This window comes from Streptomyces zhaozhouensis, from assembly GCF_900230195.1.
Classification (GTDB): Bacteria; Actinomycetota; Actinomycetes; order Streptomycetales; family Streptomycetaceae; genus Streptomyces; species Streptomyces zhaozhouensis.
In genome coordinates, this window is sequence record NZ_OCNE01000009.1 from 55061 (window position 1) to 111217 (window position 56157).

Here is a 56157-nt window from a genome sequence, read left to right on the forward strand (position 1 = left end):
CGGGCCGACGCCGCGCTCGTCACCCATCTGCACCGCGACCACACCGACGCCGCCGCCCTCGCCGAGGCGCTGGCCCCGGGGGCGCCGGTGCTGCGCCCGGCGCCGGGCCACGGCGACGACGTGGACAACGTGACGACGCTGCTTGCCGAACGCGAACTCGCCGAGCGGCCGCTGGCCGTCGAGGTCGTGGACGCCTGGGACACCCGCGACCTCGGGCCGTTCCGCGTCACCGCGGTCCCCTCCGTCGACGGGCTGGGCGACCCGCAGCTGAACTGGGTGGTGGAGGCCGGCGGGCGACGGATCTTCCACGGCGGCGACACGATGTTCCACGGCTACTGGTGGCTGGTCGCGCGCCGGTTCAGCCCGTTCGACGCGGTGTTCCTGCCGGCCAACGGCGCGGTGGTCGACGCGCCGCACCTGCGCCCGCCGAGCCCGCTGCCCGCCGCGCTGGACCCGAGGCAGGCGGCGGCCGCCGCGGAGATCCTCGACGCCCGGCACGCGGTGCCCATTCACTACGAGCCGGAGCAGCCGGAGAAGATCCCGGGCTATGTGGAGGTCGCCGACCCGGCCGGGGAGTTCCGGGCACACGCCGGACACCGCGCCCATGTGCTCGCGGTCGGCGACTGGCTGGACCTCACCCGGTAACCCGCACCGCCCACCGCCCGAGAAGCGGCGCGGCGCCGCAGTCGACCGACCCCCGCCACCCGTGCACCGCGCGGTTCCCCGCGCCCCCGAGCCGCCCACCGGCCGAGAAGGGGCGCGGGGAACGGCGCGAGCAACCCGCCACCGAGTCGCACCCGACACCCCACGGCAACCGCCCGAGCACCGCGGTCGCCCACCCCCAAGCGCCCAGCGCGCCAAGCGCCAAGCGCCAAGCGCTACCGCGCGAGGATCAGGCTCATCGCCTCGGCCCGCGTCGCCGGGGTGCGCAGTTGGCCGCGGACCGCCGAGGTCGTCGTCTTCGCGCCCGGCTTGCGCACGCCCCGCATGGTCATGCACATGTGCTCGCACTCCATCACCACGATGACCCCGCGCGGTTCGAGGATGCGCATCATCGAGTCCGCGACCTGGGTGGTCAATCGTTCCTGCACCTGGGGCCGGCGGGCGAAGACGTCCACCAGCCGGGCCAGCTTGGAGAGCCCGGTGATCTTGCCGGAGGCGGACGGGATGTAGCCGATGTGCGCCACCCCGACGAACGGCACCAGGTGGTGCTCACAGGTGGACATCACCTCGATGTCCTTGACCAGCACCATCTCGTCGTGGCCCAGGTCGAACGTGGTGGTCAGCACGTCCTCGGGACGCTGCCACAGCCCGGCGAAGATCTCCCGGTAGGCCCTGGCCACCCGGGCCGGGGTGTCCCGCAGCCCCTCGCGGTCCGGGTCCTCGCCCACCGCGAACAGCAGCTCCCTGACCGCGTTCTCGGCGCGCTTCTCGTCGAACGCGCCGATCGCGCCCGGTGCGCGCTCCCCACCCGTCAACGACACCGGGTCAGTCATACCGTTCCTCGTTCCTCACGACGGATGCCCTCACTGCGGGGTCCACGCAACGGACCGCGCCCCTCACCTTAGAACGTGAGGGGCGCGGGGAGCATTCCGGGTCGAAAGGTGAAAGCGGGGTGCTCAGTCCTCGGGCCTGGGCTCGGGGGACTTCTCCAGGGAGGGCTGGCCGCCGCTCTCCACCCCGGCGCCGTTGGGCGAACCGTTGGCGGAGCCGTTGGCCATGCTGATCTCCTTGGTGGGGAAGCTGACCGGCGGCCTGGTCGAGGGGGCACGACGGGTGGAGCCCGTCCACGCCGGCCGCGGCGGGCGCTTGACCACCGGGCGGAAGACCTCGGCCAGGTCCTCCTTGTTGAGCGTCTCCCGTTCGAGCAGCGCGAGCACCAGGTTGTCGAGGACGTCCCGGTTCTCCACGAGGATCTCCCACGCCTCGTTGTGCGCGGACTCGATGAGCTTCTTGACCTCCTCGTCGACCAGCCCGGCGACCTCCTCGGAGTAGTCGCGCTGGTGGCTCATCTCCTTGCCGAGGAACGGCTCCGAGTTGTCGCTGCCGAACTTGATCGCGCCCAGCCGCTCGGTCATGCCGTACTGGGTGACCATCGCGCGGGCCGTGGAGGTGGCCTTCTCGATGTCGTCGCCGGCGCCGGTGGTCGGGTCGTGGAAGACCAGCTCCTCGGCCGCCCGGCCGCCCATCATGTACGCCAGGCGGTCCAGCATCTCGTTCCGCGTGGTGGAGTACTTGTCCTCCTCCGGCAGCACCATGGTGTAGCCGAGGGCGCGGCCCCTGGAGAGGATGGTCACCTTGTGCACCGGGTCGCTGTTGGGCGAGGCGGCGGCCACCAGGGCGTGTCCGCCCTCGTGGTACGCGGTGATCATCTTCTCCTTCTGGCTCATGATCCGGGTGCGCTTCTGCGGCCCGGCCACGACCCGGTCGATCGCCTCGTCGAGGAACTTGTTGTCGATCAGCTTGGCGTCGCCGCGGGCGGCCAGCAGCGCCGCCTCGTTGAGCACGTTGTTCAGGTCGGCGCCGGTGAAGCCGGGGGTGCGCCGGGCGACGGCCGACAGGTCGACGTCGGGGGCGACCGGCTTGCCCTTCTGGTGGACCTTGAGGATCTCCAGACGGCCCTGCATGTCCGGCCGGTCCACGGCGATCTGCCGGTCGAAGCGGCCGGGGCGCAGCAGCGCCGGGTCGAGGATGTCCGGGCGGTTGGTGGCGGCGATCAGGATCACGCCGCCCTTCACGTCGAAGCCGTCCATCTCGACCAGCAGCTGGTTGAGCGTCTGCTCCCGCTCGTCGTGACCGCCGCCCATGCCGGCGCCGCGGTGGCGGCCGACGGCGTCGATCTCGTCGACGAAGACGATCGCCGGGGCGTTGGCCTTGGCCTGCTCGAACAGGTCGCGGACCCGGGAGGCGCCGACGCCCACGAACATCTCGACGAAGTCCGAGCCGGAGATGGAGTAGAACGGCACCCCGGCCTCGCCGGCCACCGCGCGGGCCAGCAGCGTCTTGCCGGTGCCGGGCGGGCCGTAGAGCAGCACGCCCTTGGGGATCTTGGCGCCGACCGCCTGGAACTTCGCGGGCTCCTGGAGGAACTCCTTGATCTCGTGCAGCTCCTCCACCGCCTCGTCCGAGCCGGCGACGTCGTCGAACGTGGTCTTCGGGGTGTCCTTGGTGATGAGCTTGGCCTTGGACTTCCCGAAGTTCATCACCCGGGAGCCGCCGCCCTGCATCTGGTTCATCAGGAACAGGAAGACGACGATGATCAGCAGGAAGGGGAGGATGGTCAGCAGCATCCCGACGAACGGGTTCTGCGACTTGGGCGAAACGGTGTACCCGTCGGCCAGCTCGTCGTCCTGGAACTTCGACTGGAGGTTCCTCGCGAGGTCCTCGCCCTGGCCGTCGATGTAGTCGGCCTTGACCTTGTCGCTGCCCTCGATCTCCTGGCCCTCGGCCAGCTCGATCTTGATCGTCTGCTCGTCACCGGTGGTCAGCTCGGCCGACCTGACCTGGTTCTGGTTGATCGCCTGGACGACCTCGCCGGTGTCCACCTTCTTGTAGCCCTCGGAGGAGCTGAACACCTGCATCAGCAGAATCACGGCGAGGACGGCCAGAACGATCCACATCACTGGCCCACGGAAATAGCGCTTCACGTCTATCCATACGGGGCGGCGCGGCCCCGTCCCTCCTGCCACGTAGAGGCACAGCCGCTCCCGGACGGGCTCTGCTGTGCGCGCGGGTGTCCTAGTGTCGGCCGATCTGCGCCCGGCCTTGACTCAGCTGAGCTGTACAACGCGACGGTACCCCAGCACCACCGCTCGGCGCTGCCGGGCACCGGGCACGGATCGCCTCCCCCTGCTCAACGGAGGGGGGCCGATCCGGGTTCCCGTTCACTCGCCGTACACGTGGGGGGCGAGCGTACCGACGAAAGGGAGATTCCGGTACTTCTCGGCGTAGTCGAGACCGTAGCCGACGACGAACTCGTTGGGGATGTCGAAACCGACCCATTCCACGTCGATGTCGACCTTCGCCGCGTCCGGCTTGCGCAGCAACGAACAGATCCGCAGCGAGGCCGGCTCCCTGGAGCCCAGGTTGGACAGCAGCCAGGAGAGCGTGAGACCGGAGTCGATGATGTCCTCGACGATCAGCACATGCCGTCCGGCGATGTCCTCGTCGAGGTCCTTGAGGATGCGGACCACCCCGGAGGACTGGGTGCCCGCGCCGTAGGAGGACACCGCCATCCAGTCCATGGTGACCGGCGAGGACAGGGCGCGGGCGAGGTCGGCCATGACCATCACCGCACCCTTGAGCACCCCGACCAGGAGCACCTCCTGGCCCGCGTATCTGGCGTCGATCTCGGCGGCCAACTCACCGAGCCTGGCATCGATCTGTTCCCTGGTGATGAGCACCGACTCCAGGTCGGCCCCCAGATCTGACTCTCGCACCCGTGCCACTGCTCTCTACTGGCCTAACTGCCGTCGGCTTCTCGCTCTACTCCGCAGGGCGCCCCGGCGCGACCGCAGAACCGTCGGCCCACCTGTTCGCCTGCTGGAGGACAAGTCTGCCACCCTGCCTGCTCGCCTCGACGCGGCCCGGCAGATTCAGCGGACTCTGCCCGTGCCAGGCGGTGATCAGACGGTCGGTCTCCTCGATGTGCCGGGCGAAGAGCGAGCCCGCGGGAGCGCCCGCGGCGATCGCCGCGCGGCGCAGCACGCGCCGGCGCACGGCCGCGGGCAGGTCGCGGAGCGCGGCGACCTCCAGCGCGCCGTCCGGCCCCGTGGCGGCGCGCCGCGCCTGGCCGGCCCAGGCGTCCAACGCGTCCGCGTCGTCCCGGGAGAGCTGCGCCGTGCGCGCCAGGGCCTCGACGACGCCCCGGCCGAGCGCCTTCTCCAGCACGGGCAGCGCCTCGTGGCGCACGCGGGACCTGGTGAAGCCGGGGTCGGAGTTGTGCGGGTCGTCCCAGACGGGGATCGACTGGACCAGGCAGGCCCTGCGGGTGGTCTGCCGGTCGACGGCGAGGAAGGGGCGGCGGTAGCGCGGGGCGGCGGCGTCGGCGACGGGCCCGATGCCGGCGAAGACGGCGGCCATCCCGGCGAGCGAGCGGGTGCCGGAGCCGCGGGCGAGGCCGAGCAGCACGGTCTCGGCCTGGTCGTCCTTGGTGTGGCCGAGGAGGACGGCGACGGCCCCGTGGCGCTCGGCGGCGGCGTCCAGGGCGGCGTAGCGGGCGGCGCGGGCGGCGGCCTCGGGACCTCCGTCGTGGCCCACCGAGACGGCGGTCGCCTCCACCGGGTCGAGCCCCAACTCGACCAGCCGATCGGCGACTTCGCGGGCCCTGACGTCCGAGCCCGGCTGGAGGCCGTGGTCGACGGTGACGCCCCCGGCGCGCAGGCCGCGGCGCGGGGCCTCGAAGGCGAGCGCCGAGGCGAGGGCCATCGAGTCGGCGCCTCCGGAGCAGGCCACCAGCACCAGGGGCGGCGAGCCTGAGGGGGTGGGCGAGCCGACGTCGTGACGGATGTCGTGCAACACGCGGCGGACCGCCAGGCGTATCGCGGCGACCGCGGGATGGGGACCCATTCCGAATCACTTCTTTCCGCAGAGTGGCTGAGGGGGGACCCTCACGCGAGACTGTCACGCAGGGTGCGTAAATGGTGACAGAGAAGGGCTGTTACCCGAGCATCGCACGCCATCCCGGGGCCCACGGTCCCTCATACGAGTGATTCACCGGCACTACTGGAACCGTTCGGCCGCGCTTCCTCTCAGGCCGCGCCGCCCCCGGAGATCCCCTCGTACCCCTCCGGCCGCACCCGTGCCAGCCAGCGCTCGGGATCGGCGATCTCGTCCCTGGTCGGCAGGGTGTTGGGCGAGGTCCACACCTTGTTGAACCCGTCCATCCCGCCGCGCTCCACGACGGTGCGGACGAAGCGTTCGCCGTCCTTGTACTGCCGCAGCTTGGCGTCCAGCCCCAGCAGCCGCCGCAGCGCCCGGTCCAGCCGGCCGGCGCCGGCCTCCCGCCTGCGGGTGAACTTCTCCCTGATCTCCCCGACGGACGGCACCACCTCGGGCCCCACCGCGTCCATCACGTGGTCGGCGTGCCCTTCGAGCAGCGACATCACGGCCGTCAGCCGGTCCAGGATCTCCCGCTGCGCCGGGGTCTGCACCAGGTCCACGATGCCGCGGCCGCCGTCCTCCCCCGCCGGCTCGACCGGCGGCTCCTCGCGCGGGGTCTCGTGCGCGGTCTCCTGCCCGCCACGCCCGGTCAGCGAGGAGAACGCCTGCCTGATCCGTTCGACCAGCGTCGCCGGGTCCACGTCGGCCTCGGCGAGGAACGCCTGGATCTCGCTCTCCAGATGGTCGCGCAGCCACGGAACGGCCGTGAACTGGGTGCGGTGGGTCTCCTCGTGCAGGCAGACCCACAGCCTGAAGTCGTGGGGGTCGACGTCGAGTTCGCGCTCCACCTGCACGATGTTCGGCGCCACGAGCAGCAGCCGCCCGGCGCGCGCGCCGGGGCCGCCCGCCGGCAGCGCGGAGGTGGCGGGCGCGAAGGTCTCGTACTGCCCCAGCACACGGGAGGAGAGGAACGCCAGCAGCATCCCGACCTCGACGCCGGTGACCTTCCCGCCGACGGCCGTCAGCACCCCGCCGCCGGGAGAACCGGAGCGGCGTTCCCGCATCCGGGTCATCAGCGGCTGGAGCACCTCGCGGAAGCCGGCGACGTTGGCCCGCACCCAACCGGGCCGGTCGACGACCAGCACCGGGGTGTCGACCGAGCCGGAGTCCAGCCGCGTGTAGCCACGGACGTGCCCCTCCGCGGCGGTCGCGTGCGCCCGCAGCTCGGCGACCACGGCCCGCGCCTCGTCCCGGCCCACCTCGGGGCCGGGCCGCGCGAAGCGGGTCGCCGTGGAAACCGCGAGATTCCAGTCCACCAGGTCGGTACCGCCGAGGCTCGTCATGCTTCCCACGGTACGGTGCCCGCCCGAGAAGCGGATAGGGCTCCGGCCGGGGGCCGGCGACAGCGGCGCGGGGCGCGCCGGACGCGTTGCCGACCCCCCGGAGGGGTCAGGCGACCGAGAGGGAGGCCAGGGCGCTGGCCGCCGTGTCGAGGGCCTCCTGGGCCGCCGCGGCGTCCCGCGTGTCCGCCGCCATGAAGGCGAACGCGAGCACCCGGCCGTCGGCCGTCGTCGCGGTGCCGGCGAGCGTGTTGACGCCCGTCAGCGTTCCCGTCTTGGCGCGCACCACGCCCGCGCCGCCCGCGCCGTTCCCCTCGTCGTAGCGGTTGGTCAGCGTGCCGGTGAAGCCCGCGACCGGCAGGCCGGTCAACGCGGGCCGCAGCTCGGGGCGTTCGGGGTCGGCCGCCGCCGCGAGCACCGCCGTGAGCAGCCCGGCCGTGACCCTGCTCTCCCGGTCGAGCCCGCTCGCGTCGGCGATCCGCACGGATTCCAGCGGCGCGCCCAGCGCCTCCGCCCGCCCGGTCAGGGCCCTGGCGACGCCGCCGGCGGTCCCCGGCTCGTCGCTGGCCACCGCGGTCACCCGGGCCAGCGCCTCGGCCAGGTCGTTGTCGCTGTCGGTGAGCATCCGCTCGACCAGGGAGGCGACGGGCGCCGAGCGGTGCTCGGCCAGGTGCGCGGCCTCCTCGGGCGCGGTGGCCTCGCCGATCCGGCCCTCCACGTCGATGCCCGCCGTCACCAGCCGTTCGGCGAACGTCCTGGCCGCGTCCTTCGCCGGGTCGGTGGAACGCTCCGCGGGGCCGTGGGTGCTGTCGTCGAGACGGCCCGCGTTGACCTGGAGCGGGGTGATCGGCGCGATGTTGGTGTTGACGCCGATCGGGTGGGTCTCGGCGGCGTAGGCGGAGACGTCGTAGGCGACGGTGACGCTGTCCAGGTCGCGCCCGGCGAGCGCGCGGGCGGTGCGGTCGGCCAGCCCCTGGAGGTCGCTCGCGGTCAGCGTGGTGTCGCCGCCGCCGACCAGGAAGACACGGCCGGCGTCGGCGTCGACGACGGTGCGGGTGGTGAGCTGGTGGTGCGGGCCGAGGGCGTCGAGCGCGGCCGCCGCGGTGACGACCTTGACGGTCGACGCGGGGGCGCGGGCGCTGGTGACGCCGCGCTCGAAGAGCACGGCCCCCGAGGACACGTCGATCACCGAGCCGGTGGCCTCCTCCCCCAGGTCGTCGGCCTCGAGCAGCGGGGTGAGGACGCGGGTGAGCACCTCGGCGGAGGGTGCGGCGGCGCTGCCGTCGAGGGGGCTGAGCACGGCGGGGGCGGCCGGTGTGCCGCCGGCCAGCCGTTCCGCCGTCAGCTGCCCGCGTTCCAGCTCGGCCGCCTCGGCCTGGTCGCGTTCGGCGGCACGCTGCCCTCCGTCCCAGGGGCCCGTCAGCGCGACGAGGCCGGCGGCCAGCGCGAGGCCCGCCGCTCCTGCCCCGACCGCGAGCCGGCCCACGGAACGATGGCGACGTACCATCTGAGCTGCCCATCGCACGGTACCGACCAGCCCCTTTCGCATACCGATGGCGGCGTGAGAGACACTTAACCACCTGTCGCGTGTGTAGATCGGTTAAGGAGACCACCCAGTGGAGTTCGACGTCACCATCGAGATTCCGAAGGGATCGCGGAACAAGTACGAGGTGGACCACAAGACGGGTCGCATCCGGCTGGACCGCCACCTGTTCACCTCGACCGTCTACCCGGCCGACTACGGCTATGTCGACGGCACCCTCGGCGAGGACGGCGACCCGTTGGACGCGCTGGTGCTGCTGGACGAGCCGACGTTCCCCGGCTGTCTGATCCTGTGCCGCGCGATCGGCATGTTCCGGATGCGGGACGAGGCCGGCGGCGACGACAAGCTGCTGTGCGTCCCGGCGTCCGACCCGCGCATGGAGCACCTGCGGGACATCCACCACGTGAGCGAGTTCGACCGGCTGGAGATCCAGCACTTCTTCGAGGTGTACAAGGACCTGGAGCCCGGCAAGTCCGTCGAGGGCGCCAACTGGGTGGGTCGCACCGAGGCCGAGGCCGAGATCGAGGCCTCCCTGAAGCGCGCGGCCGACGCCGGCGAGAGCCACTGACGCCTCCGCACCCGGGCCGCCCCGTCACGCCGGCCCCGACGCGCCCGGTCGGCCTCGCCCCGGGCGCGTCGCTGTGCGAAACTCGCCGCAGAGCCCCGACCGGCTCCTGGACGAGGGTGCCGTACCCAGCCATGACAAGACGGCACAAGGAGTTGTCGTCGTCATGGCGTGGATCGTTCTCGTGGTCTCCGGCTGTCTTGAGGCCGTCTGGGCAACCGCTTTGGGCAAGTCGCAGGGCTTTTCCCGGCCCTGGCCGACGGCGGTCTTCGCCGTCGCGCTCTTCGCCAGCATGGCGGGTCTTGCCTATGCCCTGCGCACCGTGCCCGTCGGCACCGGCTACGCGGTCTGGGTGGCGATCGGGGCGTCCCTGACCGCCGCCTACGCGATGGTCGCGGGGGAGGAGGCCGTCACCCCGCTGCGCGTGCTGCTGCTGCTCGGCCTCGTCGGCTGCGTGATCGGTCTGAAGCTCACCAGCCACTGAGCCGGACGCGCGAGAGCACGGGAAGGCACGAGAAAAGGGGTCGGCCCCCGCCCGGTGGGACTCCGGGCGGGGGCCGACGCCTGTACGGGGACCCGTGGGTCAGACCAGCCAGCCCACGAAGTGGACGAGGCCGGCGAGCACGTTGGTGAGGAGGTCCATGGTGGTTCCTTCTGTGTGGAATGTCAGGGACAGCGACGACCGGGCGTGGGACCGCCGGGCCGCGCGTGCGGGGAAGGGCCGCGGTCCCTTCCCGAGCACCCCTTCAGCATCACCGGTCACACGGTGGCGCGTTGGCGTTATGCCCCGGACGCACCCCAACGAGCGACCACCCGGCCATACGTTCGTGCGACACCGGGGCGCCACCCGCCCGGGTCAGAAGCCCCTGGTGCGCTTGACGCCGCGGCGGCCGATCGGCGAGGTGAGCCCCGGCGTCTTGATGAAGAGCCTGGCCATCTCGCCGCCCAGGTTCACCCCGACCGCGATGGCCAGCGCCAGGGTGACGGCGCGCAGCAGGTTCTCCAGGCCGAAGTCCACCTCGCCCTGCGCGAAGCCCAGCAGCCCCAGGTAGAACGCGCTGCCCGGCAGCAGCGGACCGATGGCCGCCGTGACGTAGGGCAGCGAGGAGGTGAACTGGTACCGCGACTGGAGCTGCCCGAAGAGGCCGACCATCCCGGCGGCGACGGCGGTGGCCGCGAACGGCGACAGCCCCGCGACATCGTGCATCGAGCCGTAGACCAGCCAGGCGATCCCGCCGTTGACGGTGGCCGGCAGCACCGTGGAACGTTCCTGCTGGAGAAGCACGCAGAAGGCCAGGGAGAGCAGCAGCGCGGCGCAGAGTTGCACCGCGGGCCGGACCGCCCTGGTCATCACCTCGGGGTCGAGCCGCACCCCGGAGGTCTCCCCGATGTAGAGCACCGCCAGCACGCCGCACACGATGCCCACGCTGAGGTAGATCACCTCCAGCAGACGGGCCGAGGCGGTCAGGTAGTAGCCGGTCAGGCCGTCCTGCACCCCGGCGACCAGCGCCCGCCCCGGGATCAGCGCGAAGAGTCCGCCGGTGATCATCGCGGCGGCCTGCGCCTCGCCGTGCCCCGAGGTGTGGCTGGCGGCCCAGGCCACGCCCACCAGCGCGGGGGCCATCGCGGCGGCCACGAACTGGTAGAACTCGGGGAGCCCGCGCCCCGCCGCCAGCCAGGCGAGCCGGTCGCCGACCATCGCCCCTATGACCGCCAGCAGGAACACCTGCCAGCCGCCGCCCACCAGCACGCTCGCCGCGCCGGCCAGCAGCCCGGCGGCCATGGTGAGCTGCCACTTGGTGAACGGGTGCCTGTTCCGCCGCATCTGCGCCAGCCGGCGGTATGCCTCCTCCAGGCTGACCTCGCCCGAGGTGATGTCGTCCACCAGCCGGAAGACGGCGGCCAGCCGGGTGTAGTCGGTACCGCGGCGGCGCACCGTGCGGGTGAGCGAGACGGACGGGTCGACCAGCGAGGGCTGGTGGGTGATGGAGATCAGGGTGAACGTGACGGTGGCGTCGCAGCGGTCGAGGCCGTAGGCGTGGGCCACGCCGAACATCGCGGCCTCGACGTCCTCGGCGCCCTCGCCGCCGGCGAGCAGCAACTCGCCGATGCGCAGCGTCAGGTCGAGCACCCTCGGTACCGCGGGCGCGGCCTCGCCCTCGTCGGCGACGGGCACGCGCTCGGGCGCCGGCCGCTCGGCGACGGGCAGCCGCACCATGCTCCGCATCCGGTCCTGCCAGGGCGTGCCGCGCCCGAAGGCCGGGACGCCCTCGGCGGGCGTGAACTCGTTCTGGGTCTGCGGCCTCGGCGGCAGTTCGAGCCCCTCGGGGACCGCGAACTCGGAGCTGGGGTGGTCGCTCTCGGCCACCGGCAGTTCCAGGCCCTCGGGAACGGCGAAGCCGGAGGTCGTCTCCTGCTCCGACGGCTCCTCCCCCGCCGCCCAGGTGCTCTCCCCGGCCACTTCTCGCTCCCGCTCCCTCACTCCGTCCGGACATGGACCCGCCAAACGGGGCCCTCCGCGCAGCATAAGTGGATCTCGGGGCCGACCGCGCGCCGGCGCCCGCTGCGGCAGACGCCCACGCACGTCTCTGACCTGCGACGACATCGGGCGAACGGACCCGGTCCCGCCCCGTGAGCGGGGCGGATCACCCGGTGATTTCCCCCACAGCCGCCCGCGGGGCCCCGCAGGACCGCGCCGGGCCGTGCGGGGACGTCAGAAACGGTCGTCGCGGGTCGCGTTGGGACGGCCAGGCCCACGGGACGCCGCCGGCCCGCCCGGGTGGCGGGGCGGCGGCGTCGGCGGGTCGGGCGGGGGAACGCGTCAGGAGCCGAGGCGGGCGAAACGCCGCACGGCGAGCGGGACGAAGACCAGCAGCATGACCAACGGCCACAACAGCGCCAGCGGGACCGGGTGCTGGGCCGCCCAGGAGTCACCGGTCCAGGCCGGGTTGCCGAAGAGCTCCCTGGCCGCGCCGGCGGTGGCCGACATCGGGTTCCAGTCGGCCAGGGCACCGACCCAGCCCGGCATGGTGTCGGGCGAGACGAAGGCGCTGGAGAGGAACCCCAGCGGCCACACCAGGATCTGCACCGTCTGCACCAGCTCGGGCCGGCCGGCGACCAGCGCCAGCCAGATGCCGGCCCAGAGCACGGCGAACCGCAGCAGGAGCAGCAGCCCCAACGCCGCCAGCACCTCGCCGGCCCCCGCGTTCCAGCGCCAGCCGACCGCCCAGCCGGCACCGACCAGCACCAGCAGGCCGACCGTGGAGTTCAGCATGTCGAGCAGACTGCGCCCGATCAGAATCGCGCTGGGGGCGATGGGCATCGAACGGAACCGGTCGAGGATGCCGCGGTTGATGTCGGTGGTCAGCTCCACCATGGTGGACTCCAGGCCGAAGGCCATGGTCAACGCGAGCATCCCGGGCACCAGGAAGTCGACGTAGTCGCCGCCGCCCTCGACGGCCATCCCGCCGCCGAGAAAGTAGGCGAACATGATCAGCATCATCACCGAGAACGCCTGGTTGGCCAGGAACCGCCCCGGCTGACGGGCCCAGTGGGCCAGCCCCCGCCTGGTCATGGTGACGGAGTCACCGGCCAGCCGGCGCGTCCGCCCGGGGCGGTGCGGCGCGAGCGCCCCGCGCCCGGGGGAAGCGGTCGTGGTGGTCGTGCTCATGCCGGCACCTCCTCGGTGTTCCGGTCCGTCGGGCGGCCGGTGAGGGTCAGAAAGACCTCGTCCAGGGTCGGGCGGCGCAGCGCGATGTCCTCGGCCTCTATCCCGGCCTCGGCGAACGCCGCCACCACCGCCGTCAGCGCGGCCATCCGGTCCTGGACGCCGACGCTCAGCAGCCGGCGGTCGGCGTCGACGACAACGGTCTCGCCTTCCGCGGAGGGCGCGCCCGCCGGCGCCAGCCGGGCGAGCAGCGCGCGGGCGGCGGGCAGCGCCCCGGCGTCCCTGAGCACCACGTCGACGCGGTCGCCGCCGATCCGGCTCTTCAGCTGGTCCGCCGTGCCCTCCGCGATCCGACGGCCGCCGTCGATGACCGTGATCAGATCGGCCAGCTGATCGGCCTCCTCCAGGTACTGCGTGGTCAGCAGCACGGTCGCGCCGCCGCCCGCGAGGGAACGGACCGCCTGCCAGACCTCGGCGCGGCCGCGCGGGTCGAGGCCGGTGGTCGGCTCGTCGAGGAAGAGCACCTCGGGCCGGGTGATCAGGCTCGCCGCCAGGTCGAGCCGGCGGCGCATCCCGCCGCTGTACTTCCCGACCGCGCGACGTCCGGTGTCGCCCAGGTCGAAGCGGGTCAGCAGCTCGTCCGCCCGCGCGGCGGCGGCCCGGCCGCCCAGGTGGTAGAGCCTGCCGAACATCTCCAGGTTCTGTCGGCCGCTCAACTCCTCATCGACGGCCGCGTGTTGCCCGAGCAGCCCGATCCGGTACCGGACCTCGTCCGGCTGCCGCACCACGTCGAACCCGGCGACCTCGGCCACTCCGCCGGTCGGCCTCAGCAGCGTGGTCAGGATGCGCACCGCCGTGCTCTTGCCCGCGCCGTTGGGCCCCAGCACGGCGTGCACCCCGCCGGCGGCCACGGTGAGGTCGAGCCCGTCGAGGGCGCTCTTCGCCTCCTCTCCCCTGCCGAACGTTCTGCGGAGACCTCGCACGCGGATCACGGCGTCGTCGTCCTGTGGGGACACCCGGACACCTCGCCTTCCCTGGGTCGACTAGTCAAACTTGATGAGTGGGTGGTCGAGGGTAACGCGATTAGTCAAGTTTGACTAATCGGTTCCGCCCGGCGGTCGCCTCGGGCCGGGGCCGCCTCAGGCCGGCGCGGCCTTGAGGGGCGCGGTCGCCTCGGGCCGGCGCAGCCGTGAGGGGCGCGGGGAACTGCGCGGTGCATGGGTGGCGGGGCGCGGACGACGGCGGACCCACGGCGTCCGGGTGGGTTGTCGGGTGCGGCCCGGTGACGGGTTGCTCGCGCGGTTCCCTGCGCCCCTTCAGGCACACCGGTGGGTTGTCGGGTGCGGCCCGGTGACGGGTTGCTCGCGCGGTTCCCTGCGCCCCTTCAGGCACACCGGTGGGTTGTCGGGTGCGGCCCGGTGACGGGTTGCTCGCGCGGTTCCCCGCGCCCCTTCAGGCACACCGGTGGGTTGTCGGGTGCGGCCCGGTGACGGGTTGCTCGCGCGGTTCCCCGCGCCCCTTCAGGCACACCGGTGGGTTGTCGGGTGCGGCCCGGTGACGGGTTGCTCGCGCGGTTCCCCGCGCCCCTTCAGGCACACGGATGGCAGACTGAACGCGTTGTCAAGGGATTCGGGAAGGGCACCACGGGATGTCGGTGATGCGGCTACTGGTCCTGGGCGCGGTCCGTCAGCACGGGCGGGCGCACGGCTACCAGGTCCGCAACGACCTGGAGTTCTGGGGCGCCCACGAGTGGTCGACCGCCAAGCCCGGGTCGATCTACCACGCGCTGAAGCAACTGGCCAAGGAGGGCCTGTTGTTGGCGCACGAGGTGGCGCCCAGCACGGCCGGGGGGCCGCCCCGGGTCGAGTACGAGGTGACGGACGCGGGCGAGGAGGCGTTCTTCACGCTGCTGCGGGCCGGGTTGCGCGCCCACAACGAGCGGTTCGACGTGCTCACCAGCGCCGTCGGCTTCCTCGTCGATCTGCCGAGGGCCGAGGCGATCGGACTGCTGAGGGAACGGGTCGCCGCCCTGGAGAGCTGGGCCGGCGAGGTGCGGACACACTGGGCCCCGGACAGTCCGCCGGCCGAGTGGGGGCACATCGGGGAGATCATGCGGCTGTGGACCCACCAGGCGGAGAGCGACGCCCAGTGGACACGGGGGCTGATCGAGCGGCTGGAGAACGGCGCCTACGTGATGGCGGGTGAGGGGGAACGTGAGGTGACGGTGCTCCCCGAGGGCGTGGAGAACCCCTACGCCTGAACCGAGCCGCCGCACGTCCGCCGTCGCCCCGGCCCCGGGGCCGGGCTCAGAGCCGGCCCCGAAGCCCGGCGAGCAGGTCGCGGCTGGCCTTCTCGTCCAGCGCGGCGTCGGCGAGCCGGTCGAGGACCACCTGGTAGGCGGCGACCTCCTCGCGCTTGTCCAGATAGAGCGCGCCCGTCAGCTGTTCCAGATAGACCAGGTCCGACAGCTCCTGCTCGGCGAAGCGCAAGAGCGTGAACGCGCCAGATTCGGCCACGTGACCCCCGTGATCGAAGGGGACCACTTGGAGGGTGATGTTGGAATACTCACTGAACTCCAGGAGCGCGCCCAGCTGTTCGTCCATCGCCCGGCGCCCGCCGTAGGGACGGCGCAACGCGGCCTCGTCCAGGACACAGTGCAGGTGGGGGGCGCTTTCGGAGACCAGCAGCTTCTGCCGGCCCAGCCGCAGCGCCACTCTGCGGTCCACCTCGCCGCGCGGCAGCTCGCCGCGGTGACCGCTGACCATCACGGCGTGCGAGTATGCCTCGGTCTGCAACAAACCGTGCACGAACTGGAGTTCGTAGGTGCCGATCCGCTCGGCCGCCGCTTCGAGCCCGACATAGGTCTGGAACCAGCTCGGCAGCACGTCGCTGTAGCTGTGCCACCAGCCGGCGCGGTTGGAGGTGCGGGCCAGCGAGAGCAGGGGCTCGCGGTCGCCGTCCTCGGTGACGCCGTAGAGAGTCAGCAGGTCAGCGACGTCGCGGGGCTTGAAGCTGACGCGCCCCAACTCCATGCGGCTGATCTTGGACTCGGAGGCACGGATCGAGTACCCCGCCTGCTCCCTGGTGACCCCGCAGGACTCCCGCAGCCGCCGGAGCTGGGACCCCAGCAGGATGCGGCGCACCATCGAACCGCTCGCCTCGGGACCGCTGGGCTTACTCGTCGGCCCCGCCATCCGTTGCATACTCATGCGCTGCGCCCTCCACTTTCGCCACCGATGCAGTCTGCCATCTCCAGGTGCCTTTTAGTGCCTGTCCGGTTACGGCCCATCAAAAATGTCCGTGCACGTGCATCCGCCCTTGCATTTGCCGTGAGCGTTGGGAAGCATGAGTCCTGCGAGCTGAGACACACAGCACGCGCATAACGGCCTGCCCGCCCTCCCGTGGTGCTGGTGGGACGGGGGTTGTCACGCCTGTCATCCCTCGGCTGAACGCAGTGCCGCCACCGCTATGCCAGGAGTGCCGACCCATGGGGACCGAGGCGACGCCCTTGCTCGACGCTTTAGGGCATCCGTTGCTGCCCATCGACCCGCGGAGCGTGTCGGGCGCGGCGGCGATCGAGCTGGCGCCACGCCCCGAATCGGTCGGCCGGGCACGGGACTTCGCCCGGGGGACGCTGCACTCCTGGCGGCTGGACGAGCAGTTCGACAGCGTCGCCCTCGTCGTCTCCGAGCTGGTCACCAACGCGCTGCGACACGGCGTCGACCACTGCGCGCCCGAGTGGGGCCCCCTCCAGGCGCGTCCGCGGCTGGAGCTCGAACTCATCCGCTGTACCGCGCGGTTGGTCTGCGCGGTACGCGACCCCAGCGAACGGGCCCCGAGGCCGGCGCACGCGGACAGCGCGGCGGAGTCGGGGCGAGGGCTGCATCTGGTGGAGTGCTTCAGCGACGACTGGGGATGGCGGCGCCTGCACGGAAAGGGCCGGGGGAAGATCGTGTGGGCGACCTTCCTGACCAAGAGCTAGACAACTTCCCTTCGGCGAGCGTCCCTTGACGTCCCGTCGACCGGTCGCGGACCGCTCCTCCGCGCTCTCCGCGCTCTCCGCGTTCCCCTCTCCCCCCGCGCCCCCGCGCCCCCGCGTTCCCCGACACCGTCGCGCACGGAGTCGCCGTACGACGGCGGCTCAGCCGATCAGATGGTCGAACTCACCGTCCTTGACGCCCAGTAGCAGCGCCTCCACCTCGGCCGGCGTGTAGACGAGCGCGGGCCCCTCGGGAAAGCGGGAGTTGCGCACCGCCACGTCCCCGCTGGGCAGCCTCGCGAACTCGGCGCAGGTTCCCTGCGAGTTGCTGTGGCTGCTCTTCATCCACGTCACCCCCCGCAACAGGCTGGCCGTCATGCCGTTGTAAGCGTCTGGCATGGATCTCTCCCCGGATCGTGCGAGTGGAACTCGGTCGCCGCTCCCCTCCCCCGAAGGTCCCCCCGGAGAGCCAACCGCTTCGGATCATAACGCCGTTCACTTGCATATGCACGGGACAATGCACGTGCACGACCCGGGGTCGCCGGGCGGTCACGGATGGTCCGGTTGCGATCCGTGAGCACGCGCGTCCCCTTCCGGTCGGTGGTTCGACGCAACGGGAGCGCACATGGTTGCTACGGTTCCGCTTTTGCTTGCCACGTGTTCTCGGCCGACCGGCGGCCGGCCGGCCGAAACCGCGTCAGAAGACGGGGTCGAGCAGTTCGTCGAAGGCGGAGCCCAGCCGCAGCCACGCGGATCTGCCGGCCGCGTACTCCGTGTCGTTGAGAAGGCAGGCGCCCAGCAGCCAGCGGACGCGGTCCGCCCGCAGACCGGGGCCCGTGAAGACCAGATGCTGTCCACGGTCCCCCACCTCGGGGTCCCAGTCCAGGGTCGCGGCGATCCGCCATTCCAGGGGGAGTTCGTCCCAGTCCGGCCAGGGAAGCGACGCCAGCCAGGGGCCAACGTTGTCCACCACCAGGGAGCCGCCGGCGGCGTCCCAGCCGAGCAGCGTGTCCGGCCGGTCGGCGAGCCAGAAGCGCCCACGGCTGCGCGGCGCGAGCGACGTCAGCCGGGGCAGCGCCTCGTACAGCCGCTCCGGGTGGAACGGCCGGCGCTGGCGCCAGACCACGGTGCGCACGCCGTGCTCCTCGGCGAGTTGGGGCAGTTGCGCGCTGCCCGGGTGCTGCCGCGCGGCCAGCGCCACCACGTCGACGCTCGTCCGGCCGTCCGCCGGCACCTGGTCGCGGATCGCCGCCGCGGGGAAGGCCGGGTCGCGGACGTCGACCCACCGCGCGGTCGGGTGCAACTGCCGCAGCAACGCGCGGTCGGCATCGGTGACCCGCCGCGAGGGGGCGCCCAGCGCGAGCAGGGGCGCGTACTCGACCTGGCGCGCCCAGGTCTCGGCGACGGTGCGGGTGTCGTCCTCGCCGGTGGCCAGGTGAGCGGCGGCCAGATCGTCCGGCGAGGTCAGGCTGGCACGCACCCGCGCGGGGTCGACGGCGGTGACCACCCCGGTCAGCCGCAGTTGGTCACCGCCGTGGGTGACCAGCGCCTCGGCCATGGCCTGCGGCTCGACCGAGTCCCACAGCTCCACCACGGCCAACTGGCAGGTGCCGGCCTCGGAGAGCCGGCGCAGCGCGGGGACGAGGTCGTCGGCGAGCGCGCAGCAGGCGCAGTCGTTGGGCAGCGACACCTCGCCGCTGCCCAACGGACCCTCGGCGTCCGAGATCACCCGGGTGACCAGGGAACGGCGGGCCCGCGTCAGGTCGTGGTGGAGGGCCAGGGCGCCGGGAGTCGCGCCCAGCAGGGCGCGCACCGCCGCGCCGCGCGCCTCGGCGTGCAACCCGGCGACCAGCACAACGGGAAGGGCGGGCAGGGGCATCAACGCTCCTCACGCCGGCCGTAACGCCGCTCGAAACGCTGCACGCGCCCGGCGGTGTCCAGCACCCTGGCGGTGCCGGTGTAGAAGGGGTGGCTGGCGGACGAGGTCTCCACGTCGACCACCGGGTAGGTGTTCCCGTCCTCCCACTCGATGGTCTGGTCACTGGTCGCCGTGGACCGGGTGAGAAAGGCGTAGCCGGCCGCGCGGTCCCGGAAGACGACCGGCCGGTAGGTGGGGTGGGTGTCGGCTCTCATCACGGCTCTCCTTCGCGTCGCTCGGGTGCCCACGCGGGTCCGCCCCTGCGCGGACCGCCGTCCGAGTACCCCGAGCCGGCCAAGGGTCCCCTCGGCCGGGATATGGATCGGCGAAAGGACCGGGCAACCATGCCACTGGTCACACTCTCACGGAACGGGAACCGTTTTCACCGGCGCGCTCCCCCGTGAGAGGGGCACCGGACTCCCGTGCGATTCGCCCGAGGTGGTCCGGGCACCCAGCGACCGGCTGAGAGGGGGAGGCACGCGCACGCTCACGGCACCAGGTTGTACAGCGCCGCCAGATACAGCGTGCCCATCGCGGCGAGCGCCACCACCCCGTAGTGCACCCTTGCCACCGGCCCCCACCAGCGCCCCGGCCAGGCGAGGCCGGCGCAGGCCACCGTGCCCAGCGCGGTCAACGCGGCGGTCGTCAGCAGCAGCGGGACAGCGCGCAGCAGCGTCGCGTCGCCCAGCAGGATCGTCTCGTTCATCCGGTTGCCGTCGGCGACGAGCAGCGCGAAGCAGATCGCCCCCGCGCTGACCAGCACACACGTCAACCAGCCGAGCCCCAGCGCCACCCGCGTGGACGGCTCGCCCGCGCCGCCGCCGCGCCGCCAGAAGGAGGGGAACGCCGCGCGCGCCGTCCAGTACAGCGCCGACAGCAGCAGCACTCCGGCACCGGTTCCCAGCAGGATCTGGTGCAGCACCGGCGACTCGTACCAGTCGAGACGTTCCCAGGCCGCCGAGGGGAACGCGCCGAGCAGCAGCCGCCCGTCGGCGAACGCCAGCGTCTCGTGCCCGTCCTCCTGCCGGAAGACCCCCTCGCCGACCGGCACCCAGCGCTGGCTGCCGATGTCGGGATCGCGGGTGGCGGGGCCGCGGGTGGTCAGCGTGCCGTCGTCGTGGACCTCGACCTCGACGGCCGTGGTCAGGGCGGAGGCCCGGGTGAGGTCGGAGGCGCTGGTGCGGAGCGAACGGTAGAAGCCGGACTCGGCGTCGCCGCCCGCCGCGCCGCCCACCGCGCGCGGCACCTCGGGCGCGTCCCACACCCGCTCGGCGACCAGGTTCTCCACCTCCTGGCCCGCCCACCAGGCGCGCCCCTCCTCGCCGTCGCCGTTGTAGGCGACCCAGACGCCGACGTCCGCGTCGGGCAGCAGCGCCATGTTGGCGTGGAACCCCGGCAGGTCGCCGTCCTTGACCAGCAGGCGGTGCCCGCCCCAGGCCCGTTCCTCCAGGGCGTGGCCCAGGCCGGGCAGCCGTTCGTCGTTGGCGAAGCGGCGACCGGTCATCGCCTCCACGGACTCCTCGCCGAGCACGCGGGCGGCGTCACCGTCCCCCGCGGCGTCTCCCGGTGTTCCGCCGTTCAGCAGGGCCAGCAGGAGCCGGCCCATGTCGTGCGCCGTGGTGACCGCCCCGGCGCCCGCGGGGCTCCACGCGCCGTACTGCCCGCGGGCGACGGCCTGTCCGTCGCCGTCCGGGCGGTGACCGAGGGCGAGCCGCTCCGCCATCGGTCCGGGCGGCGGCTGGGTGAACGTGCTGCCCTCCATGCCGAGCGGCGTCAGCACGTGCTCGTCGAGATAGGCGTCGAACGGCTGGCCGCTGACGCGTTCCACCAGGTGGCCGGCGAGGGCGAACCCGTAGTTGTCGTACGTGGCGACCTCGCCGGCCGGGCGGGTCCGGTCGGGCTGGTGGTCGGCGAGCGCCTCCGCCAGCCCCTCGGCGTCACCCGGCTCCGCGGCGCCCCTGCCGAGGATGGCGTCGTCGAAGCCCGCGGTGTGCGTCAGCAGGTCGGCGACGGTGACCGGGCGTGCGTCGTCCGGGTGCTCGGCGACGGTGAACGTGTCGAGGTAGGTGTTGACGTCCTCGTCCAGGTCCAGCCGGCCGGCCTCGACCTGCTGGTACACGGCGGTCGCCGTGAGGACCTTGGCGACCGAGCCCATGAAGAAACCGGTCCCCGCGGGGTCGACCGGGACGTCGCGCCCCGCTTCGGCCGTTCCGTACCCGCGGGCCAGCACCTCCCGGCCGTCGGCCACGACGACCACGGTGGCGCCGGGGATGTCGTACTCGGCCAACTGCCTCTCCAGCAGCGCGTCCAGCGCGTCTTCGAGCCCACGCGCCCGCTCCTCCCCGGACGGCAGGGGCGTGTTCAGCGGCGCGTGCGCCGGAGTGTCCGCCGGCGCGGCGGTCGGCGCCAGCGACCACGCCAGCGCCCCGAGTGCCAGTCCCGCCCCCAGCCCCCGGGGCGCCCACCTTCGCCGTCGCGTGCCCATCGGGTCGCCTCGTCCGTCCGTCCGTCCGTCGAGACGAGGCAACCAGCGCGCGCCACCGCGCCCCAGCCGCCCAGGCGGCGTTCCCGGGGTGTGTCCACAGCCACCGTCCGGGGTGTGCCGAGGTCACCCCCAGGACGTCGGCGCGGGCCGGAACCGGGCGCGGAACCGGGGCATCCGCTGCCCCTTCGGGTCGAGCAGCTCGATCAGGTCGATCAGCGCGTGCTGTATCTCCGTCAGTCGTGCCACGGCCGGCCGTGTCTCCTCGGCGAGCCCGTCGACGTCGGCCAGCAGCCCGTCGAACCAGCGCCGGAACTCCTCGTCGCCGTCCAGCCGCGCGCTGAACTCGGCGAACCCGAGGCACCGGCGCTCCCCAGGACCGCCCTCCGGATGGATCATCAGCTCGCCGATCGCGCGCTGGTGGCCACGGAAGAGCCGGAACGCGTCGCTTCCCGCGGTGCGGTTGAACGCCTTGTCGACGTCGAAGATCCGGGCCATGACGGCCCGGTTGGTGCGCGAGGGGCCGAGGTCGAGGAACCGCACGTCCCGGCGCAGGATCTCGACCCACCCCAGGTACTCGGCGATCACGAACACCGTGCTCCGCCGCGCGTACGCGCGCTCCTCCGCGTCACCCCGCCGCAGGAACGCGTCCACGAAGCCGCCGCTGACACCCGGCGCCTCGTCGATCTGCTGGCCCCGCAGGATGTTGAAGAACCTGCTCTGGAGGTCGTACGCCGCCCACGCCAGGGACATGCCGTAGGTCGCCATCAGCGACCGCTCCTCCGCACCGCGCAGCCGCCGCTGCGCCCAGTACCCCAGCACGCCCGTGAGCGCCGCGCTCCCCAGGGCCACGCCCGCCGACACCCACGTCACCAGACTCACGAAGCGACTCCCCCCGGTGGCAACGCCGTTCCCGCCCATCGTAGAGACGGACGGCCCGTTCCCCACCACGGTGGCGGGGAACGGGCCGTGCGACATGGCGGCGGTCGGGGCTCACATGTTGATCATGTGCCCCGCCAGCCCGTGGACCGCCTCCTTGACCGCCTCGCCCAGGGTCGGATGGGCGTGGATGTTGCGCGCCACCTCGTGGACGGTGAGGTCCCACTGCTGGGCCAGCGTCAGCTCGGGGAGGAGTTCGGTGACCTCGGGGCCGATGAGATGGCCGCCGAGGAGCTCGCCGTGGGTCTCGTCGCTGATCAGCTTGACGAAGCCGGCCGGCTGGCCCAGGCCGTGGGCCTTGCCGTTGGCGGTGAAGGGGAACTTGACGGTCTTGACCGCGAAGCCCTGCTCCTTCGCCTGGGCCTCGGTCAGCCCGAAGCTGGCGATCTGCGGCTGGCAGTAGGTGGCGCGCGGGATCATGGCGAAGTTCAGCTCCATGGTCTCCGCCCCGCCGATGGTCTCGGCGGCGATCACGCCCATCGCCTCGGCGGCGTGCGCCAGCATCAGCTTGGCGGTGACGTCGCCGATCGCGTAGATGTGCGGCACGTTGGTGCGGCTGACGCCGTCCACCTCGATCGCGCCGCGCTCGGTGAGGCGCACGCCGGTCGCCTCCAGGCCGTAGCCCTCGACGCGCGGCGCGAAGCCGATCGCCTGGAGGACCTTGTCGGTCTCCAGCACCTGCTGCTGGCCCTTGGCGTCGGTGACGGTGACCCGCACCGGGGCGGCGGGGTCGGAGTCGTCGATGGCGTCGACGCGGGTGGAGGTCATGACCTTGATGCCCAGCTTGCGGTAGTGCCGGGCCAGTTCCTTCGAGACGTCGGCGTCCTCCAGCGGCACCAGCCGGTCCAGGAACTCGACGATGGTGACGTCGACGCCGTAGTTGCTCAGCACATAGGCGAACTCGACGCCGATGGCGCCCGCGCCCGCGATCACGATGCTGCCGGGCAGGGTCTCGCTGAGGATCTGCTCCTCGTAGGTGACCACGCGGTCGCTGAGGCTGGTGCCGGGCAGCAGCTTGGTGGTGGCGCCGGTGGCGATGACGCAGTGGTCGAACGTGACGGTCTCCGAGCCGCCCTCGCTGAGCGTGACCTGGAGGGTGTTCGGGTCGGTGAAGGTACCGCGGCCCTCGTACTCGGTGATGCCGTTCTTCTTGGTGAGGTAGTGCACGCCGTTGACCCGGCCCTCGGCGACCTTGCGGCTGCGGCGGAACGCCTCCCCGTAGTCGAAGGTGACCTTGCCCTCCACGCGGATGCCGAAGGTCTCCGCCTCGTGCTGGAGGACGTGGGCCAACTCCGCGTTGCGCAGCAGCGCCTTGGAGGGGATGCAGCCGACGTTCAGGCACACCCCGCCCCAGTACTTCTCCTCGACGATCGCGGTCCGCAACCCCAGCTGGGTGGCCCGGACGGCCGCGGTGTAGCCCCCGGGCCCCGCGCCCAGGACGACGACGTCGTAGTGCTGCGTGCTCATGTGACCCTCACGCCTTCTCTCACGCTCTCGGGATGGTGGTCTGGCTCCTGCCCACCTCCATCACACCACGACGCGGATCGCCTCCCGGCGGCCACCCGGCGCCGACGAGGAGGCTCGACGGCGGTACCCGGGTGACCGGCGACGGGAAGCCGAGGGGCGGGGGACCGGGGCGGGGACCAGGACGGGGACCGGGGCGGGAACCAGGACGGGGGCCGGGGCGGGAGCCGGGGCGGGAGCCGGGGCGGGGAACCACCGGCGGGCGGCGGCCGGTGGCGCGGGTCAGGCCGGGATGGCCTCGGGCGCCGGGACCTGGGAGGTGATCCGGCCCTCCAGCAGCGCGCCGAGCCCGAGCACGGTGCAGAGCCCCGGCTCCTCGGCGACCGTCACCGAGACGCCCGTGTGCTGCCGGATCGCCTCGTCCAGGCCGGGGAGCCTGGCCGCGCCGCCGGTGAGCACGATGCCGCGCTCGGCGAGGTCGGCGACCAGGTCCGGCGGGCAGCGGTGGAGCACCGAACGGAGCGCGTCGAGCAGCCCCGTCAACGGGGCGCGCAGCGCCGCCCGCAGCGACTCCGGGTCCACCATCACGGTGCGCCCGAGGCCGGTGGCCACATCCCGGCCGTGCACCTCGGTGACCGCGTCGGCCGCGCTGGCCAGCGCCGTGTGCAGGGGGCGCACCGCCTGGCTGGGGAGCATCACCTCGTGCTGGTTGCGCAGGTGTTGCAGCAGCGCGCGGTCGATGGTCTCGCCGCCCATCGGCACCTTCTCCGCGGCGACGATGGAGCCCAGCGCCAGCACCGCGATCTGGGTGGTCGAGGCGCCGCACTGCACGATCATGGTGGCCTCCGGCTCCTCCACCGGCAGCCCGGCGCCGACGCCGGCGGTCACCAGCCCGTCGACCAGCTCCACCCGCCGCGCGCCGAGTCCCACCAGCGTCTCGTGCATGGCGCGCCGGGTCAGCGGGTCGGCGTCGTGCGGGATGCAGACGGCGGCGCGCAGCATCGGCTTGCGCCGCCACGCGCGCCGGTGCTTCGCGCCGACCATGGCGCGCAGCATCCGCTGGGCCATCTGGATGTCGACGACGGTGCCGCCGGAGATCGGGCGGACCACCCGGATGTTGGCGGGGGTGCGGCCGGCCATCCGTTCGGCGGGGGTGCCGACCGCGATCAGCGAGCCGGTTCTGGTGTTGACCGCGACGACGGACGGTTCGTCGACGATCAGTCCGGTCTGTCTGAGGTACACGCGGGTGCGGGCCGCCCCGAGGTCGGCGGCCACCGTGCAGCGGCGCAGGTGTTCAAGCGTGAGGGTCATGGCTCCAGGCTCGGCCGGCGGGCCGGGCGCCGCGCGTTGAACGCCGCCGACCGGGCGACGGGCGGGCGGCGTCCCCGACGCGCCGTCAGCCGGACGGCGCGTCAGGTGAACGGCGCGTCAGCTCACCGGCTCGACCTCGGCCGGGGCCACCGCCCCGTTCGCCCGGTGCGCCCCGTTCGCCTCGGCGCCACCCGCGTCTTCCCCGCCGTCCTCACCGCTGGCGCCTTCCCCGCCGTCCGGGGCGTCCGCGCCCTCCCCGCCGAACTGGGTGCGGTGCAGCTCCAGGTAGCGTCCGCCCGCCGCCAACAGCTCGTCGTGCGTGCCGCGTTCGACGATGCGGCCGGCCTCGACGACCAGGATCTGGTCGGCCGCCCTGACCGTGGAGAGCCGGTGCGCGATCACCACCGAGGTGCGCCCCGCCAGCGCCTCGGCCAGCGCCTCCTGCACGGCCGCCTCCGAGGTGGCGTCCAGATGGGCGGTCGCCTCGTCGAGGATCACCACCCGGGGCTGCGCCAGCAGCAGCCTGGCGATGGTCAGCCGCTGGCGTTCGCCGCCGGAGAGCCGGTAGCCGCGTTCGCCCACCACCGTGTCGAGCCCGTCGGGAAGCGCCGCGACCAGGTCGTCCAGCCGGGCCCTGCGCAGCGCGTCCCGGAGCGCGGACTCGTCGGCACCGGGCGCGGCCAGCGTCAGGTTGGCGCGGATCGTGTCGTGGAAGAGGTGCCCGTCCTGGGTGACCATCCCCACGGTCCGCCGCAGCGAGGCCGCCGTCAGGTCGCGGACGTCGACGCCGCCGACGCTGACGCTGCCGGCGTCCGCGTCGTAGAGCCGGGTGGCGAGCTGCGCGATGGTGGACTTGCCCGCGCCCGACGAGCCGACGAGGGCGACGAGTTCGCCGGCACGCGCGGTGAACGTGATCCCGTGCAGCACCTGCTCACCGCCCCGGGTGTCGAGCGTGGCGACCTCCTCCAGCGAGGCGAGCGAGACCTTCTCGGCCGAGGGGTAGCCGAAGTCGACCCCCTCGAAGCTGACGGAGGCGGGCCCCTCGGGCACCGGCCGCGCGTCGGGGCGCTCCTCGATCAGCGGCTTCAGGTCCAGCACCTCGAAGACCCGCTGGAAGCTGACCAGCGCGCTCATCACCTCGACCCGCGCGCTGGCCAGCGAGGTCAGCGGCGCGTAGAGCCGGGTCAGCAGCATCGCCAACGAGACCACGGCGCCCGCCTCCAGCTCACCGCGCAGGGCGTAGAAGCCGCCCACGCCGTAGACCAGCGCCAGCGCCAGCGCGGAGACCAGGGTCAGCGCGGTGATGAAGACCATCTGGACCATGGCCGACCTGATCCCGATGTCCCGCACCCGCCGGGCGCGCTCCGCGAACTCCTCCGACTCCTCGTGCGGCCGCCCGTACAGCTTGACCAGGGTGGCGCCGGGCGCGGAGAAGCGCTCGGTCATCTGTGTGGACATCACCGCGTTGTGGTTGGCGGCCTCCCGGGAGAGCCGCGCCAACCGGCCGCCCATGCGCCGGGCGGGCAGCACGAAGACGGGGAGCAGCAGCAGGGCGAGCGCGGTGATCTGCCAGGAGATGGTGACCATCACGCCGAGGGCGAGCAGCAGCATGACCAGGTTGCTGAGCACCCCGGAGAGCGTGTTGCTGAACGCGCGCTGGGCGCCGATGACGTCCGAGTTCAGCCGGCTGACCAGGGCGCCGGTGCGGGTCCTGGTGAAGAACGCGATCGGCATCCGCTGCACGTGGTCGAAGACCGCGGTGCGCAGGTCCAGGATCAGTCCCTCGCCTATCCGCGCGGAGAGCCAGCGGGCGACCAGTCCGATCGCCGCCTCCGCGACGGCGATGCCCGCGATCAGCAGGGCGAGGGTGACCACCACGCGCTCCTCCTCGCCGTCGGAGATCGCGTTCACCACCCGGCCGGCGAGCACCGGCGTCGCCACGGCCAGCAGCGCGGTCGCCACGCTGAGCAGCAGGAACCAGATCAGCAGCGTGCGGTGGGGACGGGCGAAACGGCCGATGCGGCGCAGCGTCGCGCGGGAGAAGGGGCGCTCGTCGTCCTGTGCGTAGCGCGCGTTGTAGAGCGCGTTCCAGGCGGTCATCTCCATGCTCATGACGGTGACGCTATTTCTTGAAGTTAAGTTGAGGTCAAGCGGTTTTCCCTCGTTCTACTGTTCGACCGCTCTACTGTTCGCCCTCGGGCCGCTCGGGGAGCAGGACGACCCAGAGCTGGCCGGGGGCGAGCGGAAACGGTTCGCCGTCGGTCGTCTCGAACGCGGTGCCGCGCCGTTCGTCCGGCCGCCGCCACTCGGCCGGCCACTCCCGGCCGTTCCGGAGCACCGTCGCGGTGCCGGAGCCGACGGTCTCGGTGTACGGGGTGACCGCGCCACCGCCGTCGCCGAACTCCGAGGGGCGGACCGTCACCCGCTGCAACACCACGGTGGCGGCGGAGAGTTCGGTCTCCTCGCCGTCCATGGCCACCGCCCAGGCGTCCGCGTTCCCGTCCCAGCGGAACGTGAACGACGCGTTGCCGTAACCTGCCTCGACCCGCTCCACGGGGGTGCCGCCGTCCGGCGCGTCACCGAAGGTGTGGCCGACGTCGGCGACCTCGTCGACCTCGGTCGCCTCGGGCGCCGAGGCCAGCAGTGCGGCGGGGTCGAGATAGAGGTTGTGCGGGGCGGCGCGTTCGGGGGCGCGTGTGTAGGCGTCGGGCGCCGCCTCGGGCGGGCGGGCGTGCAGCGGCGCCTCGTCGATCAGGGGCAGCAGGGCGCCCTGCGCCCCGGAGAACGCCAGCGCCGGCTCGTCGAACTGCCGCAGCAGCTCCAGGTCGGACTCCCGCGCGCTGCGCACCGGCCCGACGCGGTCGGGGAGTCGGCCGGCGTAGACGGCGACGAGGCGGCTCAGGCCGGCCTCGACCTCCTCGACATAGACGATCTGGGCGGCGTCGACCCCGGTGTGCGGGCGGGCGGGTGCCGCGTTGTCGATCTTCACGGCGAGGACCTGGCCCGGCTCGCCCGGCAGGCCGTCGAGCGGCGAGACGTAGGCGCCGTCGGCGTCGCGGTCCTCGCGGTTCTCCACCTGGCAGCCGACGAGCGACAGCACCCCGGCGGCCAGGGCGGCGACGGCCGCCCGCCCCACCCGCTTCGTCGTCACCCGACCACGATAGCGGCGCCGCCGGGGTCTCCGGGGGGGGCGCGAACGGGTCCGCGGGTCCGCCGGGGCGTGGCCGACCACGCGCGGCACGCCCGCGGTGCCCACCGAGCCCGGAGCGCCCGCCCGTCCTCCCGTCCTGCTCCGGTCCTCCCGCCCTACTCCCGTCCTCCCGTCCTACTCCCGTCGTCGTACGCGGGGCGGCGGGGCGCGGCCTACCGTGGTCGGGTGATTGCCAAGGTGGTGCGCGGGGCGGCTTCCGGGGGGCTGGCCAGGGACCTGGCACTGAGCGCGGCGATCGGCTGCCTGACCGCGGCCGACCTGGCGTCCAACGTGCCGGGCTCCCGCGAGGACGACGCGCTCAGCTGGCTGCTGCTCGGGGTGGCGGTGGTCGGCCTCTGCTGGCAGCGGCGGCGGCCGCTGCTCGCCGTGGTGGTGACGGGCGTCGGCTCGTTGGGCTGGACGTTGCTCGGCCATCTGGGCGAGTTGCTGAACCTGCCCTGGATGGTGGCGCTGTACTTCCTGGCCTGTTCGAGCGAGCGGCGACGCACCGTGGTGATCGGCGTGCTGGCGGCGGCCGCCTCCGGGATCGTCTCCGTGCTGGCCGGCCAGGAGGAGGGGCGGTCCATGCCGTCGCCGGTACTGGAGATGGCGATCCCGCTGGTGCCGCTGCTGCTGGGCGAGGTGGTGCGCGGACGGCGCGAGTTGACCGCCTCCTACGCGGAGCGAGCGCGCCGCGCGGAACAGGAGCGCGAACGCGAGGCCGCGCGCCGGGTGCGCGAGGAACGGATGCGGATCGCGCGGGAGATGCACGACATCGTGGCGCACACCGTCTCGGCGATGACCGTGCAGGCCGGGGTGGCGTTGGACGCGCTGGACCGCCGCCCCGAGCTGAGCCGGTCGGCGCTGCGGCAGGTGCGGGACTCGGGCCGGGAGGCGATCCGTGAGCTGCGCACCACGCTCAGCGTGCTGCGCGACGACGAGTCGACGCCGGTGGCGCCTGCGCCCCGGCTGGCCCAACTGCCGGAGCTGATCGCCAGGTTCCCCGGCGACCGTCCCCGGATCACGCTGCGCGGCGCGGAACTCCTCACCGGAGGGCGTCCGTTGCCGCCCGTCGTCGAGCTGACGGCGTACCGCATCGTCCAGGAGGCACTCACCAACGTGGTCCGCCACTCCCGTGCCGACCACGCCACGGTCGCGCTCTCCCTGGACGCGGAGGGGCCGCTGGTCGTCGAGGTGGTCGACGACGGCCCGGCCCGCGCGGAGCACACCGGCGCCGGCCTCGGCCTGGTCGGGATGCGTGAACGAGCCACCGCCATCACCGGCACCCTCTCCGCCGGCCCCCTCCCCGACGGCGGCTTCCGCGTCCACGCCCGCCTCCCGCTGGACGAACACGGGGGCGGGCGCGAGGGCGAGGGCGGGGGCGTTTCGGGGTCGTGATCCTCCCGACACGGGACGGCGCGCCTCTGGCCCCGCTGCCCTTGTGCGCCGCGTGGAATGCCGACGCGGTACCCGATGACGCCCGGAGGTTCGTGGTGCGGCATCTCCGCGCCCCAGCGGCATCATGGGCGGGTGACGGTGTGGAGGCTGGCGCGGGTGGCGCTGTTGGTGTCGCTGCTCGGCGGGGTCGGGGCGGCCGGACTGGTGGTGGGGCCCGAGGAGTTGGCGGCGCGGGCGTCCGGGCCGGCGGCGGGGCCGGTGTTCCTGGTGCTGTACGCGCTGGGGACGGTGGCGTTCGTGCCCAAGCCGGCGCTGAGCGCGGCGGCCGGCGCGCTCTTCGGCGTCGGGTACGGGCTGCCGCTGACGACGCTGGGGACGGTGGCGGGCGCGTTGCTCGGGTTCTGGGCGGGGCGCCTGCTGGGGCGGGACGCGTTGGGCCCGCTGCTGCGTGCCCGCCGGGTGGCGGAGCTCGAACGGCGGCTGACGGAACGGGCGTTCGTGAGCGTGCTGGTGGCGCGGCTGATTCCGGTCGTGCCGTTCGCCCTGGTGAATCTGGGGGCCGCGTTCTCCCGGATGGGGTGGGGACCGTTCGCCGGCGCCACCGCGCTGGGCACCGCTCCGGGTAACGCGGTGTGGGTGCTGGCCGGCGCGTGGGCGGCGACGCCTTCGGCGGGGTGGCTGTGGCTGCCGGCGGGGTGTGGCGCGCTGCTACTGGCCGGCGGCGCGCTGGCGCGACGGCGCTATGCGCCCGCGCGAGGGAGTGCGCGGCGGGAAACGGCGAGGAACGCGGCGGGCAACGCGACGAGGGAAGCGACGAGGAACGCGGCGGAGAAAACGCGCCGACCGGCTCTTCAGGACTCCTCGGCAACGGCCGATGGCCCGGGGGCGGGGCTGAGCGGTACCCGCGGCTGACACGACGGATCTCCCCTCGACGCGAAGGGTCACCATGGCGAACTGGACCAGCGACGAACTCGACACCATCGGCGGCGCCGAGGAACTGCGGATCGCGCCGCTGCACGACGACGGCACCGAGCACGGGCCGGTCACCATCTGGGTGGTGCGCCACGGCGACGCGTTGTACGTGCGTTCCGCCGGCGGACGCCGGGGCCACTGGTTCAACGCGGCGAGGGAGCGGCACGAGGGGCGGGTCCTCGCCGGCGGGCTGGAGCGGAACGTCCGCTTCGTCGAGCAGGGTGACGACGCGACGAACGAGGCGATCGACGCGGTGTACCGCGACAAGTACCGCGGCTACGGCGCCCGGTATGTCGATCCGATCGTCGGTGCGGACGCACGGGCGGCGACCCTGAGCCTGGTGCCGCGCTCAGCGTAGGGCCGCCTCGAACCTGGCGCGGCGCGCGGCCACATGGGCGTGCTCGCGCGGTGACCTGGCCACGCGCTGGGTGCGGCGCCGGGCTTGCCGCCGAGGCGCCGGGCCCACCTCGGACAGCCCGCCGGAGCGGGGCGCGCCCGCCGGAGTGGGGCCCGCCGGCCGGAGCGGGGTGTCGCCGACGCGCCCGGGCGCCGTTGACCGTTCGGGCGCCGTTGACCCGTTCGGGTGGGCGGCGGCGGGCGGGGTGTGGCGCCCGGGGGCCGGGGTACTCGGCCGCGCGGTCTCGGGGCCTGTGCGGGTGGGGTGTGTGGAGGTGTGGTCGGTTGACTGCTTCGTTGACGTCGCCCGGGGCGGCCTCGCTGGGACGGGTGGTGGTGATGCCCGGCGTCTACGCGCCCCAGTCCGACACCCTGATGCTGGCGGCCGCGCTGCGGCGCGAGGGACTGGTACCGGGAATGGACGTGCTGGAGGTGTGCTCCGGCAGCGGAGCGCTGGCGGTGCTCGCGGCGCGCGCCGGGGCGGCGGTGACCGCCGTGGATGTCGGGCGACGCGCCGTGCTGAGCGCCAGGATCAACGCGTTGCTGGCGCGGCGGCGGGTCACCGTGCGCCGCGGCGACCTGTTTGCCGCGGTGCCTGACCGTTCGTTCGACCTGGTGTTCTGCAACCCGCCCTATGTGCCGGCCCCCGGCGAGTCCCCGCCGGACCGGGGCGCGGCCCGCGCCTGGGACGCGGGCCGGGACGGGCGCGCGCTGGTGGATCGCGTCTGCGCCGGGGTCGCGCCCCGGTTGCGCCCCCACGGCGTGCTGCTGATGGTGCACTCCGGCTTGTGCGCCGCCGAGGAGACGCTGCTGCGTTTGGAGGAGGCGGGGCTGCGCGCCCAGGTGACGGATCGGGCGCGGATCCCGTTCGGCCCCGTGCTGCGCTCCCGGCTGCCGTGGTTGCGGCGGCGCGGACTGGTGCGGCCCGACGAGGAGACCGAGGAGCTGGTGGTGATCCGGGGAGAGAAGCGGTGACCGGCGGGGAACGGCCGCGCCGGGTGGTCGCGGAACGGGAGGGGCCGCTGCTGGTGGAGGGCCCCGTCGAGGTGGTGCTCGACGACGGGCGGGTGATGCGGCGGGACCGGTTCCTGGTGGCGTTGTGCACCTGCCGCCGCAGTCGGCGCTACCCGTGGTGCGACACCAGTCACCGCCGCCGCGCGCGGGGCACGGCGAGCGACGAGGCGAGCGGCGAGGCCCGTGACGGGGCGCGCGGCGCGGGGGGCGAACGGTGAGCCGGGGCCCGGAGCTCCCGGAGGCGCGCGGCGAGGTGTCGGCCGGCGTGCTCGAAGCGCTGCGCGCCGGCGCGAACGCGGGAGCGTGGCCGGACGCGAGGGCGGTGAACGGCGCGGAACCGTTCGGCGACGACCTCCAGTTGGCGCTCTACACGCTGTACGAGCTGCACTACCGGGGCTTCGACGGCGTGGACGACGCGCGGGAGTGGGACCCGGCCGCGCTGCGGGTGCGGGTCGCGGCGGAGGAACGGTTCCTCGCGGCGCTCAGGGCGGGCACCCGCGAACGGAGCGCCGCCACCGCCCCACGAACCGCCGTCGAACGGAGCGCCGCCGCCACCGCCTTGGACGCCGCGCTGGACGCGCTGCTGGTCGAGCCGGTGGGCGAGGCCCCCGGGAGCGTCAGCCACTTCCTGCGCCGCGAGGGGCTGCGGTGGCAGTTGCGCGAGTACGCGGCGGTGCGTTCGGTCTACCACCTCAAGGAGGCCGACCCGCACGCCTGGGTACTGCCGAGGCTGACCGGGCGGGCGAAGGCGGCGATGGTGGCGATCGAGTTCGACGAGTTCGGCGGCGGGCACGCGGAGCGTGCGCACGCGCGGCTCTTCGCCGAGCTGATGGAGGACCTCGGGCTGGACGCCGGTTACGGCCGGCAGTTGGACGCCGCCCCGGCGCCGGCGCTGGCCGTGGTCAACCTGATGTCGCTGTTCGGTCTGCGCCGGGCGCTGCGTGGCGCGCTGGTGGGGCACTTCGCGGCGGTGGAGATCACCTCGTCGCCGGGTTCACGGCGGCTGGCCGAGGCGCTGCGGCGGGTCGGGGCCGGGCCGGCGGCGGAACGTTTCTACGAGGAGCACGTGGAGGCCGACGCCGTCCACGAGCAGCTGGTCCGCCGCGAGGTGGTGGCCGGGCTGGTCGAGGACGCACCGGAGTTGGCCGCCGACGTGGTCTTCGGAATCGAGGCGACCGGGCTGGTCGAGGACGCCCTCGCCGGACATCTGCTCGACGCCTGGCGGGGCGGGCGGTCCGCGCTCCGCCGCCCGGCACCCGGCGCGGACCGCCCTGGGCTGACGGCCCGGGCCGTGGTGGCCTGACCCGGGCCGTCAGGTCGGTGGGCGGGTCGGGGACGTGCGCCCGCGTGCGACAAACCCGCGTGCGCCGGCGCGCGCCCCCGCCCCTCGGGGTCGCTCAGTGGAACTGCTCGGCCTCGGTCGAACCGGCGAGCGCCGTCGTGGACGAGGTCGGGTTGACGGCCGTGGAGACCAGGTCGAAGTAGCCGGTGCCGACCTCCCGCTGGTGCCGCACGGCGGTGAACCCGTGCCGCTGGGCGTCGAACTCCCGCTGCTGGAGGTCGACATAGGCCGTCATGCCCTGCTCGGCGTAGCCGCGCGCCAGATCGAACATGCCGTGGTTGAGCGAGTGGAAGCCGGCCAGCGTGATGAACTGGAACCGGTATCCCATCGCCCCCAACTCCCGCTGGAACTTGGCGATCTGGTCGTCGTCCAGCGCCGCCCGCCAGTTGAACGAGGGCGAGCAGTTGTAGGCCAGCAGCTGGTCGGGGTAACGGGCGTGGATCGCCTCGGCGAACTCCCTGGCCTGGTCGAGGTCCGGGGTGCCGGTCTCCATCCACAACAGGTCGGCGTAGGGGGCGTAGGCCAGGCCGCGGGCGATCGCCGAGGCCATCCCGTTGCGCACCAGGTAGAAGCCCTCCGAGGTGCGCTCGCCGGTGACGAAGGGGGCGTCGAGTTCGTCGACGTCGCTGGTCAGGAGCGTGGCGGCGAGCGCGTCGGTGCGGGCGACGATCACCGTCGGCACGTCGGAGATGTCGGCTGCCAGCCGGGCCGCGTTGAGGGTGCGGACATGCTGGGCGGTCGGCACCAGCACCTTGCCGCCCAGGTGGCCGCACTTCTTCTCGGAGGCCAGCTGGTCCTCGTAGTGGATGCCAGCGGCACCGGCCGCGATCATGGCCTTGGTCAGCTCGAACGCGTTCAACGGCCCGCCGAAGCCCGCCTCGGCGTCGGCGACGACGGGCGCCAGCCAGTCCACGGGGTCGCTCTCGCCCTCGGCGGTGGAGATCTGGTCGGCGCGCAGCAGCGCGTTGTTGATCCGACGAACCACCTGGGGAACGGAGTTGGCCGGGTACAGGCTCTGGTCGGGGTAGGTCTGGCCGGCCTGGTTGGCGTCGGCGGCGACCTGCCAGCCGGACAGGTAGATCGCCTGGAGACCGGCCTTGACCTGCTGCACGGCCTGCCCGCCGGTGAGCGCGCCCAGCGCGTGGATGTAGTCCAGCTCGTGCAGCTGCCGCCACAGCCGCTCGGCCCCGCGCCGCGCCAGGGTGTGCTCCTCGCGGACACTGCCGGCGAGCTGCACCACGTCCTGGGGGCCGTAGGTGCGCTGGACGCCCCGCCACCTGGGGTCGTTGGCCCACGCGTGGGCCAACTCCTCGGCGGTCCTGGGGGTATGGGTGGGTGTGGTCGGCTGAGCGCTGAGAGTCATGATCGCCTCCGCGGTGGAACTGCCCTGATGTGATCGGAGTGACCTCTGAGAGAGGCACGGCACTGAGTGCCGTGGAGGGTGGGGGCCCGCCGGTCCCCTCCGCTGGGTGGAAACGGTGAGCAATGCTGCCGGCGGGCTCACCGGCCGATGGCGGGGGACCGTGGCGTGGGTGGGCACGGTTCCCGGGTCCGCCGGGGCCGGTTCGCCGGGGTCCGGCGGGCCGTGCTCACACTGTGACGCTGGCACTGGGTGCCAGCAAGCGTGGATCGGTGCTAACTTCGAGAAGACTTCCGGCGGCTTTTTGCTGAACGTGCCAATCACGGACGGTTTCGGACGGTTCCCGGGCGCCCCGCCACCGGGGCCGCCCGGACCGCGCGCGACCCCGGGAACGTTCGACGAGGGCACCGACCGGGACGTTGACGAAGCTGACGGTCGAAGGAGACTGCGGTGGCCAAGGTCTACGCGGGACCACGGTTGCGGCGGCTGCGCGCGGAACGGGGGCTGCGCCAGGCCGAACTCGCCAGGACGCTGGGCATATCGCCCGGCTATCTCAACCAGATGGAACACGACACCCGACCGCTGACCGTTCCGGTGCTGCTGCGGCTGACCGAGACCTTCGGCGTGGACCCCGAGTTCTTCTCGGGGCGGGACACCAGCCGGCTCCTCGCCGACCTGCGCGAGGCCCTCGCCGACGAGGTCGACGGCGGCCGGGTGAGCCCGGACGACCTGGGCGAACTCGCCGAGAAGCTGCCGTCCGTCGCCGAGCTCGTGCTGGAGCTGGGCCGCCGCAACCAGGCCCTGGCCCACCGGCTCGCCGAGGCCGCCGCCGCCCGCGAGGGCGAACCGGGGCCGCCGGGCGCCCGGCGGCCAGACGACCCGAGAACTCCGCACGAGGAGATCCGCGAGTTCTTCTACCGCCGACGGAACTACCTGCACGAGACCGACCTGGCGGCCGAGGACCTCGCCGAGGAGATCGGCATCCGACCGGGCGAGGTGCTGACCGTGCTCGACCGCCGGCTCTCCCGGCACGGGGTGCGGGTCGCCACCCATCCCGGGCCAGAACAGCACCGCTACGACCCGGGCGCGCGGGTGCTCTACGTCTCCGGGAGGCTGCGGCCGGGGCAGCGGGCGTTCCGCATGGCCACCCAGCTGGCGCTGCTGGAGTACGGCACCGCGCTGTCGGCCCTGGCCGGCGAGGACTTCACGCCGGGGTCGGACGCCTGGTCGCTGGCCAGGATCGGGGTGGCCCACTACTTCGCCGCCGCGCTGATCCTGCCCTACCGCGCCTTCCACGCCACCGCCGAGGAGCTGCGCTACGACATCGAGCAGCTCACCGGCACCTTCGGCCTCGGCTTCGAGACCGTCTGCCACCGGCTGAGCACCCTCCAGCGGCCGAGGCTGCGCGGCGTGCCGTTCTCCTTCGTCCGGGTGGACCGGGCCGGGAACATGTCCAAGCGGCAGTCGGCGAGCGGCTTCCACTTCTCCCACGCGGGCGGCACCTGCCCGCTGTGGAACGTCTACGAGGCGTTCGCCGCGCCCGGCCGCATTCACGTGCAGATCGCCGCCATGCCCGACGAGCAGCGCTACCTGTGGATCGCGCGCACCGTGACCCGCCACCGCGGCGGCTGGGGGGACCCGGCCAAGACCTTCGCCATCGGTCTCGGGTGTGAGGTCCAGCACGCCACGCGGCTGGTCTACTCCGACGGACTCGACCTGGGCAACGCCTCGGCCGCCACCCCGATCGGCATGGGCTGCCGCGCCTGCGAACGGCTGAACTGCCCCCAGCGCGCGGTGCCCCCGCTGGGCCGCGCGCTCGCGGTCGACGAGAACAGCAGCACCTTCGTGCCCTATCCGGTGCGCCCGGACTGAAGAGCCCGGCACGCCCGGTCCGCGCGGACCGCGGCGCCGTCCGGTCGTGCGGACGGGGTGACCCTAGGCGGCCCCGTCCGCTCCGCCGGGTATTCAGGGGCCGTGGAGCCGGGGGTCGCGCAACAACAGCCAGGTGCCGAAGACCGTCACGGCCATCAGCCCGAAGTAGAGCGAGGCTGAGGCGCCCAGCAGCGCCCCGCCCGCCACGGGACCGGCGAAGAAGCCCAGGTAGCGCAGCTCGGCGAAGCCGAAGTAGGCGCCCTTCCTGGAGTCCGGGGTGATGTGGTGGATGACGGTGTCGGGCATCGGGAAGAGCACCGCCTCGCCCACGGTCCAGAACACCACCCCCAGGAAGAGCAGCGCCACATGGGTCTCCAGGCCCCGGAAGAGCAGCGCGGCCACCATGAAGGCGAAGGCCCCCAACAGCGCCAGCCGCTGCGGACTCATCCGCCGGGAGAGCCAGCTCGCGGGCCACTGCATGGCGATGGCCAGGACGGCGTTCAGCGCCAGCAGCAGCGAGAAGTAGGTGACCGCCGACTCGCCCCGCACCTCCTTGATGTAGAGCGGAAGGATCGACTCGAACTGGGAGAAGACCAGGAACAGCACCAGACCGGCCGCCACCACCCGGAGCAGCAGCGGATCGCGCGTCGCCGTCCGCCAGCCGGAGCCGACGCCCTCCGCCTCGCCCCCGTGCGCCTCGTCCAGCCGGCGCAGAACGGGGGCACGGGCGACCACCAGGACGAGATAGCCGGTGAACACCACGGCCGGGGTGAGGAAGATCATCCAGTTGGCCACCGCGTAGAGCGCCGCGCCACCGAGCGGACCCACGGCCGCCGCGACGCAGAGCGTCACATAGCGGATGCGGAAGACCGCCTCTCCCATGCCGGTCGCGGCCAGCGACAGCAGCTTCTTCGTCGCCGGCTCGGTGAGCAGCCGCCCCACCCCCAGCAGGCAGACCAGCACGACGATCAGCGACAGCTGGCGCGCCGCGGCCAGCGCCGCGTAGGCGCCGACGTTGAACAGCAGCCCGGTCTGGATCACCCGCACCCCGCCGAAGCGGTCGGTCAGCAGGCCGCCGACCGCGCCGCCGAACGACGAGATCAGCGCCACGCTCCCCACCACGAGCCCGATCCGCGCCTCGGAGAGCGAGGAGACGTCCGAGAGATAGAGAGCGAGGAACGGCAACGTCGCGAAGAACGCCAGCCCGTTCAACAGGCTGCCGATCACCAGCAGCCGCAGCGCCGGATCGGCGTGCCAGGCCGTCGACCGCCCGCCGGGCGCCCCCTCGGCCGCCCCTCCCTCCGCTCCGCCGTCCGTCAACGTCCCCCCTGTGTCTGCCATTTCTCCCCCCGGTGTGTCGAACGCCCCGTCAGTCCTGTGACCACGAGCGTCGTGGGTCGAACAACTCGATCGGATGGCGGGTCTCGCCATCCAGCGCCAGCTCGGCGAGGATCTCGCCGACCACCGGCACGAACTTGAAGCCGTGCCCGGAGAAGCCGCAGGCCACCGTGACCGCGCTGTACCCGGGGTGGCGGGCTATCACGAAGTGGTCGTCGGGCGTGCTGGTGTACATGCAGGTGACCGCGTGCGACAACGTGCCGGGCAGCGTGGGCAGATGACGCCCCGCGTGCGCGGCCATGGTCGCCACCTCGTCCGGGTGGACCGTGCGGTCGACGGTCTCGGGAGTGCAGGTGCCGTCGTTCGCCCGGTAGAAGGCGACCTTCGCACCGCCCTCCGGGCCGTCGATCGCCGGGAAGCCGTAGACCGAGGTGCCGTCGCGCTCCTCCCACACGTAGACCGGGTGCCGATCCGGCAGGAAGGGCTCCACGCCCCGCTCGCCTCGCGGGGTGAACCAGTACATGACCTGACGCTCGACGGCGAGCGGGACGCCCAGATCGGCCAGCAGCCCGGGAGCCCAGGCGCCGGGGCAGATGACCAGCTGGCCCGCCGTGTAGCTGCCGACGGCGGTACGCACCCGGACGCCGGCGCCACCCGGCAGCTCCTCCCAGGACGTCACCGGCTCGTCGAAACGGAGCTCGGCACCGGCCGCCACGGCCCGCTCGACGGCGGCGCCGACCGTCGCCTCCGGACGGACCAGGCCGGCCCTTCCCTCCCAGAGCGCCACCTCGTCCGCGTCCGGCGCCAGCGTCGGGAAGCGGCGCCTGATCTCCCGGGCGTCCAACATCTCGTGGGGCAGGTCCCAGGCCCGCGCCGAGGCCAGCGAGCCGGCCACCGTCCGGCTCTCGGGCGTGCCGACCATCAGCCCACCGCAGGCCATCCGCAGCTCCCGCCCGGTCTCCGCGGCCAACTCGTCGAACAGCTCGTACGAACGCAGCAGCAGCGGCACATACGCCGCCCCCTCGAAGTACGCCTGCCGGACGATCCGGGACCCGCCGTGGCTGGACCCCCTGTCGTGCGCGGGGCCGAAGCGCTCCAACCCGAGCACCCGGGCGCCGCGCGCGGCCAGCCGGTGCACGGCCGCGCTGCCCATGCCTCCGACGCCGAGCACGATCACGTCATAGCTGGTCGTCGACACGCCTTCTCCTCCTTCGAACGGTGGCTCGACCGCGCACGAGGGCCGGCTTCGAACCGTGGGCCGGCCTCGCGGGTCCGGACCCGGGGGCCTCGGACCCCGCGCCGCCGCGCGTCGTGGCCGCCTCGGCACAGCCGGGGCTCACCCGAGCCTCGTGTCACCGAGGGCGACCAGCAACCGGCGCAGCGCGTCGCTCAGCACCCGCTGGTCGGACGCGGGGAGCGCCGCCAGTATCCGCTCCTCGTTGGCCACATGGGCCATCACCGTGCGGTCCACCAGGTCGAGCCCCGGCGAGGTCAGCCGCACCCGGACCGCCCGGCGGTCCCCGGGATCGGGGCGGCGCTCCACCAGGCCCTTGCGCTCCAGTCGGTCCAGCCGGTTGGTGATCGCACCCGAGGTGACCATCGAGGAGAGCACGAGCTCGCTCGGGGTCAACTCGTGGGGGGCACCGGCGCGCCTGAGGGTGGCCAGCACGTCGAACTCCGCGTTCTCCAGGCCGTGGGCCGTGAAGACCGGCTTCATCCGCTTGAGCAGCAGGCTCGACGCGCGGTTGATCCGGCCGACCAGGGCCATGGCCGCCAGGCCGTCGAGGTCGGGGCGCTCGCGTGCCCACTGGGCGGTCAGCTGGTCCACGGCGTCGGTCTCGACGGGAGCTTCGACTCCGGGGGGCGCCGCGCTGTCGTTCATGGCTTCCGGTCCTTCTGGCTTCTCGTGCGGTGGGCTGGCGGATCGGGAGTGAGTGCCTGCCCGACGGCGACTATCTTAACCTTCAGCTACTTGCCGTGAGCAAGAGGGTATGCCAGAATACTCGAAGTTATTTCAGCGTTGAGAGACATGGCGGTGAGAGATCACGCCAGCGAGGGCTCCGAGGGGCCGGGGAGTGGGGGTGCCGGATGGGTGTCATCCGTGGTCGGGAGCGCGGCGACGGACGCTGGCGCCGTCTGCTGGACCGCCCCTGGGCCGTGGCGGCCCTGGCCGCGCTCGGCCCGGCGGCCTGGGGCACCACCTATGTCACGACGACGGAGCTGCTGCCCCCGGACCGCCCGCTGGCGGTCTCCGCCCTGCGCGCGCTGCCGGCCGGCCTCCTGCTGCTGGCGTTCACCCGCCGCCTCCCGCGAGGCCGTTGGTGGATGCGCGCCACGGTGCTCGGCCTGCTCAACTTCGGGGCGTTCTTCCCGCTCCTCTTCTACGGCGCCTACCGACTGCCGGGCGGTGTGGCCTCCACCGTCGGGGCGCTCTCCCCGCTGCTGGTCGCCGGGCTGGGCGTGGTGGTGCTGCGGGCCAGGCCGGGGCCGGGGACACTGCTCGCGGCGCTGCTCGGGCTCTCCGGCGTCGCCCTGCTGGTGCTGCGCGCCGACGCGGCGCTGGACGCCGCGGGGATGGCCGCGATGCTGTCGGCCACGTCGCTGATGGCGCTGGCCGTGGTGCTCGCGAAGCGCTGGGGGCGACCGCCCGGGGTCTCCCTGCTGGCCTTGACCGGCTGGCAGTTGACGGTCGGAGGGCTGGTGCTGGCGCCGCTGGCGCTCCTGGTCGAGGGCGCGCCCCCGGCGCCGACGGCAGGCCATGTCGCCGGGTACGTCTATCTCGGGCTGATAGGCACGGTCCTGGCCTACGCCCTCTGGTTCCGGGGGATAGAGCGGCTGCCGGCCTCGTCGATGTCCTTCCTCGGGCTGGCCAACCCGGTGGTCGCGAGCTTCGCGGGGCTGGTGCTGCTGGGGCAGTCGCTCACGGGCTGGCAGTTGCTCGGACTGACGCTGGTGCTTCTCGGCGTTCTCTGGGGACAGCGCGCGAGTCAACGCCCGCGCGTCATACCGGAGTCGGCGCCGTCCTCGCCGCCCGAACGGGAGGAGACCGGCGCGTCCGGCGCCCGGGCCACGGTCGCCCCCTGAGCCGTCCAATGATCTGATGAGAGAGGAGAGCCCGAGAGCCTACGACCGAGGACCAAGGTGAAGAGATGTCCGTGGTGAACGCGCGAGCCGCGCTGTACGAGGTCCTGGACGAGCGCTTCCGCAGCGGCAGGTGTGCGCACGGGGACCGGCAGTGGGAAGCGCTGCACCGGGGCTCCCGTTGGGCCGAGGGCCCGGTCTACCTCCCGGCCGCCCGCAGTCTGGTGTGGAGCGACATCCCCAACGACCGGCTGCTGCGCTGGGACGAGACGACCGGAGAGGTCGGTGTCTTCCGCTCCCCGGCCGGCCACCCCAACGGGAACACGTTGGACGGCCAGGGCCGGCTGGTCACCTGCGAGCAGGGGAACCGCCGGGTCACCAGGACCGAGCACGACGGTTCGGTGACGGTGCTCGCCGACCGCTACCGGGGCAAGCGGTTCAACAGCCCGAACGACGCGGCGGTGCGCTCGGACGGCTCGATCTGGTTCTCCGACCCGGAGTTCGGCATCGCCAGCGACTACGAGGGCCACCGGGCCGAGAGCGAGATCGGCGGGCGCAACGTCTACCGGATCGACCCGGACAGCGGCGAGGTCCGGCTGGTGGCCGACGGGTTCAGCGGACCCAATGGACTGGTCTTCTCCCCCGACGAGTCCCGGTTGCTGGTCTCCGACAGCATCGCCAACCACATCCGTGCCTTCACCGTCGGCGAGAACGGCACCCTGAGCGAGGACGGCGTCTTCGCCACCTGCGCGCAGGGGAACTTCGACAACATCCGGTTCGACGACGCCGGCCGGCTGTGGGCCGCCGCCATGGAGGGCGGGGTGCACTGCTACCACCCGGACGGCACCCTGCTGGGGCGGCTGCTGATCCCCGAGACGGTGGCCAACGTCCGCTTCGGCGGCCCCCGGAGGAACCGCCTGTTCATCGCCGGCACCACCACGATCTACTCGTTGATGATGAGCGTGACGGGCCTGCCGCCGCTGCCCGGGGTCTACCAGGCGCGCTCCGCCGACGGCTGACGAGGCGCCCCACCCGGCAATAGTGGCGCGAGCACCCCTCGGGATGGCGTAAGGTAGTGACCACGACGCGGGGTGGAGCAGCTCGGTAGCTCGCTGGGCTCATAACCCAGAGGTCGCAGGTTCAAATCCTGTCCCCGCTACCAGGTCGAAGGGCCCGGCACTCAGGTGCCGGGCCCTTCGCGTTGCCCACCGGGCCGGCGGCGCCGGTTTTTTCGCGAGCGTGCGGCGAGGACAAGCGGCAGACTGGGCGGTTGACCGTCCGACGAAAGGCACACCATGGCGAAGAAGGCCCCGCAGCCGAAGCGCGGCAACCCCCTCCAGGCGCGGCCGGGCTTCCGCCCCCTCACCGAGCCGGACGAGATCACGCCCGACCCCGAGGGCAACCGGGCCCAGCGCAGGGCGGCCGCCAAGGCCGCCAAGGCCGCCAAGAAGGGCGTCCCGTCGCCGGCCGTCGAGGAGGAGAGGACGAGCGCCGAGGAGCAGGAGACGGCCGCTTCCGAGTAGCGCACGGTCGGCCCGTTCCGGACCGTTTCCCGCCTGGATCAGCGGGCCTCTCCTTCGAGGTGAGACCGGGGGGAGGCGGTTTTCGACGGTGTTCCGACGTGAGGGTGCGCGAGTTCGATCGCGAAGTGAAAGGCGCGGAACGGCGGTCGCCGTCCGCGCCTTTTCGACGCCCGCCCCTCCGCCGCCTTCTGACCGCTCCGCGCGCGCCCCTCGCCCACCGCGCGTCCGGGTCCGACCACGCCCTGGCGCGGGCCCCGTCGACGCCGCCGGCGGCCGGCGTTCGGGTGGCGGCTCGCACGGGTGTCGCGGGTGGGAACGGGAGGGGTGACGGGGCGGGGCGCGGGGGTAGCGTCCGGGGTGCTGCTGCCCGGCGACTCCCTGGAGGACCCGATGTCCTTGACAACTCCCGTTCCATGCAAGGCCGTTGCTTCAGTCGCCACGTCGGTGGTGAGGTGAGCGATGACGGAGGAGAGCGAGTCCATCGGCCAGCGGCTGCGGCGGGCGCGGCTGCGCCTGGGGTTGACGCAGGCGGACGTCGCGGGCCGGCTGCGCCGGACGCAGAGCTGGGTCTCCAAGGTGGAGAGCGGCGACATCGAACTGGACCGGGCGAGTGTGATCAACGCGCTGGCCGGAGTGGTGCACATTCACCCCAACGAGCTGATCGAGCGCCCCTTCACCGGCAGCACCGCGGAGAACCAGTGGCGGGTCTCGGCCGCGATGACCCTGCGGGAGCTGCGGCGTTACGACCTGGCTCCGACGTTCGACGGCTCCCCCAGGCCCGCCGCCGCGCTCTGGCAGGCCATGCGCGGGCTGCACCGGCTGCGCGACGACGCCGACAACACCGGCATCCTCGACCACCTTCCCGACCTGCTCCGGGAGGCACGGGCGTTGGCCGAGCGGGCCACCGGCGGCGAACGCGAGGAGGCGTTCGCGGTCTACGCGGTGACCTGCAAGTTCGCCCACACCTCGGCCCACGCCCTGGGCCACCCCGAGCTGGTGACGCTGGCCGCCGAACGTGGCGCGTGGGCCGCCGAGCGCTCCGGCGACCCGCTGCTGCCCGCCGTCGTCGACTGGATGCGCGCCTGGGACATGTGGGCCACGGCCGACTGGGACGACGCGCTGGCGCTCGGCGACAAGGCACTGCGCGGGGTCGCCGACGCCTACGAACGCGGCGAGCCCGCGGCACTCCGGGTGTGGGGATCGCTGCAACTGCGCGCCGCCGTCTCCTCGGCCAGGGCGGGGAACGCGGGGGAGGCCGACCACCGGCTGGAGTTGGCCGCGGAGGCGGCGCGCCGGATGCGCCAAGCGCCGGAACCGGCGTTCGACCGCCACTCGTTGACCTTCTCCGCCGGCAACGTCGGCATCCACGGCGTGAACGTCGCGCTGGAACTGAGCCGTCAGGAGGAGGCGCTGCGCCGGCACGAACGGCTCGACCCGGCACTGGTCGCCGCCCTGCCGGCGTCCCGACGCGGCCACTACCGGATGGACCTGGCGCGCGCCTATCTCTGGTCGGGGCAACGGGATCTGGCGGTGGCCGAGTTGTCGGCCGCGGAGCGCATCGCTCCACAGCTGGTCAGGAACCATCCGATCGCCAGGGCGACGTTGCGCAGGATCGTCTACGGCGAGCGGAGCGGGGTGCGGGAGCAACTGCGGCGGATGTCGGCGCGGTTCCACCTGAGCGCCTGAGCGCCTGAGCGCCTGAGCACCCTGGGCGACGGGGCGGACGGGCAACCGGACCCGTGAGCCCGTGAGCCCGTGAGCCTGTGAACTGAACGCCTGGCCGTCCGGGGCGCTCCGGCGCCGGCGGTCGTCCGGGGCGGTTGCCCGGGGCGACCGAGGGACTGAGCGGGCGTGCGCGAGTGGTACGCGCCCGTGCGCCCGCCCCTGCGCTCCGATGGTGTTCAGGGTGTTGAACTGCTTGTATTCCTCGCCATCATGCCGAGGGTGAGGGCGCGGGTACGTTCGGTAGCGGTGACCCGCCGTAGTCACCGCTCGTCGCCGGAGGTGCCGTGTGCAGACAGACGTTCCCTTTCCCACGTGGCTGCCGACCGCCGAGCAGGGCCCCAGGCCGTTGCCGTGCGGCCGGTGGTTCGACGCCGTCGGCGCGGGCGGGGCGGAGGCGGCGCGGGCGATAGCGCGACTCGGCGAGCGGACCGGCCCGGTGATCCATCATCCGGCGGAACACACGATGTTCTGGCTGGTCCAGGTGGGGGCGGCCGACCTCTGGCGGCTGCCGGGCGTCACGGTGCTGGGCGCCGGCGAACGGCTCACGGTGCCGCCGCCGAGCCGCACCGAGGGGCCCTGCGTGCGGTGGCTGATCCCGCCGCACCGTCGCTGCCTGACCGACGCGGCCGCGCTCCACCACGTGCTGAAGGTGGTGACCGCGAGCGGCCACCGGACGCCGGACGCCTACCGCACGGTGGAGTGCCACACCGGCGCGCACCGGCTCTGCACGAAGGCGGTCGCGCCACCGCCGCCGGCCGGCATCCCGGTGATCTATCTGGCCTGCGACTGCGGTTGCCACGAGCGGGCCCTCGGGCCCGGACGCGGCAGCCTCGCGTCCTGACCGCCGGCACGGCAAGTGGTCCCGAACGGAGTCGACTTGATCAATCGTCAAGCGTAAGCCGCAACGGGAGAGACCGACTCTGGCCAGTTACCGCCTGTCGGGAAGTCGGCCGGCCCACGGCGGCCGAATTGTCAGACCCATACGCCAGCATGGGGGCATGGCAGACCTCGTCATCCACGATGAGTGGCAGCTCCCGGCGTGGACCGGGACGGTGGGGCCCGGTTGGGCGGCCCTGCTGCTCCGGCTGCACTGGCAGTTGCTCGCCCTCGCCCCCGACTACCGGATCGAGAAGTGCGAACGCGGCCTCGGCGGCCTGCGTGTGTGCGTCGCCGACCGTTTCGACGAGGAGGGGGACTTCGACGGTCAGTGGGCGGATCTCGCGACCCAGCTGACCGACGCGGCGGAGACCGCCTCCGAGCGCACCTGCGAGATATGCGGCGGCCCCGGCCGGCCGCGGTTCCGTGGCGGCCGGGGCGAGGTGTGGATCACCGCCCTGTGCGACGGCTGCTCCAGCGACCTCGTGCGCCGTGCCACACCCGACGGGATGCCGACACCGCCCGGCCTCGGACGCTGAGGAGTCGGGCGGATCAGGCCCGGGAAGGGGACGGCTCGCCGTGGGGCGCCGGGGGAAGCTACCCCGCGGGAGGCGTCGTCGTCAGGATGAGGGCGTTGTCCCCGGTGTAGCCGAGGCGGAAGGTGCCCTCCCGGCGGTTGACCGCCGGATAGACGTCGGTCGGTCGGCGGTCGACCGTGTCGCCGCCGATCCGGCCCAGCGGCACCAGCGTGCCGTCCGCCGAGCGGATCACCAGGCTCCAGCGGCCGTGCGGCTCCCGGACCGCGTCCGCGTAGGGGATGGTCAGCAGCACCCGGCCGGTGGGCAGCACCCGTAGCTGGATGGTGAAGTCGAGTACGTCCGGCTCCTGTTGGCGCACCGCGAGGGCCACCTCGGTCGGCGGCCCGTGCGGGGTGACGGTCACCAGCGCCGCCTCCTCGCCCAGGGTGATGTCGGCGACCTCGGCGTGCGCCGGCCGCTGCCAGGCCCGGACGGTGAGGTTGCCCTCCTTGGTGGTGTAGGGGATCCACGAGGTCACCCCGTGCTCCCCGACCGCCGGCGCGGCGCCGACCAGCGCGGCCCCCTCCACCCGGTGCGCGACCAGCCGCCGCGCCTTGGCCGCCGTCGAGGCCGTCACATAGGCGTCCCAACGCCCCTCCGCCAGCTGGTGTTCCGCCCTGCTGACGCGGCCGCGCCCCTCCCGGTCCAGCGGCAGCCGCACCTGCCGCCCCTCCGGGTCGTCACGCAGCCGCAGCACCAGGTCCCCCGGCTCGGCCGGGGTCAGCGCCAGGGTGAGGCCGTCCGGTGCGGCGACGCAGCGCGCCGCCGGCCGCGCCGGGGCGTCCGCGCTGGCGGCGACCACCAGCCGCCGGTCCGGACGGCGCCGGAGCCGGGTGCGCAGCCGCCGCAGCCCGCCGCCGCGCGGCCGCGCCGCGAACAGCTCCTCGTACGCCTCGGCCACCACGGCCGGCTCGTAACGGGCGGCGGTGGCCACGGCGTTCTCGGCCATCCGCGCACGCAGCGCGGGGTCGGCCATCAGCCGGCGCAGCCCCTCGGCCAGCCCCTCGTCGCCCTCGTCCATCGGGACCAGCACCCCGTCCTCCCCCGGCGTGATGATCTCGGCAGGGCCGTAGGGGCAGTCCCGCGAGACGACCGGCAGCCCGCACGCCATCGCCTCGACGATGGTCAGCCCGAACGACTCCCAGCTGGAGGAGACCGCGCCGATCGCGCCCTTCGCCCACTCGGTGTCGATCGGCGCGACGGCCCCCATCAGCCGCACGCGCCCGCCGAGATCCAGCCGTTCCACCTGCTCCAGCAGCGGTTCCCGCAGCGGGCCCCGGCCGTAGATCCGCAGCTCCCAGTCGGGGAAGTCGTCGCGCAGCCGGGCGAAGGCGTCGATCAGCACGTCGTAGCGCTTCTGGGCGACGAGCCGGCCGGCCGTCACCACCAGCTTGTTCTCGCCGGTGGACCGCGAGACGGCGGCGGCCGGCGAGGAGTTGGGGATGTGCCGGATGCGCGCGGCCGCCTCCGGTAGCGCCGCACGGTACGCGGCGGCGTCCGTGCTGGAGACGGGGGCGAAGGCGTCGAGCTGGGCGACGGCCGCCAGTTGCAGCTCCCGGTGCCCGGCCTCGTCGCGGACCGCGAGGGTGGAGTGCTCCTGACCGATGCGCAGGTAACGGCCGCGCACGCCGTAACGGGCCAGATAGACGTTGAGGACCGGCCGGGTGCTGATCACCACGTCGGCGTCCGTGTGCGTCAGATAGTCGGACATGCGTTGGTCGCTGAGCGCCGACACTCCGCCGACCGAGGCGGGGAAGAGCTGGCTGGGCTGCCCGGCCTCCGGCAGTGCGAGGTCCTTCGACCCCTCGCGCTGGTCGATCAGCCCGAGCAGCCGCACCCGCGGGTCGAAGTCGAGCCCCGGGGTGTCGCGGTGGCAGTAGAGGCTGGCCACGGTGACCTCGTGGCGTTCGACGAGCGCGGCGGAGAGGTTGGCCGCCGAGCGGATGGTGCCCCCGATGCCGTAGGCGTTGTGGAGCAGAAAGGTGATCTTCACGGTGGTCCGCCTGAGTTCCGGTGAGACGCCGCCGCCACGAGCGGGCGCGCGCGGCCGAGGGACGAGGAGTCGCCCGACGAGAGTGCCGAACGCGGCAGATGGTGACACAGCGGGACCGCGAGCCGGCGGTGGCGCATCCGTCAGCGCGCCGCCGTGCCACGTGGCGGCCGGGCCGTCGAAGCCGTCGGTGCACCGCGCGTTGGCGGCGTGCGCCGGCCCGGCGGGCCGGGCGACCGCCGCCGCCGGTTTCATCCTTACCGGTGACCCCGCGAACGGCGCCCCGGCGCCCAGCGCCCCCGACGCCCCCGCCGACGACCGGCTCCCCCGCCAACGACGCGCCCGCGGAACGGCCGCCCGCCGTCGGTCCGCCGCCGGCTCAGCCGCCGGGCGCGAGCCGCAGGCGGGTCAGGGAGTGCGAGCGGTAGTTGGTCGCCCAGGCCGGATCGGTGAGCCCGTGCGGGCGCAGCCTGGGCAGCAGCGCCGTGAGCGCCGCCGTCAGCTCCAGCCGCGCCAGCGGCGCGCCCAGGCAGTAGTGGACCCCCTGCCCCAGCGCGAGATGGGCCGTCGGCTCGGCCCGGTGGATGTCGAACCGGTCGGGGTCCCGGTGGCGGCGCGGGTCGCGGTTGGCGCACGCCAGCCCGAGCAGCACCGTCTCCCCCGTCGGCACGATGGCCCCGCCGACCTCGACCGGCTCGGTCGTGAAGCGGCGCAGCGCCGTGAGGTTGGGGTGGGCGAAGCGCAGGAACTCCTCCACGGCCCCCGGCAGCAGCGCCGGGTCGGCGCGGAGCGCCGCCCACTGCTCCGGCTCCCGGCTGAGCGCCCACAGGCCGGCGCTCAGGGTGTGCTGCACGTTCTCGATGCCGGCGCCCAGCAGCAGGAACGCGAGGGAGACCAACTCGTCCTCGGTGAGCCGGTCGTCCTCGTCCCTGGCGGCGATCAACGTCGAGAGCAGGTCGTCGCGCGGGGCGGCCCGGCGCTCGGCGACCAGCTCCAGCAGGAAGCGGTGCACGCCGCGCAGCGCCTCGGCCGCGGCGGCCGGGTCGGGCGGCGCCAGCAGGGTCGCGAGCCGGCCGGCGAACGGGCGGCGGTCCGCCTCCGCCACGCCGATCAGGTCGCACATTACGGTCAGCGGCAGCGGCGTCGTGAACTCGGCGACCAGGTCCTCGCGCAGCCCGTCGGCGAGCGCGTCGGCAGCCGACTCGACGGACTCGCGCAGCGCGGCGACCCGGCGCGGGGTGAAGCCGTGCGAGACCAGCCGGCGCAGCCGCAGATGGTCCGCGCCGTCCATGTTCAGCAGGTTGGCGTCGAGCGCGGGCGGCAACGAGAAGCCGCGCCAGGGGGTACGGGCGTGGCGTTTGCTGGCGGAGAGCCTGGGGTCGGCGAGCAGGGCTCTGACGTCGGCGTCGCGGGTGACCAGCCAGACGGGGGAGCCGTCGGGGAGCGCCACGTGATGGACCGGTGCCGCCTCGCGCAGCTCGGCGAGCACGGCGTGCGGACGGGCGGTGAAGGCGGCGGTGAACGGCCGCGGCAGCGTCGGCGACCCGGTCGGGCTGTGGATGCTCATCCGCCCCATTGTCCCGTCCTCCGGGCGCGGGGGGCCAGGGTGGTGAGGGGCGCGTGGCCGTGGTCGTCGGCGCGTCCGGGGGCGCGGGCCGTCGAGCTGCGGGCCGGGGCGCCCATGGCTAGCGTGAGAAGCAGCGCGCGCCGTGCGCGCGAGGCGCACGCGCCCTCGCCACAAGCCCGTCAGGAGGTCGTACCCATGGCTGCTCGACCCGAGGGTTTCCCGGAGGGCGTGCCCTGCTGGGCCGACGTCACCCTCCCCGACCTGGCCGCGGGGAAGGCGTTCTACGGGGAGCTGTTCGGCTGGACCTTCGACGAGGGCGCGGCCGAGTTCGGGCACTACACCCAGGCGTTCGCCGACGGCGCGCCGGTCGCCGGACTCGCCCCCGAGGTACCGGGCCAGGAGGTGCCGCCGGCCTGGGTGCTCTACTTCGCCTCGCCCGACCTGGAGGCGACCGCCACGCGGATCAGGGAACGCGGCGGCCAGATGCTGGCGGAGCCGATGGAGGTCGGCGACCTGGGCGCGATGCTGCTGGGCTGGGACCCGGGCGGGGTGCTCTTCGGCGTCTGGCGGCCGGGCCGGCACCGGGGGTTCGGCGCGGTCGACGAGCCGGGCGCCTTCGTCTGGTGCGAGGTCGTCACCGGTGACCCGGCGGCGACCGACGCGTTCTTCCCCGGCGTCTTCCCCCTGACCGGCAGGCGGATGGAGAACGACCCGGGCGAGGAGATGGACTACGTGGTGTGGAGCGCGGGCGACCAGATGGTCGGCGGGCGCTACGCGCCGTCGGACGGCGGAACCGCGGCCTCGCACCGGATCGAGGTCTACTACGCGGTCCCCGACTGCGACGCCGCGGTGGAGACGGTCCGGCGGCTCGGCGGCACGGTGCACAGCGGTCCGGTGGACAGCCCGTTCGGGCGGATGGCCGCGATCAGCGACCCGCAGGGCGCCTCGCTCTCGCTCATCGACGTCTCCACCACCAGGGGCGAGCCCCCGCGCATGGAGCCCTGAGCCCCACGCGTTAATGCGTGGAGGCGGCGTGTCGCCGTCGTTAGGCTGCCCCGATGCGATATCGGGGGCGGCGGCGCCCAGGCGCGTCGGCGGGTGAGAGAGTCCGACCTCCGGGACTCGGGCGGCCGTTCCACACCCTGTGGGCCGCCACCGCGATCAGCAACATCGGCGACGGCGTGGTGCTCGCCGCCGCTCCCCTGCTGGTCGCCTCGCTCACCGACAACCCGGCCCTGGTCGGCTGGTCCGTCTTCGTGCAGCAGCTTCCCTGGCTGCTCTTCTCGCTGCTCAGCGGGGTCTACGTGGACCGGCTCGAACGGCGGCGGCTGATCGTGGTGATCCATCTGACGCGCGCCACGCTGCTCGGTGTCCTGGCGGTCGCCGTCTGGGGTGACGCGGTCGGCATCCCGTTGCTCTACACCGTCGCGTTTCTCCTTGGCACCTGCGAGACCCTCGGCGACAACGCCTCGGCCTCGCTGCTGCCGGCCACCGTGCGCGGCGAGGACCTGCCGCGGGCCAACGCCCGGTTCGAGGTGCTGTTCTCGGTCGTCAACCAGTTCGCCGCGCCCCCGCTGGGGGCGGCGCTCTTCGCCGTGGCCGCGGCGGCGCCGTTCGGGATGAACGCGGTCACGTTCGTGGTGGCCGCCCTGCTGATCTCGACGTTGCGCCGCTCCATGTCCACACCGGTGCGCGCGCCGGCGCGCGCACCGGAGAAGGCGCCGGCGCCCGGGGGCGCGCGGCGCGCCGTGCTGGCGGAGATGGGCGAGGGGGTGCGCTGGCTCTGGGGCCAGCCGCTGATCCGACTGATCGCCCTCGTGCTGACGATGATGAACATCACGCTCTCGGCCGGCCTCTCGGTCCTCGTGCTCTACGCCACGGAGCGACTCGGCCTGAGCGAGATCGGCTACGGACTGCTCTTCTCGGCCATCGCGGCCGGCGGACTGGTCGGCGCGCTCCTCGCCGCGCGGCTGTACGAACGGTTCGGGCCGCCGGTGCTGCTGCGTGGCGCGCTGGTGTTGGAGACCGCGACCCATCTGGGGCTCGCGCTGGCCGGCACGGTCTGGGTCGCCGGCCCCGTGCTGCTGCTCTTCGGCGCGCACGACGCGGTCTTCCGGGTGACCGTTCGCACGCTGCGCCAGCGCGCGGTGCCGGACGAGCTGCGCGGGCGCGCCGAGAGCGTCTTCCTGACGTTCGCCAGGGGCAGCGGTGCGCTGGGGGCGCTGATCGGCGGCCCGATCGTCGCGGTGTTCGGGCTGACCGCGCCGTTCTGGATCGCGCTGGTCGTGATGACGGCCGTCACCGTGATCGCCTGGCGGCCGTTCGGCCCGCACCGGAGCGGGACGGCGCGTGGCGGCTCGGTCGGCGACGCCGTCGCAGGTCAGACTGGGCGCGGCGAGGGAGGGGAACAGCCGCCGCAGGAGGCGGCCGCGCCGGAGCCGCGCTGAGTGCGCGGGGGTTGTCCACAGGCTGTGGACGGCGGGCGCGTTCCGAGAATCACGTGCGGGACCGGTTGAGCGCGGGCCCGCGCTGGGGAAGAGTTCCCCCCTGGATCACCTGTCCGGACGGCATCACCCGGCGCCCGGACACCGCCAGGCACTACAGCAGGGAGTCAGCTGATCATGCGTCTGATGCGCGTCGGCGAAGCGGGACACGAACGGCCGGTGCTGGTCGCGCCGGACGGAGAGGGCCACTACGACCTGCGGCCGGTCACCGACGACATCGACGGCGCGTTCCTCGCCGCGCTCGCCGAGAACCCCGAGCTGCTGCCCGAACCGTCCCTGCTGCCCCGCACCGACATCGCCGGGGAGCGGGTCGGCGCGCCGGTGGCCAGGCCGTCGGCGGTGCTGTGCATCGGGCAGAACTACGCGGCCCACGCGGCCGAGTCGGGCGCCGAACCGCCTCGACAACCGATCCTCTTCTACAAGTCCCCCAACACCGTGGTCGGTCCCCGCGACGACGTGCTGATCCCGCGCGGCGCGCTGCGCACCGACTGGGAGGTGGAGCTGGCGGTGGTGATCGGCCGCCGGGCGCGCTACCTGGAGTCGGCCGAGGAGGCGTTGACGCACGTCGCCGGCTACACCATCAGCGACGACGTCTCCGAACGCGCCTACCAGCTGGAGGAGTCCGGCGGGCAGTGGTCCAAGGGCAAGAGCTGCGAGACGTTCAACCCGCTCGGCCCGGTGCTGGTCACCGCCGACGAGGTGCCCGACCCGCAGCGGCTGCGGCTGCGCTCCTGGGTCAACGGCGAGCCGCGCCAGGACTCCACCACCGCCGACATGATCTTCTCGGTCGGCGAGCTGCTGCGCCATCTCTCCCAGTACCTGGTCCTGGAGCCGGGCGACATCGTCAACACCGGGACGCCCGAGGGGGTCGCGCTCTCCGGCAGGTTCCCGTACCTGGCGCCGGACGACGTGGTGGAGCTGGAGATCGAGGGACTGGGCCGACAGCGCTCGGTGTGCCGGCCGGCGCCCTGACGCGGGCGCGTGCGCTGGGGGGTGCGACGGGCGTTCCCGACCTCACTCTTTCGAGGGAGTCTGGGGTGGGCCTGACCCGGTGTGGCGACGGAAAACCGCCGGTGGGAGCGGGTGTGGCGCGGTTGCGCGCCGTGTCGCACCCGGTGCCGCCTGGTTAGGTTGGCGCTTATGGCTGAGACCCCTTCGACGCACCATGTGATCCGCGTCCGCTTCGACGGTGGGCCCCGCCACGGCCGAACGGTCGACCTGCTGATCACCGGGCAGCTGCCGTTGATGTTGACCGCCGGCAGCGGTCCGGGGGGCGACGCGAGCTCCGGGCTCTACCAGCTGCGCTCCACGGAGGGCGGCGGCACCCGGTACGACTGGATCGACGACCTGCCGGCCAGAAGCTGACGGCCGGCGTCGGCCCGCCCCCGGTGGGGCGCGGCCGCACGCCGGCTGTCCCGCGCACGGGTGCGGACTGCTGACGGCCGTGCCGTCCCCCGCGCGGGGCCCCGCTTCTCGCACGGGCCCGGGGGAGACGCCGCTCGGACCTCGAACGGGCGGGGTCAGCCGGCCTGTTCGAGATGGGGGCGTATCTGGTCGGCCGTGAGCACGTATCCCGTCTCGGCATGGGTGACCGAGCGGGCGAAGACCATCCCGTAGACCTGGCCCTCCGTGGTGAGCAGCGGACCGCCCGAGTTCCCCGGGCGGACCAGCCCGCGCACGGCGTAGATGTCGCGGGTGACCACGTTCTGTCCGTGGATGTCCTGGCCCTGCGCGTTGGTCCGGCTGGCCACCGTCGCCGCCCGCAGGTCGAGGCCGCCGTTCTCCGGGTAGCCGGCGACCACGGCGGGATCGCCCCGGCTGGCGTCGTCGGCCAGCTCCAGCACCGGGGCCTGGAGTCCGGGGACGGCGAGCACCGCGACGTCGACGTTCGGGTCGAGGAGCAGCACCTCGGCCTCCAGCCGCTGGCCGACGCCCCCGACCTGCGCGACGACGACGCTCGCGCCGTCCACCACATGGGCGTTGGTGACCACGCGCTCCGGCGCGTAGACGAAACCGCTGCCCTCCTGGCCGCTGGAGAAGCCCGAGCTGGCGTTGATCTTGACCGTGGACTGCTCGGCGGCGACCGAGGCGGCCTCCGTGACGTTGTCCCCCGAGGGGGGTGGCACGTCCACGGTCGGGTCGTTCTCGAAGGGATTGAACACCTGGGGGAAGCCGGCGTCGCTCAGCGCGTGCGTCGCACGGCTGAACCAGGTGGGGGCCTGCTCGGGCATCCGGTCCTGGACGGCGCCGAGCAGCGCCGAACCCTGGACCTCCCGGTTGAGCCCGGGGGACGGCGTGGGCACCAGCGCGCTGGCCGCGATCCAGGCGACCAGCAGCACGCCCACCGCGTTGAACACCGCGCCGCCCGCGCCGTCCAGCCAGCGCCCGGGGGCCCAGCTCACCGCGTCTCTCAGCCGGAGGGCCAACGGCCAGGCGAGCGCCTGCCCGACCGCCGCCGGCACCAGCACCACCAGCAGCGCGACGACCGTGGCGGCGACCGAGCCAGGGGTCAGCTCGTCGACGAAGAACGGCAGCAGCCACACGCCCAGGGAAGCGCCCCCGACGAAGCCGGCGAGGGAGACGACGCCGGCGATCAGCCCGCGCTGGAAGCCGGAGACGGCCGCCGCGACCGCCGCGATCAGCAGCAGCACATCGAGCACGTTCACCCGGCAGCCCCCTTCGCCCCGTTCGTCGGTTATGGAACGGCCGCGCCCGGTCGGGGGTTCCCGGCGGCGCCTGGCGACCGCGACGGCCCCCGGATGTCGTTACCAAGTGGGCGATGATCGTAGTCGATCGGGGTGCGGTCGCGTCGGGCCCGGTCGGCGGCCGTTCCGCTCAGTCCAGGTCGAGGAGCGGGCCGGACGCGGTCAACCCCAGGTCGTCGCCGGCATGGGCGAAGAGCGCGAAGAGCATCAACGCGGCGCCGGCCAGCGCGATGTCCTTGAGGAAGTGGAGCTGGTCGCCCTGCCTGGCGTCCGCGTCCTCCCGCTTCCAGAACGGGTGCATCAGCACCGCCGTCGGCAGCAGGAAGACCGCCAGCAGCAGCGCGCCCACGTCCGGCCACAGCCCCAGCAGCACCAGCGCCCCGCCGAGCAGCTGGAGCAGGCCGGAGCCGAAGACCGCGAGCCAGGGGAACGGGACACCCTGCGCGCCGGCGTACTGGGCCATCGGCGCGGTCTTGGTCAGATGACCGACCGCGGAGTGGAAGAACAGCAACACGAACAGAACGCGGCCGACCAGCAGCACGACATCCACGGGCGCCTCCTCTGCAACCTGACGCCACCGTCGAACGCGTGCGATCACCGAGCAACCCGTAACGGTCGCTTTTCCACCCCCTCTCGATCCGACCGACGCCACGCGCGGTCGTTTACCGCCCCGTGGGCCGGGAAGGGGCCAAGACGTGCTCCGGACAAAAGGCACCTTTCCCACGGTAGTTGGGAAGCAACCGAAGGTCAGGAGAGCCGATCATGACGACCACGAGGACCCCGCACGCCCCCGCACGACGCACCGCGACCCGACCCGCCAATCGCGTGAACGAGCCGCGCCCCGGCGCCCCGCCCGCCCGACGTCGACGCTCCGCCTCCGCCCATGAAGACGCTCCGGACACCCGACGGGAGTTCGAACAGATCGCGGAATTGCCGGAAGGCGAGGAACGTGACCGACTCCGTCGCGAAGTGACCGCCGCATGGCTGCCGATGGCCGAACGCCTGGCCCGCGGCTATCGCGGGCGCGGCGAGAGCGCCGAGGATCTGACGCAGGTCGCCGCCCTCGGCCTCGTCAAGGCGGTGCGCGGCTACGACCCGGAGCGGGGCCACGCGTTCGAGAGCTACGCCGTCCCCACCGTCGTCGGCGAGATCAGACGGCACTTCCGGGACCATCTCTGGGGCGTGCACGTACCGCGCCGCACCCAGGAGCTGCGCAACAGGGTGCGCGGCGCGCGGGCCGAGCTGGACGGACGCGTCGACGACCGGCCCGTCGACGAGGGCGAGCTGGCCGAGGCCAGCGGGCTGAGCCGGCAGGAAGTGCGCCAGGGACTGGCCGCTCTCGACAGCTTCCGACCGCTCTCGCTCGACGCGGAGCTGGGACAGACCGGGGACGGTCACACCCTGGGTGACACCTTCGGCTCGACCGACCCCGGCTACGACCGGGTGCTCACCCGGGAGGCGGTCCGCCCCACCCTGCGGCGGCTCCCGGAACGCGACCAGCGGGTGCTCTATCTGCGGTACTTCCGGGAGATGACCCAGTCGGGGATCGCCGAACGGCTCGGTGTCTCGCAGATGCAGGTCTCACGGCTGCTCAGCCGCATCGAGCGCGACCTGCGCGAGAAACTGGCGCCGGTGACCGCCGACGCGGATGACCGCTGACGGACGGCCCTCGACGGACAGCCGCCGACCGCCGTTGAACGGACAGCCGCCGACCGCTGCCGACCGCCGCCGACCGCGGCTGACCGCCGCCGACCGCGGCTGACCGGGTGGCCGCGTCGGCTGACCGCCACCGACCGAGCGAGGGCGGGCGTCCGGCGGCGGGCATCCGGCGGCGGGCATCCGGTGGCGGCCGGCCAACGGCGCGCTCTCGCGGCACGCCCCGGCGCGCACGCCCTGCGCGCGCCGGGGCGTGCCAGG

General features: G+C 73.4%; 50 protein-coding genes, 1 tRNA gene and 1 riboswitch (1 of these 52 running past the window's edge). Of the genes, 24 read left to right on the forward strand and 27 right to left on the reverse strand.

What is annotated here, in order from left to right; genetic code table 11:
* A protein-coding gene (locus CRP51_RS14515; protein WP_097231606.1) for an MBL fold metallo-hydrolase crosses the window boundary here: on the forward strand, positions 1-645 show its 3' portion. 138 nt of this gene lie to the left of the window's left edge; the window shows 645 of its 783 coding nt (coding positions 139-783); its start codon lies off the left edge, out of view; the stop codon is at positions 643-645.
* Between the two features lie 233 nt (positions 646-878).
* Here the strand turns inward: CRP51_RS14515 and folE are convergent, their stop codons facing one another.
* From folE to dacB, 6 genes are all read right to left on the reverse strand, one after another.
* Positions 879-1496, reverse strand: a complete 618-nt coding sequence (gene folE / locus CRP51_RS14520; protein WP_097231607.1) for a GTP cyclohydrolase I FolE — start codon at positions 1494-1496, stop codon at positions 879-881.
* A 123-nt stretch (positions 1497-1619) separates the two neighbouring features.
* Positions 1620-3653, reverse strand: coding sequence for an ATP-dependent zinc metalloprotease FtsH (gene ftsH, locus CRP51_RS14525; protein ID WP_097231739.1), 2034 nt, complete (start codon positions 3651-3653; stop codon positions 1620-1622).
* 231 nt (positions 3654-3884) lie between these two features.
* A complete protein-coding gene (gene hpt, locus CRP51_RS14530) occupies positions 3885-4439 on the reverse strand; it encodes a hypoxanthine phosphoribosyltransferase (RefSeq protein WP_170970557.1) in 555 nt (184 codons plus the stop codon).
* Positions 4440-4485: 46 nt separating this feature from the next.
* Positions 4486-5568 carry a tRNA lysidine(34) synthetase TilS gene (tilS, locus tag CRP51_RS14535; protein ID WP_097231608.1) on the reverse strand — a complete coding sequence of 361 codons (1083 nt, stop codon included), beginning with the start codon at positions 5566-5568 and terminating at the stop codon, positions 4486-4488.
* Positions 5569-5750: 182 nt separating this feature from the next.
* On the reverse strand, positions 5751-6944 hold the full coding sequence (locus CRP51_RS14540; RefSeq protein ID WP_097231609.1) for a zinc-dependent metalloprotease: 1194 nt from the start codon (positions 6942-6944) through the stop codon (positions 5751-5753).
* 106 nt (positions 6945-7050) lie between these two features.
* The gene (gene dacB, locus CRP51_RS14545; protein ID WP_097231610.1) at positions 7051-8448 is read right to left on the reverse strand and encodes a D-alanyl-D-alanine carboxypeptidase/D-alanyl-D-alanine endopeptidase; all 1398 of its coding nucleotides are present in this window, start codon (positions 8446-8448) and stop codon (positions 7051-7053) included.
* Positions 8449-8557: 109 nt separating this feature from the next.
* On the opposite strand from dacB, the gene CRP51_RS14550 reads away from it, so the two are divergent.
* A complete protein-coding gene (locus tag CRP51_RS14550) occupies positions 8558-9052 on the forward strand; it encodes an inorganic diphosphatase (RefSeq protein WP_097231611.1) in 495 nt (164 codons plus the stop codon).
* Between the two features lie 87 nt (positions 9053-9139).
* A riboswitch (guanidine-III (ykkC-III) riboswitch) is annotated at positions 9140-9201 on the forward strand.
* A 14-nt stretch (positions 9202-9215) separates the two neighbouring features.
* On the forward strand, positions 9216-9533 hold the full coding sequence (locus tag CRP51_RS14555) for a DMT family transporter (RefSeq protein ID WP_097231612.1): 318 nt from the start codon (positions 9216-9218) through the stop codon (positions 9531-9533).
* Positions 9534-9905: 372 nt separating this feature from the next.
* Here the strand turns inward: CRP51_RS14555 and CRP51_RS14560 are convergent, their stop codons facing one another.
* From CRP51_RS14560 to CRP51_RS14570, 3 genes are all read right to left on the reverse strand, one after another.
* Positions 9906-11576 (reverse strand): threonine/serine exporter family protein, encoded by a 1671-nt coding sequence (locus tag CRP51_RS14560; RefSeq protein ID WP_097231613.1) that lies wholly within the window; start codon positions 11574-11576, stop codon positions 9906-9908.
* A gap of 294 nt (positions 11577-11870) precedes the next feature.
* A complete protein-coding gene (locus tag CRP51_RS14565) occupies positions 11871-12719 on the reverse strand; it encodes an ABC transporter permease (protein WP_097231614.1) in 849 nt (282 codons plus the stop codon).
* Positions 12716-13732, reverse strand: a complete 1017-nt coding sequence (locus tag CRP51_RS14570; protein WP_097231615.1) for an ATP-binding cassette domain-containing protein — start codon at positions 13730-13732, stop codon at positions 12716-12718. The genes CRP51_RS14565 and CRP51_RS14570 overlap by 4 nt, the downstream gene beginning before the upstream one ends.
* Positions 13733-14364: 632 nt before the next feature.
* On the opposite strand from CRP51_RS14570, the gene CRP51_RS14575 reads away from it, so the two are divergent.
* Positions 14365-14976, forward strand: a complete 612-nt coding sequence (locus CRP51_RS14575) for a PadR family transcriptional regulator (RefSeq protein ID WP_097231616.1) — start codon at positions 14365-14367, stop codon at positions 14974-14976.
* 46 nt (positions 14977-15022) lie between these two features.
* On the opposite strand, the gene CRP51_RS14580 is transcribed toward CRP51_RS14575, so the two are convergent.
* Positions 15023-15862, reverse strand: coding sequence for a Sco1979 family transcriptional regulator (locus CRP51_RS14580; RefSeq protein WP_097231617.1), 840 nt, complete (start codon positions 15860-15862; stop codon positions 15023-15025).
* Between the two features lie 341 nt (positions 15863-16203).
* Here CRP51_RS14580 and CRP51_RS14585 point away from each other — a divergent pair, with 341 nt between their 5' ends.
* Positions 16204-16698 (forward strand): ATP-binding protein, encoded by a 495-nt coding sequence (locus CRP51_RS14585; RefSeq protein WP_097231618.1) that lies wholly within the window; start codon positions 16204-16206, stop codon positions 16696-16698.
* Positions 16699-16857: 159 nt separating this feature from the next.
* Here CRP51_RS14585 and CRP51_RS14590 read toward each other — a convergent pair whose 3' ends face one another.
* The 9 genes from CRP51_RS14590 to CRP51_RS14635 all read right to left on the reverse strand — a co-directional run bounded on the left by CRP51_RS14590 (position 16858) and on the right by CRP51_RS14635 (position 27960).
* Complete coding sequence (locus CRP51_RS14590) at positions 16858-17094, reverse strand: DUF397 domain-containing protein (protein WP_097231619.1); 237 nt, start codon at positions 17092-17094, stop codon at positions 16858-16860.
* A gap of 298 nt (positions 17095-17392) precedes the next feature.
* On the reverse strand, positions 17393-18574 hold the full coding sequence (locus tag CRP51_RS14595; RefSeq protein ID WP_097231620.1) for a CobW family GTP-binding protein: 1182 nt from the start codon (positions 18572-18574) through the stop codon (positions 17393-17395).
* Complete coding sequence (locus tag CRP51_RS14600) at positions 18574-18828, reverse strand: type B 50S ribosomal protein L31 (RefSeq protein WP_097231621.1); 255 nt, start codon at positions 18826-18828, stop codon at positions 18574-18576. Before CRP51_RS14600 ends, CRP51_RS14595 begins: the two co-directional genes overlap by 1 nt.
* A gap of 272 nt (positions 18829-19100) precedes the next feature.
* Entirely contained in the window at positions 19101-21098 is a 1998-nt protein-coding gene (locus tag CRP51_RS14605; protein WP_097231622.1) for a serine hydrolase domain-containing protein, read from the reverse strand.
* 123 nt (positions 21099-21221) lie between these two features.
* Positions 21222-21977, reverse strand: a complete 756-nt coding sequence (locus tag CRP51_RS14610) for a hypothetical protein (RefSeq protein ID WP_097231623.1) — start codon at positions 21975-21977, stop codon at positions 21222-21224.
* Positions 21978-22088: 111 nt separating this feature from the next.
* Positions 22089-23501, reverse strand: a complete 1413-nt coding sequence (gene lpdA / locus CRP51_RS14615; RefSeq protein ID WP_097231624.1) for a dihydrolipoyl dehydrogenase — start codon at positions 23499-23501, stop codon at positions 22089-22091.
* A 279-nt stretch (positions 23502-23780) separates the two neighbouring features.
* Positions 23781-24809 carry a rod shape-determining protein gene (locus tag CRP51_RS14625; RefSeq protein WP_097231625.1) on the reverse strand — a complete coding sequence of 343 codons (1029 nt, stop codon included), beginning with the start codon at positions 24807-24809 and terminating at the stop codon, positions 23781-23783.
* Positions 24810-24926: 117 nt separating this feature from the next.
* Entirely contained in the window at positions 24927-26921 is a 1995-nt protein-coding gene (locus CRP51_RS14630; RefSeq protein ID WP_097231626.1) for an ABC transporter ATP-binding protein, read from the reverse strand.
* Between the two features lie 70 nt (positions 26922-26991).
* Positions 26992-27960, reverse strand: a complete 969-nt coding sequence (locus CRP51_RS14635; protein ID WP_245880580.1) for a DUF3048 domain-containing protein — start codon at positions 27958-27960, stop codon at positions 26992-26994.
* A 225-nt stretch (positions 27961-28185) separates the two neighbouring features.
* On the opposite strand from CRP51_RS14635, the gene CRP51_RS14640 reads away from it, so the two are divergent.
* The 6 genes from CRP51_RS14640 (at position 28186) to CRP51_RS14665 (ending at position 33082) form a co-directional block, all read left to right on the forward strand.
* Positions 28186-29397 (forward strand): sensor histidine kinase, encoded by a 1212-nt coding sequence (locus tag CRP51_RS14640; RefSeq protein ID WP_097231628.1) that lies wholly within the window; start codon positions 28186-28188, stop codon positions 29395-29397.
* A 132-nt stretch (positions 29398-29529) separates the two neighbouring features.
* Positions 29530-30309 carry a TVP38/TMEM64 family protein gene (locus CRP51_RS14645; protein ID WP_141514607.1) on the forward strand — a complete coding sequence of 260 codons (780 nt, stop codon included), beginning with the start codon at positions 29530-29532 and terminating at the stop codon, positions 30307-30309.
* Between the two features lie 34 nt (positions 30310-30343).
* On the forward strand, positions 30344-30727 hold the full coding sequence (locus CRP51_RS14650) for a DUF2255 family protein (RefSeq protein ID WP_097231630.1): 384 nt from the start codon (positions 30344-30346) through the stop codon (positions 30725-30727).
* Between the two features lie 377 nt (positions 30728-31104).
* Entirely contained in the window at positions 31105-31740 is a 636-nt protein-coding gene (locus tag CRP51_RS14655; RefSeq protein WP_097231741.1) for a HemK2/MTQ2 family protein methyltransferase, read from the forward strand.
* Positions 31737-31997 (forward strand): CDGSH iron-sulfur domain-containing protein, encoded by a 261-nt coding sequence (locus CRP51_RS14660; protein ID WP_245880581.1) that lies wholly within the window; start codon positions 31737-31739, stop codon positions 31995-31997. The genes CRP51_RS14655 and CRP51_RS14660 overlap by 4 nt, the downstream gene beginning before the upstream one ends.
* Complete coding sequence (locus CRP51_RS14665; protein WP_097231631.1) at positions 31994-33082, forward strand: iron-containing redox enzyme family protein; 1089 nt, start codon at positions 31994-31996, stop codon at positions 33080-33082. Before CRP51_RS14660 ends, CRP51_RS14665 begins: the two co-directional genes overlap by 4 nt.
* A gap of 94 nt (positions 33083-33176) precedes the next feature.
* Here CRP51_RS14665 and aceA read toward each other — a convergent pair whose 3' ends face one another.
* Positions 33177-34484: an isocitrate lyase gene (gene aceA / locus CRP51_RS14670; protein ID WP_097231632.1), complete on the reverse strand. Its 1308-nt coding sequence runs from the start codon at positions 34482-34484 to the stop codon at positions 33177-33179.
* Between the two features lie 447 nt (positions 34485-34931).
* Here aceA and CRP51_RS14675 point away from each other — a divergent pair, with 447 nt between their 5' ends.
* Positions 34932-36353: a short-chain fatty acyl-CoA regulator family protein gene (locus CRP51_RS14675; RefSeq protein ID WP_097231633.1), complete on the forward strand. Its 1422-nt coding sequence runs from the start codon at positions 34932-34934 to the stop codon at positions 36351-36353.
* 93 nt (positions 36354-36446) lie between these two features.
* Here CRP51_RS14675 and CRP51_RS14680 read toward each other — a convergent pair whose 3' ends face one another.
* From CRP51_RS14680 to CRP51_RS14690, 3 genes are all read right to left on the reverse strand, one after another.
* Positions 36447-37694 (reverse strand): MFS transporter, encoded by a 1248-nt coding sequence (locus tag CRP51_RS14680; RefSeq protein WP_170970558.1) that lies wholly within the window; start codon positions 37692-37694, stop codon positions 36447-36449.
* A gap of 28 nt (positions 37695-37722) precedes the next feature.
* Complete coding sequence (gene solA / locus CRP51_RS14685; RefSeq protein ID WP_281259655.1) at positions 37723-38889, reverse strand: N-methyl-L-tryptophan oxidase; 1167 nt, start codon at positions 38887-38889, stop codon at positions 37723-37725.
* Positions 38890-39027: 138 nt separating this feature from the next.
* Positions 39028-39573, reverse strand: coding sequence for a MarR family winged helix-turn-helix transcriptional regulator (locus CRP51_RS14690; RefSeq protein ID WP_097231635.1), 546 nt, complete (start codon positions 39571-39573; stop codon positions 39028-39030).
* 206 nt (positions 39574-39779) lie between these two features.
* Here CRP51_RS14690 and CRP51_RS14695 point away from each other — a divergent pair, with 206 nt between their 5' ends.
* The 7 genes from CRP51_RS14695 to CRP51_RS14725 all read left to right on the forward strand — a co-directional run bounded on the left by CRP51_RS14695 (position 39780) and on the right by CRP51_RS14725 (position 45435).
* Positions 39780-40775, forward strand: a complete 996-nt coding sequence (locus CRP51_RS14695) for an EamA family transporter (protein WP_097231636.1) — start codon at positions 39780-39782, stop codon at positions 40773-40775.
* Between the two features lie 65 nt (positions 40776-40840).
* Complete coding sequence (locus CRP51_RS14700; protein WP_097231637.1) at positions 40841-41791, forward strand: SMP-30/gluconolactonase/LRE family protein; 951 nt, start codon at positions 40841-40843, stop codon at positions 41789-41791.
* A gap of 66 nt (positions 41792-41857) precedes the next feature.
* A tRNA-Met gene (locus tag CRP51_RS14705) sits at positions 41858-41934 on the forward strand.
* A 133-nt stretch (positions 41935-42067) separates the two neighbouring features.
* Positions 42068-42295 (forward strand): hypothetical protein, encoded by a 228-nt coding sequence (locus CRP51_RS14710; protein ID WP_097231638.1) that lies wholly within the window; start codon positions 42068-42070, stop codon positions 42293-42295.
* A 459-nt stretch (positions 42296-42754) separates the two neighbouring features.
* Positions 42755-43981 (forward strand): helix-turn-helix domain-containing protein, encoded by a 1227-nt coding sequence (locus CRP51_RS14715; RefSeq protein WP_097231639.1) that lies wholly within the window; start codon positions 42755-42757, stop codon positions 43979-43981.
* A gap of 325 nt (positions 43982-44306) precedes the next feature.
* On the forward strand, positions 44307-44861 hold the full coding sequence (locus CRP51_RS29540; protein ID WP_097231640.1) for a hypothetical protein: 555 nt from the start codon (positions 44307-44309) through the stop codon (positions 44859-44861).
* A gap of 157 nt (positions 44862-45018) precedes the next feature.
* The gene (locus CRP51_RS14725) at positions 45019-45435 is read left to right on the forward strand and encodes a hypothetical protein (protein ID WP_097231641.1); all 417 of its coding nucleotides are present in this window, start codon (positions 45019-45021) and stop codon (positions 45433-45435) included.
* A 58-nt stretch (positions 45436-45493) separates the two neighbouring features.
* Here CRP51_RS14725 and CRP51_RS14730 read toward each other — a convergent pair whose 3' ends face one another.
* Positions 45494-47467, reverse strand: a complete 1974-nt coding sequence (locus CRP51_RS14730; protein WP_097231642.1) for a glycosyltransferase family 4 protein — start codon at positions 47465-47467, stop codon at positions 45494-45496.
* 376 nt (positions 47468-47843) lie between these two features.
* Positions 47844-49031, reverse strand: a complete 1188-nt coding sequence (locus tag CRP51_RS14735) for a cytochrome P450 family protein (RefSeq protein ID WP_097231744.1) — start codon at positions 49029-49031, stop codon at positions 47844-47846.
* Positions 49032-49226: 195 nt separating this feature from the next.
* Here CRP51_RS14735 and CRP51_RS14740 point away from each other — a divergent pair, with 195 nt between their 5' ends.
* From CRP51_RS14740 to CRP51_RS14755, 4 genes are all read left to right on the forward strand, one after another.
* Positions 49227-50036, forward strand: coding sequence for a VOC family protein (locus tag CRP51_RS14740; RefSeq protein ID WP_097231643.1), 810 nt, complete (start codon positions 49227-49229; stop codon positions 50034-50036).
* 53 nt (positions 50037-50089) lie between these two features.
* Complete coding sequence (locus CRP51_RS14745; RefSeq protein WP_097231644.1) at positions 50090-51478, forward strand: MFS transporter; 1389 nt, start codon at positions 50090-50092, stop codon at positions 51476-51478.
* A 174-nt stretch (positions 51479-51652) separates the two neighbouring features.
* Entirely contained in the window at positions 51653-52507 is an 855-nt protein-coding gene (locus CRP51_RS14750) for a fumarylacetoacetate hydrolase family protein (protein WP_097231645.1), read from the forward strand.
* 168 nt (positions 52508-52675) lie between these two features.
* Complete coding sequence (locus CRP51_RS14755; RefSeq protein WP_141514608.1) at positions 52676-52900, forward strand: hypothetical protein; 225 nt, start codon at positions 52676-52678, stop codon at positions 52898-52900.
* 155 nt (positions 52901-53055) lie between these two features.
* Here the strand turns inward: CRP51_RS14755 and CRP51_RS14760 are convergent, their stop codons facing one another.
* Positions 53056-54201: a MarP family serine protease gene (locus CRP51_RS14760; protein WP_097231647.1), complete on the reverse strand. Its 1146-nt coding sequence runs from the start codon at positions 54199-54201 to the stop codon at positions 53056-53058.
* A gap of 169 nt (positions 54202-54370) precedes the next feature.
* On the reverse strand, positions 54371-54790 hold the full coding sequence (locus CRP51_RS14765; RefSeq protein ID WP_097231648.1) for a DoxX family protein: 420 nt from the start codon (positions 54788-54790) through the stop codon (positions 54371-54373).
* A 212-nt stretch (positions 54791-55002) separates the two neighbouring features.
* On the opposite strand from CRP51_RS14765, the gene CRP51_RS14770 reads away from it, so the two are divergent.
* Positions 55003-55899, forward strand: coding sequence for a SigB/SigF/SigG family RNA polymerase sigma factor (locus CRP51_RS14770; protein WP_099459309.1), 897 nt, complete (start codon positions 55003-55005; stop codon positions 55897-55899).
* The last annotated feature ends 258 nt before the right edge of the window (positions 55900-56157 follow it).

Bases quoted from the DNA above. Each gene is read 5' to 3' on its own strand.
- CRP51_RS14715 (WP_097231639.1), top strand. From the start codon at position 42,755: ATGACGGAGGAGAGCGAGTCCATCGGCCAGCGGCTGCGGCGGGCGCGG.
- dacB (WP_097231610.1), bottom strand. From the start codon at position 8,448: ATGGTACGTCGCCATCGTTCCGTGGGCCGGCTCGCGGTCGGGGCAGGA.
- tilS (WP_097231608.1), bottom strand. From the start codon at position 5,568: ATGGGTCCCCATCCCGCGGTCGCCGCGATACGCCTGGCGGTCCGCCGC.
- CRP51_RS14690 (WP_097231635.1), bottom strand. From the start codon at position 39,573: ATGAACGACAGCGCGGCGCCCCCCGGAGTCGAAGCTCCCGTCGAGACC.
- CRP51_RS14565 (WP_097231614.1), bottom strand. From the start codon at position 12,719: ATGAGCACGACCACCACGACCGCTTCCCCCGGGCGCGGGGCGCTCGCG.
- CRP51_RS14580 (WP_097231617.1), bottom strand. From the start codon at position 15,862: ATGGTGCGCCGCATCCTGCTGGGGTCCCAGCTCCGGCGGCTGCGGGAG.
- CRP51_RS14575 (WP_097231616.1), top strand. From the start codon at position 14,365: ATGTCGGTGATGCGGCTACTGGTCCTGGGCGCGGTCCGTCAGCACGGG.
- CRP51_RS14625 (WP_097231625.1), bottom strand. From the start codon at position 24,809: ATGACCCTCACGCTTGAACACCTGCGCCGCTGCACGGTGGCCGCCGAC.
- lpdA (WP_097231624.1), bottom strand. From the start codon at position 23,501: ATGAGCACGCAGCACTACGACGTCGTCGTCCTGGGCGCGGGGCCCGGG.
- CRP51_RS14680 (WP_170970558.1), bottom strand. From the start codon at position 37,694: ATGGCAGACACAGGGGGGACGTTGACGGACGGCGGAGCGGAGGGAGGG.
- folE (WP_097231607.1), bottom strand. From the start codon at position 1,496: ATGACTGACCCGGTGTCGTTGACGGGTGGGGAGCGCGCACCGGGCGCG.
- CRP51_RS14735 (WP_097231744.1), bottom strand. From the start codon at position 49,031: ATGAGCATCCACAGCCCGACCGGGTCGCCGACGCTGCCGCGGCCGTTC.
- CRP51_RS14655 (WP_097231741.1), top strand. From the start codon at position 31,105: ATGCCCGGCGTCTACGCGCCCCAGTCCGACACCCTGATGCTGGCGGCC.
- CRP51_RS14710 (WP_097231638.1), top strand. From the start codon at position 42,068: ATGGCGAAGAAGGCCCCGCAGCCGAAGCGCGGCAACCCCCTCCAGGCG.
- CRP51_RS14725 (WP_097231641.1), top strand. From the start codon at position 45,019: ATGGCAGACCTCGTCATCCACGATGAGTGGCAGCTCCCGGCGTGGACC.
- aceA (WP_097231632.1), bottom strand. From the start codon at position 34,484: ATGACTCTCAGCGCTCAGCCGACCACACCCACCCATACCCCCAGGACC.
- CRP51_RS14600 (WP_097231621.1), bottom strand. From the start codon at position 18,828: ATGAGAGCCGACACCCACCCCACCTACCGGCCGGTCGTCTTCCGGGAC.
- CRP51_RS14585 (WP_097231618.1), top strand. From the start codon at position 16,204: ATGGGGACCGAGGCGACGCCCTTGCTCGACGCTTTAGGGCATCCGTTG.
- CRP51_RS14770 (WP_099459309.1), top strand. From the start codon at position 55,003: ATGACGACCACGAGGACCCCGCACGCCCCCGCACGACGCACCGCGACC.
- CRP51_RS14630 (WP_097231626.1), bottom strand. From the start codon at position 26,921: ATGAGCATGGAGATGACCGCCTGGAACGCGCTCTACAACGCGCGCTAC.
- CRP51_RS14755 (WP_141514608.1), top strand. From the start codon at position 52,676: ATGGCTGAGACCCCTTCGACGCACCATGTGATCCGCGTCCGCTTCGAC.
- CRP51_RS14750 (WP_097231645.1), top strand. From the start codon at position 51,653: ATGCGTCTGATGCGCGTCGGCGAAGCGGGACACGAACGGCCGGTGCTG.
- CRP51_RS14745 (WP_097231644.1), top strand. From the start codon at position 50,090: ATGCGATATCGGGGGCGGCGGCGCCCAGGCGCGTCGGCGGGTGAGAGA.
- CRP51_RS14590 (WP_097231619.1), bottom strand. From the start codon at position 17,094: ATGCCAGACGCTTACAACGGCATGACGGCCAGCCTGTTGCGGGGGGTG.
- CRP51_RS14695 (WP_097231636.1), top strand. From the start codon at position 39,780: ATGGGTGTCATCCGTGGTCGGGAGCGCGGCGACGGACGCTGGCGCCGT.
- CRP51_RS14700 (WP_097231637.1), top strand. From the start codon at position 40,841: ATGTCCGTGGTGAACGCGCGAGCCGCGCTGTACGAGGTCCTGGACGAG.
- CRP51_RS14650 (WP_097231630.1), top strand. From the start codon at position 30,344: ATGGCGAACTGGACCAGCGACGAACTCGACACCATCGGCGGCGCCGAG.
- CRP51_RS14595 (WP_097231620.1), bottom strand. From the start codon at position 18,574: ATGCCCCTGCCCGCCCTTCCCGTTGTGCTGGTCGCCGGGTTGCACGCC.
- CRP51_RS14555 (WP_097231612.1), top strand. From the start codon at position 9,216: ATGGCGTGGATCGTTCTCGTGGTCTCCGGCTGTCTTGAGGCCGTCTGG.
- CRP51_RS14605 (WP_097231622.1), bottom strand. From the start codon at position 21,098: ATGGGCACGCGACGGCGAAGGTGGGCGCCCCGGGGGCTGGGGGCGGGA.
- CRP51_RS14740 (WP_097231643.1), top strand. From the start codon at position 49,227: ATGGCTGCTCGACCCGAGGGTTTCCCGGAGGGCGTGCCCTGCTGGGCC.
- CRP51_RS14540 (WP_097231609.1), bottom strand. From the start codon at position 6,944: ATGACGAGCCTCGGCGGTACCGACCTGGTGGACTGGAATCTCGCGGTT.
- CRP51_RS14560 (WP_097231613.1), bottom strand. From the start codon at position 11,576: ATGCTGCGCGGAGGGCCCCGTTTGGCGGGTCCATGTCCGGACGGAGTG.